The organism is Limnohabitans sp. Rim8 (genome assembly GCF_943326455.1).
Classification (GTDB): Bacteria; Pseudomonadota; Gammaproteobacteria; order Burkholderiales; family Burkholderiaceae_C; genus Limnohabitans_A.
In genome coordinates this window covers 111,995-167,875 of record NZ_CALPTI020000004.1, presented here as the reverse complement: position 1 = coordinate 167,875, position 55,881 = coordinate 111,995, and the positions used below count along the sequence as shown (strand labels likewise).

At 57.1% G+C, this 55,881-nt stretch carries 55 protein-coding genes and 1 other RNA gene (2 of these 56 only partly in view); 27 read left to right on the top strand and 29 right to left on the bottom strand.

Features of this window, described 5'->3' with window-relative positions:
• On the bottom strand, window positions 1-553 hold the 5' portion of the coding sequence (locus Q1M54_RS04560) for an FMN-binding negative transcriptional regulator (protein WP_300554451.1). The gene continues 71 nt to the left of window position 1, outside the view; only the first 553 of its 624 coding nucleotides appear in the window; its start codon is at window positions 551-553; the stop codon falls past the left edge of the window.
• 52 nt (window positions 554-605) lie between these two features.
• Window positions 606-1,607, bottom strand: coding sequence for a tRNA dihydrouridine(20/20a) synthase DusA (gene dusA, locus Q1M54_RS04555; protein ID WP_300554450.1), 1,002 nt, complete (start codon window positions 1,605-1,607; stop codon window positions 606-608).
• A 125-nt stretch (window positions 1,608-1,732) separates the two neighbouring features.
• Between dusA and Q1M54_RS04550 the strand changes: the two genes are divergently transcribed.
• Together Q1M54_RS04550 and Q1M54_RS04545 are read left to right on the top strand one after the other, a co-directional pair.
• Window positions 1,733-2,152: an NfeD family protein gene (locus Q1M54_RS04550; RefSeq protein ID WP_300554449.1), complete on the top strand. Its 420-nt coding sequence runs from the start codon at window positions 1,733-1,735 to the stop codon at window positions 2,150-2,152.
• A 36-nt stretch (window positions 2,153-2,188) separates the two neighbouring features.
• Entirely contained in the window at window positions 2,189-3,106 is a 918-nt protein-coding gene (locus tag Q1M54_RS04545; protein WP_300554448.1) for a stomatin-like protein, read from the top strand.
• Window positions 3,107-3,169: 63 nt separating this feature from the next.
• On the opposite strand, the gene phbB is transcribed toward Q1M54_RS04545, so the two are convergent.
• Genes phbB through phaC form a run of 3 tightly spaced genes read right to left on the bottom strand, consistent with a single transcriptional unit; the run spans window position 3,170 to window position 6,874 of the window.
• Window positions 3,170-3,907, bottom strand: a complete 738-nt coding sequence (gene phbB, locus Q1M54_RS04540) for an acetoacetyl-CoA reductase (RefSeq protein ID WP_300554446.1) — start codon at window positions 3,905-3,907, stop codon at window positions 3,170-3,172.
• Between the two features lie 47 nt (window positions 3,908-3,954).
• Window positions 3,955-5,136 carry an acetyl-CoA C-acetyltransferase gene (locus Q1M54_RS04535; RefSeq protein WP_300554444.1) on the bottom strand — a complete coding sequence of 394 codons (1,182 nt, stop codon included), beginning with the start codon at window positions 5,134-5,136 and terminating at the stop codon, window positions 3,955-3,957.
• Window positions 5,137-5,158: 22 nt separating this feature from the next.
• Window positions 5,159-6,874, bottom strand: coding sequence for a class I poly(R)-hydroxyalkanoic acid synthase (phaC, locus tag Q1M54_RS04530; RefSeq protein ID WP_300554439.1), 1,716 nt, complete (start codon window positions 6,872-6,874; stop codon window positions 5,159-5,161).
• Between the two features lie 89 nt (window positions 6,875-6,963).
• On the opposite strand from phaC, the gene Q1M54_RS04525 reads away from it, so the two are divergent.
• Window positions 6,964-7,287, top strand: a complete 324-nt coding sequence (locus Q1M54_RS04525) for a hypothetical protein (protein ID WP_300554437.1) — start codon at window positions 6,964-6,966, stop codon at window positions 7,285-7,287.
• Here the strand turns inward: Q1M54_RS04525 and pgeF are convergent.
• On the bottom strand, window positions 7,195-7,983 hold the full coding sequence (pgeF, locus tag Q1M54_RS04520) for a peptidoglycan editing factor PgeF (protein WP_300554435.1): 789 nt from the start codon (window positions 7,981-7,983) through the stop codon (window positions 7,195-7,197). The two genes, Q1M54_RS04525 and pgeF, sit on opposite strands and share 93 nt — an antisense overlap.
• Window positions 7,984-8,041: 58 nt before the next feature.
• Between pgeF and aat the strand changes: the two genes are divergently transcribed.
• The 3 genes from aat (at window position 8,042) to Q1M54_RS04505 (ending at window position 10,406) form a co-directional block, all read left to right on the top strand.
• Complete coding sequence (aat, locus tag Q1M54_RS04515; protein WP_300554434.1) at window positions 8,042-8,815, top strand: leucyl/phenylalanyl-tRNA--protein transferase; 774 nt, start codon at window positions 8,042-8,044, stop codon at window positions 8,813-8,815.
• Window positions 8,812-9,549 carry an arginyltransferase gene (locus Q1M54_RS04510; RefSeq protein WP_300554432.1) on the top strand — a complete coding sequence of 246 codons (738 nt, stop codon included), beginning with the start codon at window positions 8,812-8,814 and terminating at the stop codon, window positions 9,547-9,549. Before aat ends, Q1M54_RS04510 begins: the two co-directional genes overlap by 4 nt.
• 77 nt (window positions 9,550-9,626) lie before the next feature.
• Window positions 9,627-10,406, top strand: a complete 780-nt coding sequence (locus tag Q1M54_RS04505; RefSeq protein WP_300554429.1) for an IclR family transcriptional regulator — start codon at window positions 9,627-9,629, stop codon at window positions 10,404-10,406.
• A gap of 49 nt (window positions 10,407-10,455) precedes the next feature.
• On the opposite strand, the gene Q1M54_RS04500 is transcribed toward Q1M54_RS04505, so the two are convergent.
• From Q1M54_RS04500 to Q1M54_RS04475, 6 genes are all read right to left on the bottom strand, one after another.
• Window positions 10,456-11,622: a serine hydrolase gene (locus Q1M54_RS04500; protein ID WP_300554574.1), complete on the bottom strand. Its 1,167-nt coding sequence runs from the start codon at window positions 11,620-11,622 to the stop codon at window positions 10,456-10,458.
• Between the two features lie 183 nt (window positions 11,623-11,805).
• Entirely contained in the window at window positions 11,806-13,344 is a 1,539-nt protein-coding gene (locus tag Q1M54_RS04495) for a 2-isopropylmalate synthase (RefSeq protein ID WP_300554426.1), read from the bottom strand.
• Between the two features lie 197 nt (window positions 13,345-13,541).
• Entirely contained in the window at window positions 13,542-14,282 is a 741-nt protein-coding gene (pssA, locus tag Q1M54_RS04490; protein WP_300554571.1) for a CDP-diacylglycerol--serine O-phosphatidyltransferase, read from the bottom strand.
• A 200-nt stretch (window positions 14,283-14,482) separates the two neighbouring features.
• The gene (gene ilvC / locus Q1M54_RS04485) at window positions 14,483-15,499 is read right to left on the bottom strand and encodes a ketol-acid reductoisomerase (RefSeq protein ID WP_019425312.1); all 1,017 of its coding nucleotides are present in this window, start codon (window positions 15,497-15,499) and stop codon (window positions 14,483-14,485) included.
• Between the two features lie 39 nt (window positions 15,500-15,538).
• Window positions 15,539-16,030, bottom strand: a complete 492-nt coding sequence (gene ilvN, locus Q1M54_RS04480) for an acetolactate synthase small subunit (RefSeq protein ID WP_019429372.1) — start codon at window positions 16,028-16,030, stop codon at window positions 15,539-15,541.
• An 83-nt stretch (window positions 16,031-16,113) separates the two neighbouring features.
• Window positions 16,114-17,886 carry an acetolactate synthase 3 catalytic subunit gene (locus tag Q1M54_RS04475; RefSeq protein WP_300554422.1) on the bottom strand — a complete coding sequence of 591 codons (1,773 nt, stop codon included), beginning with the start codon at window positions 17,884-17,886 and terminating at the stop codon, window positions 16,114-16,116.
• A gap of 296 nt (window positions 17,887-18,182) precedes the next feature.
• On the opposite strand from Q1M54_RS04475, the gene Q1M54_RS04470 reads away from it, so the two are divergent.
• The 5 genes from Q1M54_RS04470 to Q1M54_RS04450 are packed head-to-tail and all read left to right on the top strand — an operon-like array spanning window position 18,183 to window position 21,119.
• Window positions 18,183-18,749, top strand: a complete 567-nt coding sequence (locus Q1M54_RS04470) for an RNA polymerase sigma factor (protein WP_300554568.1) — start codon at window positions 18,183-18,185, stop codon at window positions 18,747-18,749.
• A complete protein-coding gene (locus Q1M54_RS04465) occupies window positions 18,746-19,186 on the top strand; it encodes a DUF3619 family protein (RefSeq protein WP_300554419.1) in 441 nt (146 codons plus the stop codon). The genes Q1M54_RS04470 and Q1M54_RS04465 overlap by 4 nt, the downstream gene beginning before the upstream one ends.
• Window positions 19,179-19,964 (top strand): DUF3106 domain-containing protein, encoded by a 786-nt coding sequence (locus Q1M54_RS04460; RefSeq protein ID WP_300554417.1) that lies wholly within the window; start codon window positions 19,179-19,181, stop codon window positions 19,962-19,964. Before Q1M54_RS04465 ends, Q1M54_RS04460 begins: the two co-directional genes overlap by 8 nt.
• Window positions 19,961-20,500, top strand: a complete 540-nt coding sequence (locus Q1M54_RS04455; protein WP_300554415.1) for an RDD family protein — start codon at window positions 19,961-19,963, stop codon at window positions 20,498-20,500. Before Q1M54_RS04460 ends, Q1M54_RS04455 begins: the two co-directional genes overlap by 4 nt.
• A gap of 31 nt (window positions 20,501-20,531) precedes the next feature.
• Complete coding sequence (locus Q1M54_RS04450; protein ID WP_300554565.1) at window positions 20,532-21,119, top strand: TIGR00730 family Rossman fold protein; 588 nt, start codon at window positions 20,532-20,534, stop codon at window positions 21,117-21,119.
• An 85-nt stretch (window positions 21,120-21,204) separates the two neighbouring features.
• Here the strand turns inward: Q1M54_RS04450 and Q1M54_RS04445 are convergent, their stop codons facing one another.
• The gene (locus Q1M54_RS04445) at window positions 21,205-21,543 is read right to left on the bottom strand and encodes a P-II family nitrogen regulator (protein ID WP_019425321.1); all 339 of its coding nucleotides are present in this window, start codon (window positions 21,541-21,543) and stop codon (window positions 21,205-21,207) included.
• Between the two features lie 34 nt (window positions 21,544-21,577).
• On the bottom strand, window positions 21,578-23,251 hold the full coding sequence (locus Q1M54_RS04440) for an NAD+ synthase (RefSeq protein WP_300554411.1): 1,674 nt from the start codon (window positions 23,249-23,251) through the stop codon (window positions 21,578-21,580).
• A 4-nt stretch (window positions 23,252-23,255) separates the two neighbouring features.
• Here Q1M54_RS04440 and Q1M54_RS04435 point away from each other — a divergent pair, with 4 nt between their 5' ends.
• On the top strand, window positions 23,256-24,443 hold the full coding sequence (locus Q1M54_RS04435) for a GNAT family N-acetyltransferase (RefSeq protein WP_300554409.1): 1,188 nt from the start codon (window positions 23,256-23,258) through the stop codon (window positions 24,441-24,443).
• A gap of 78 nt (window positions 24,444-24,521) precedes the next feature.
• Here Q1M54_RS04435 and ppa read toward each other — a convergent pair whose 3' ends face one another.
• Entirely contained in the window at window positions 24,522-25,052 is a 531-nt protein-coding gene (gene ppa / locus Q1M54_RS04430) for an inorganic diphosphatase (RefSeq protein WP_300554407.1), read from the bottom strand.
• A 211-nt stretch (window positions 25,053-25,263) separates the two neighbouring features.
• On the opposite strand from ppa, the gene Q1M54_RS04425 reads away from it, so the two are divergent.
• From Q1M54_RS04425 to glp, 4 genes are all read left to right on the top strand, one after another.
• Window positions 25,264-26,697, top strand: a complete 1,434-nt coding sequence (locus tag Q1M54_RS04425) for an aldehyde dehydrogenase family protein (RefSeq protein ID WP_300554561.1) — start codon at window positions 25,264-25,266, stop codon at window positions 26,695-26,697.
• A gap of 75 nt (window positions 26,698-26,772) precedes the next feature.
• Complete coding sequence (gene moaA / locus Q1M54_RS04420) at window positions 26,773-27,915, top strand: GTP 3',8-cyclase MoaA (protein ID WP_300554404.1); 1,143 nt, start codon at window positions 26,773-26,775, stop codon at window positions 27,913-27,915.
• A 5-nt stretch (window positions 27,916-27,920) separates the two neighbouring features.
• A complete protein-coding gene (gene mobA / locus Q1M54_RS04415) occupies window positions 27,921-28,553 on the top strand; it encodes a molybdenum cofactor guanylyltransferase MobA (protein WP_300554402.1) in 633 nt (210 codons plus the stop codon).
• A gap of 46 nt (window positions 28,554-28,599) precedes the next feature.
• Complete coding sequence (gene glp / locus Q1M54_RS04410) at window positions 28,600-29,889, top strand: gephyrin-like molybdotransferase Glp (protein ID WP_300554399.1); 1,290 nt, start codon at window positions 28,600-28,602, stop codon at window positions 29,887-29,889.
• Window positions 29,890-29,976: 87 nt separating this feature from the next.
• On the opposite strand, the gene Q1M54_RS04405 is transcribed toward glp, so the two are convergent.
• The 4 genes from Q1M54_RS04405 to Q1M54_RS04390 all read right to left on the bottom strand — a co-directional run bounded on the left by Q1M54_RS04405 (window position 29,977) and on the right by Q1M54_RS04390 (window position 35,802).
• Window positions 29,977-33,060: an efflux RND transporter permease subunit gene (locus Q1M54_RS04405; RefSeq protein WP_300554397.1), complete on the bottom strand. Its 3,084-nt coding sequence runs from the start codon at window positions 33,058-33,060 to the stop codon at window positions 29,977-29,979.
• Window positions 33,047-34,411, bottom strand: a complete 1,365-nt coding sequence (locus tag Q1M54_RS04400; RefSeq protein WP_300554395.1) for an efflux RND transporter periplasmic adaptor subunit — start codon at window positions 34,409-34,411, stop codon at window positions 33,047-33,049. The genes Q1M54_RS04405 and Q1M54_RS04400 overlap by 14 nt, the downstream gene beginning before the upstream one ends.
• Before the next feature lie 127 nt (window positions 34,412-34,538).
• Window positions 34,539-34,997 (bottom strand): ribonuclease HI, encoded by a 459-nt coding sequence (gene rnhA / locus Q1M54_RS04395; RefSeq protein WP_300554392.1) that lies wholly within the window; start codon window positions 34,995-34,997, stop codon window positions 34,539-34,541.
• Window positions 34,984-35,802, bottom strand: a complete 819-nt coding sequence (locus tag Q1M54_RS04390) for a methyltransferase domain-containing protein (RefSeq protein ID WP_300554390.1) — start codon at window positions 35,800-35,802, stop codon at window positions 34,984-34,986. Before Q1M54_RS04390 ends, rnhA begins: the two co-directional genes overlap by 14 nt.
• On the opposite strand from Q1M54_RS04390, the gene gloB reads away from it, so the two are divergent.
• Entirely contained in the window at window positions 35,801-36,574 is a 774-nt protein-coding gene (gloB, locus tag Q1M54_RS04385) for a hydroxyacylglutathione hydrolase (protein WP_300554388.1), read from the top strand. The genes Q1M54_RS04390 and gloB overlap by 2 nt on opposite strands.
• Window positions 36,571-38,172 (top strand): transglycosylase SLT domain-containing protein, encoded by a 1,602-nt coding sequence (locus Q1M54_RS04380; RefSeq protein WP_300554385.1) that lies wholly within the window; start codon window positions 36,571-36,573, stop codon window positions 38,170-38,172. The genes gloB and Q1M54_RS04380 overlap by 4 nt, the downstream gene beginning before the upstream one ends.
• 24 nt (window positions 38,173-38,196) lie before the next feature.
• Here Q1M54_RS04380 and Q1M54_RS04375 read toward each other — a convergent pair whose 3' ends face one another.
• The 4 genes from Q1M54_RS04375 to dnaX form a co-directional block, all read right to left on the bottom strand.
• Window positions 38,197-39,264: an ABC transporter substrate-binding protein gene (locus tag Q1M54_RS04375; RefSeq protein ID WP_300554383.1), complete on the bottom strand. Its 1,068-nt coding sequence runs from the start codon at window positions 39,262-39,264 to the stop codon at window positions 38,197-38,199.
• Window positions 39,265-39,428: 164 nt separating this feature from the next.
• Window positions 39,429-40,019: a recombination mediator RecR gene (gene recR, locus Q1M54_RS04370; RefSeq protein ID WP_300554381.1), complete on the bottom strand. Its 591-nt coding sequence runs from the start codon at window positions 40,017-40,019 to the stop codon at window positions 39,429-39,431.
• Window positions 40,020-40,029: 10 nt separating this feature from the next.
• Entirely contained in the window at window positions 40,030-40,353 is a 324-nt protein-coding gene (locus tag Q1M54_RS04365; RefSeq protein WP_100117600.1) for a YbaB/EbfC family nucleoid-associated protein, read from the bottom strand.
• 40 nt (window positions 40,354-40,393) lie between these two features.
• Window positions 40,394-42,295, bottom strand: a complete 1,902-nt coding sequence (gene dnaX, locus Q1M54_RS04360; protein WP_300554378.1) for a DNA polymerase III subunit gamma/tau — start codon at window positions 42,293-42,295, stop codon at window positions 40,394-40,396.
• A 165-nt stretch (window positions 42,296-42,460) separates the two neighbouring features.
• On the opposite strand from dnaX, the gene ffs reads away from it, so the two are divergent.
• Window positions 42,461-42,557, top strand: an RNA gene (gene ffs / locus Q1M54_RS04355) — signal recognition particle sRNA small type.
• 94 nt (window positions 42,558-42,651) lie between these two features.
• Here ffs and Q1M54_RS04350 read toward each other — a convergent pair.
• Window positions 42,652-42,948 (bottom strand): hypothetical protein, encoded by a 297-nt coding sequence (locus Q1M54_RS04350; protein WP_192877846.1) that lies wholly within the window; start codon window positions 42,946-42,948, stop codon window positions 42,652-42,654.
• Window positions 42,949-43,033: 85 nt separating this feature from the next.
• Entirely contained in the window at window positions 43,034-44,344 is a 1,311-nt protein-coding gene (locus Q1M54_RS04345; protein ID WP_300554372.1) for a TIGR03862 family flavoprotein, read from the bottom strand.
• 103 nt (window positions 44,345-44,447) lie between these two features.
• Here Q1M54_RS04345 and trxA point away from each other — a divergent pair, with 103 nt between their 5' ends.
• From trxA to ppk2, 6 genes are all read left to right on the top strand, one after another.
• Entirely contained in the window at window positions 44,448-44,780 is a 333-nt protein-coding gene (gene trxA, locus Q1M54_RS04340; RefSeq protein WP_300554369.1) for a thioredoxin TrxA, read from the top strand.
• 246 nt (window positions 44,781-45,026) lie between these two features.
• On the top strand, window positions 45,027-46,289 hold the full coding sequence (gene rho / locus Q1M54_RS04335) for a transcription termination factor Rho (RefSeq protein WP_019425344.1): 1,263 nt from the start codon (window positions 45,027-45,029) through the stop codon (window positions 46,287-46,289).
• 84 nt (window positions 46,290-46,373) lie between these two features.
• A complete protein-coding gene (locus Q1M54_RS04330) occupies window positions 46,374-46,637 on the top strand; it encodes a type B 50S ribosomal protein L31 (RefSeq protein WP_019425345.1) in 264 nt (87 codons plus the stop codon).
• 153 nt (window positions 46,638-46,790) lie between these two features.
• Window positions 46,791-48,536 (top strand): hypothetical protein, encoded by a 1,746-nt coding sequence (locus Q1M54_RS04325; protein WP_300554364.1) that lies wholly within the window; start codon window positions 46,791-46,793, stop codon window positions 48,534-48,536.
• Between the two features lie 3 nt (window positions 48,537-48,539).
• Window positions 48,540-49,901: an MATE family efflux transporter gene (locus Q1M54_RS04320; protein WP_019425347.1), complete on the top strand. Its 1,362-nt coding sequence runs from the start codon at window positions 48,540-48,542 to the stop codon at window positions 49,899-49,901.
• A gap of 93 nt (window positions 49,902-49,994) precedes the next feature.
• Window positions 49,995-50,903, top strand: coding sequence for a polyphosphate kinase 2 (gene ppk2 / locus Q1M54_RS04315; RefSeq protein ID WP_019425348.1), 909 nt, complete (start codon window positions 49,995-49,997; stop codon window positions 50,901-50,903).
• A 109-nt stretch (window positions 50,904-51,012) separates the two neighbouring features.
• On the opposite strand, the gene Q1M54_RS04310 is transcribed toward ppk2, so the two are convergent.
• From Q1M54_RS04310 to Q1M54_RS04300, 3 genes are all read right to left on the bottom strand, one after another.
• Window positions 51,013-51,591, bottom strand: a complete 579-nt coding sequence (locus Q1M54_RS04310) for a hypothetical protein (RefSeq protein WP_300554359.1) — start codon at window positions 51,589-51,591, stop codon at window positions 51,013-51,015.
• A gap of 466 nt (window positions 51,592-52,057) precedes the next feature.
• A complete protein-coding gene (locus Q1M54_RS04305) occupies window positions 52,058-52,690 on the bottom strand; it encodes a ParA family protein (protein WP_116798568.1) in 633 nt (210 codons plus the stop codon).
• A gap of 36 nt (window positions 52,691-52,726) precedes the next feature.
• Window positions 52,727-52,984, bottom strand: a complete 258-nt coding sequence (locus tag Q1M54_RS04300) for a hypothetical protein (protein ID WP_019425351.1) — start codon at window positions 52,982-52,984, stop codon at window positions 52,727-52,729.
• Window positions 52,985-53,175: 191 nt separating this feature from the next.
• Here Q1M54_RS04300 and Q1M54_RS04295 point away from each other — a divergent pair, with 191 nt between their 5' ends.
• Both Q1M54_RS04295 and Q1M54_RS04290 read left to right on the top strand, forming a co-directional pair.
• Window positions 53,176-54,333: a glycosyltransferase gene (locus Q1M54_RS04295; protein WP_019425352.1), complete on the top strand. Its 1,158-nt coding sequence runs from the start codon at window positions 53,176-53,178 to the stop codon at window positions 54,331-54,333.
• A gap of 98 nt (window positions 54,334-54,431) precedes the next feature.
• Window positions 54,432-55,190 (top strand): hypothetical protein, encoded by a 759-nt coding sequence (locus tag Q1M54_RS04290; RefSeq protein WP_026039201.1) that lies wholly within the window; start codon window positions 54,432-54,434, stop codon window positions 55,188-55,190.
• A 405-nt stretch (window positions 55,191-55,595) separates the two neighbouring features.
• Here Q1M54_RS04290 and phnN read toward each other — a convergent pair whose 3' ends face one another.
• Window positions 55,596-55,881 carry the 3' portion of a phosphonate metabolism protein/1,5-bisphosphokinase (PRPP-forming) PhnN gene (phnN, locus tag Q1M54_RS04285; RefSeq protein ID WP_040505708.1) on the bottom strand. The gene runs 263 nt beyond the window's last position, so 286 of the gene's 549 nt are visible here — the last part of the coding sequence; the start codon falls outside the window, past its right edge; the stop codon is at window positions 55,596-55,598.

The following is a 55,881-nucleotide window of genomic DNA, read 5'->3' as shown; positions in this document are numbered from 1 at the left end:
GGCGATCCCGCGTCTCACGGTTTTGACTGAGCTTGGCCTTGCCCTCGATGCGTTGGATTTCCACCTGAATGCCGACCACAGCCTTGAGCATGTGGGCAATGTAATCGGGCGGCGAATCGCCCATCTTCCAGGGTCGAGGCTCGGAAGCCTCATGTTCACGGGTCAGCCGTGCCACGACACGACGGACAAACTTTTCCTCGTCCATCACCGTCAGTCGGCCATGAACATGCACAACTTCGTAATTCCAGGTGGGCACCTGCCGGTGGGTTTCATGCTTGCTGGGGTACCAGTTGGGCGAGATGTAGCTCTCGTTGCCGCGAAAGATGACCAGCACATCCGCACCGTCCTGGCATTCCTGCCAGACAGGGTTAGCCCGGGCAACATGCGCAGTCAGCATCCCATGCGCACCCTGGCTGGGGTCGAATTCAAATGGGATGTGGTTCGCATCCAAGCCTTTTGGCCCCACCGTGACCAAGGCGCCCAGGGGATGTTCCTGGATGATCGTGTGGAGATCTTGCGGATTTTGGATGAGGAAATGGGCGGGAATGTACATCGTGTCGGCTCACATGGTGAATAAGCAGAGGGCACTATCTTGCCATCGAATGTCAGTCATTTACCACCGCACCCCGCGCCAGGGCAGCGCGGGCCAGTTGCCAAACTTCTCGCGGCGGTAAAGGCTTGAGCTTGTGGTCGCTCCAAACTTGGCGCCACAAACGCCCCCCACGCTGGCCGTGGTACAGGCCCAGCATGTGGCGGGCAATGGCGTACCAAGGGCAGCCGTCTTCGGCAAAGGCCCGCTCCATGTAGGCCACCATGGCCTCTTCCACCACTTCGCGGCTGGGCACCTCGTGGGCGTCACCATAAAACGCAGCGTCCCAACTGCCCAAGAGCCAAGGGTTGTAATAAGCCTCGCGCCCAACCATCACCCCATCGGCCTGTTGCAAATGCAGAGCGATCTCTTCGTTGGTTTTGATGCCGCCGTTCACCGCGATCAACAGCGATGGAAAGTCTTTTTTGAGCTGGTAGGCCAGCTCATAACGCAGCGGCGGGATTTCGCGATTTTCCTTTGGGGAAAGGCCATCGAGCCAGGCATTGCGGGCATGCACAATGAACACCTTACAACCGGCATCGCTCACCGTACCCACAAAGTCGCGCACAAAGTCGTAGCTCTCGATGCGGTCAATGCCAATGCGGTGCTTCACCGTCACCGGCACATCCACCACATCGAGCATGGCTTTCACCCCGTCGGCCACGGTGCTGGGTTCGTTCATCAGGCAAGCGCCAAAAGCGCCGCGCTGCACACGGTCTGAGGGACAGCCGCAGTTCAGGTTGATTTCGTCGTAGCCCCACTCTTGACCCAGTTTGGCGGCATGGGCCAAATCGGCGGCGTCACTGCCGCCCAGTTGCAGGGCCACGGGGTGCTCTTCGGCGTTGAAGCGCAGGTGCCGCTGCACACTGCCGTGGCGCAAGGCACCGGTGGTCACCATCTCGGTGTAGAGCAAAGTGTGGCGCGTCAGCAGGCGGTGGAAAAATCGGCAATGCCGGTCGGTCCAGTCCATCATGGGGGCGACAGACAAGCGCCAGCGTTGGGGTTCGGGGAAATGCATGGGGGCTGATTATCCTTGCCTTGCGGCGGCCTTGAAAACAAACATTTACGCCTCATTTCAGCAAGACGTTTAATGAAGGCAGTGCTTGAGCCTGACAATGACAACTTAAGCAAGGAGAGACCGAGATGGGTGATGCAACGATGTGGTGGGTGTTGGCCGGTGTCTTGGTGGCACTGGAGTTGTTGACCGGCACTTTTTATCTGTTGATGCTGGGCCTGGGGGCAGTGGCTGCAGCCTTGGTGGCCATGACAGGCCTTGACCTGAATACCCAATTGTTCACAGCAGCCATCGTTGGGGGCTTAGGGGCTGTGCTGCTGGGCCAATGGCGCAAGCGACAAACCACCACGCCACAAGAAGCCCAACACCAGCATCTGGACCTGGGCGCTACTTTGCAGGTGGATGCTTGGGATGCGCAGGGCACCGCGCAAGTGAAACACCGGGGCGCCGCTTGGACCGCTGTGTTGGCTCCAGGTCAGACCGCCGCGCCGGGCATTTACCGCATTCAGGCCATGGCAGGCAACCGCTTGATCCTCGTGAAAATCTGAGCACAAATTTCGAAACAGAGAAAAGGGAGAAACAACATGGAAATAGCAGCCGTCCTCGTGATCATCGCGGTCTTGTTCATCGTCAAGACCGTCAAAGTGGTGCCGCAGCAAGAGGCTTGGGTGGTTGAGCGGCTGGGTAAATTCCATGCGAGTCTGGCCCCCGGCCTGAACTTTGTAGTGCCCTTTGTCGACAACGTCATCCAAAAGCACAGCCTCAAAGAAATCCCGCTCGATGTGCCCAGCCAGATTTGCATCACGCGCGACAACACGCAGCTGCAGGTGGATGGCATCCTGTACTTTCAAGTCACCGACCCCAAGTTGGCCAGTTACGGCTCGTCCAACTACATCGTGGCCGTGACCCAGCTGGCCCAAACCAGCTTGCGCAGCGTGATCGGCAAGCTGGAACTCGACAAGACTTTTGAAGAGCGCGACATCATCAACGCACAAGTCGTGGCCGCCATCGACGAAGCGGCGCTCAACTGGGGCGTCAAGGTGCTGCGCTATGAGATCAAGGACCTGACGCCGCCCAAAGAAATCTTGCTGGCCATGCAGTCGCAAATCACTGCCGAGCGCGAAAAGCGTGCTTTGATTGCCGCCTCGGAAGGCCGCCGCCAAGAGCAAATCAACATCGCCACGGGCGAACGCGAGGCCTTCATTGCACGTTCAGAGGGTGAAAAACAAGCCGCTATCAACAAAGCCCAAGGCGACGCCGCTGCCATCACCGAAATGGCCAATGCCACCGCCCAAGCCATTGAGCGAATAGCCCTCGCCATCCGCCAGCCCGGCGGCGAACAAGCTGTCCAACTGAAAGTGGCCGAGCAAGCGGTACAGGCTTACGCCAAGGTGGCGCAAGACGCTAAGACCACGCTGATCGTGCCCGGCAATATGACGGAAGTCTCGGGCCTGATCGCATCGGCCATGCAGATGGTGAGCACCGGCAAACAAGCCGGTTGAAGCAGTCCTGCAGACGCAAAAAAACCCGCCGAGGCGGGTTTTTTGATCGGTACTGCTCACGCATCAACCCATGTGCAAACCGCCGTTGACGGCAAAGTCAGCGCCGGTGGTGTAGCTTCCATCTTCGCTGGCCATCCAGGCGATGATGGAAGCGATTTCGCTGGGCTTGCCCAAGCGCTTGACGGGCACCGTAGCGACGATTTTTTCGAGCACATCGGGACGGATGGCATTGACCATGTCGGTGCCGATGTAGCCGGGCGACACGGTATTGACCGTGACGCCTTTGGTGGCCAACTCTTGGGCCAAGGCCATCGAGAAACCGTGCATCCCCGCTTTGGCAGCCGAGTAGTTGGTCTGACCGGCCTGGCCTTTTTCGCCGTTGACCGAGCTGATGTTGATGATGCGGCCCCAGCCTTTTTCAACCATGTCAGCGACCACTTGCTTGGTCACGTTGAACATGGAGTCCAAGTTGGTGTTCATCACGGCCTGCCAGTCTTCCCGGGTCATCTTGAGGAACATGCGGTCCTTGGTGATGCCTGCGTTGTTGACCAAGACGTCGATGGGGCCATGTTCGGCTTTGGCCTTGGAAAAGGCTTCCACGGTGGAATCCCAATCGCCCACGTTGCCGACCGAGGCGTAAAACGTGAAACCCAGCGCTTTTTGCTCGTCCAGCCATTTGGTGAAGTCACGGGTTGGACCGCAACCGGCGATGACCTTGAAGCCCTCTTGGTGAAGGCGCTGGCAGATCGCGGTACCGATGCCGCCCATGCCGCCTGTGACGTACGCTACTTTTTGACTCATGTTTGTCTCCATGTTTATGAGTGGTTGAAATGAACAGGAACTTGAAATCAGACGCGCTCGATGGCCAGCGACACACCCATGCCACCGCCAATGCACAGCGCGGCCAAGCCCTTGTTGGCTTGGGTGCGCTGCATTTCATGCAACAAGGTCACCAAGATGCGGCAACCGGACGCGCCGATGGGGTGACCGATGGCAATGGCACCGCCATTGACGTTGACCTTGGCCGGATCGATGTCCAGAGCTTGGTTCACAGCACAGGCTTGCGCAGCAAAGGCTTCGTTGAGTTCGAACAAGTCCACGTCCTGGGCTTTCCAGCCCGCACGGGCCAGCGCCTTTTGAGACGCCGGCACAGGTCCCATGCCCATGGTGGCCGGGTCCAGACCGCTGGTGCCAAAAGCAGCAATGCGGGCCAGGGGCTTGAGGCCCAAGGCGGCGGCCTTCTTGGCTGACATGACCATCACGGCGGCTGCGCCGTCGTTGATGCCTGAGGCGTTGCCCGCCGTCACGCTGCCGGCTTTGTCGAAAGCGGGACGCAGTCCTGCCAAGACTTCCACCGTGGTTTTCTTGTTGATGAATTCGTCGGTATTGAACACCAAGGCATCGCCCTTGCGCTGTGGGATCAGCACGTCAACGATTTCGTCCTTGAACTTGCCCGCGTCTTGCGCGGCAGCGGCTTTGCGCTGACTGCCTGCGGCCAGTGCGTCTTGCATGTCACGGGTGATACCGTGTGCCTTGGCCACGTTTTCGGCGGTGATGCCCATGTGGTACTGGTTGTACACGTCCCACAGGCCGTCGACGATCATGGTGTCCGACATCTTCCAGTCGCCCATGCGCTGGCCGTCACGGCTGCCGTTCAAAACGTGCGGGCTGGCGCTCATGTTTTCTTGACCACCAGCGATCACGATTTCGCTGTCGCCCCAAGCCACGGCTTGCGCGGCCAGCATCACGGCCTTGAGGCCCGAACCGCACACGGCGTTGATGGTCAGCGCTGGCGTCTCTTTGGCCACACCCGCTTGCATCATGGCTTGGCGGGCAGGGTTCTGACCCACGCCAGCGGCCAGCACCTGGCCCATGATGACTTCACCGATGGCGTCCACCGGCAAGCCACTGCGCTCGAGCAAACCCTTGATGACGATGCTGCCCAGCTCAGTGGCGGGGGTTTTGGCGAGAGATCCGCCAAACTTGCCCACGGCGGTTCGAGCGGCTGCGACGATGACGATGTCTTCCATTTTTGTCTCCAGTAAAAATCAATCAGGCTTTGGCTTTGACGTAGCGACCCGGGGCCGCCTCGATGGCTTTGTATTGGGTGCCTTTGCCATAAGCTTTGGGTGCGGCAATTGGTTTGCCCGCGTGGCCCTTGAGCCAGACGGACCAATCGGTCCACCAGCTGCCGGGCACCTCTTGGGCGTTGACAATCCAGTCGTTCACATCTGCCGGGAACTTCGTGCCTTCGCTCAGCCAATGGCTGCGCTTTTGGGCCGCTGGTGGGTTGATCACGCCAGCGATGTGGCCCGAGGCCCCCATCACAAAACGCTTCTTGCCAGGCAGCACTTGCGTGCTGGCATAGGCACCGCCAATTGGCACGATGTGGTCTTCGCGTGAGCCGTAGATGTAGACCGGCATGTCGACCTTGCCCAGATCAATGGCCTCGCCGCAGACTTTGACCTTGCGGGGCTGGACCAAGTTGTTTTCGAGGTAAGTGTTGCGCAGGTACCAAGCGTAAAAAGGGCCTGGCAAGTTGGTCGAGTCGCTGTTCCAGTAAAGCAAGTCAAATGGCGGTGGGGTCTCGCCCTTGAGGTAATTGCCCACTACATAGTTCCAGACCAGGTCGTTGGGGCGCAAAAAGCTGAAGGTGGAGGCCAGGTCTTGGCCCTTGAGCAAGCCACCCTGGCCCATTTGCTGCTCGCGGAATTTGACGAAATTTTCGTCAATGAACACATCCAGTATGCCGGTGTCGGTGAAGTTGATCAGGGTAGTGAGGAAGGTGGCACTGGCCACGGGTTTTTCTCCGCGCGCTGCCAGCACCGCCAAGGCGGTCGACAAAATGGTGCCGCCTACGCAAAAACCCAAAGCGTTGATCTTGGGTGCCCCGGTGATGGCCTGAACCGTGTGGATGGCCTCGATGGCGGCGTGTTCGATGTAGTCGTCCCAGGTCTTTTGCCCCATGGACTCGTCGGGGTTGCGCCAGCTCACCACAAAAGTGCGGTGCCCTTGGCTGACCGCATACCGAATGAGCGAATTGCTGGGTTGCAGGTCAAGGATATAAAACTTGTTGATGCAGGGCGGCACCAACAAAAATGGCTTTTCATAGACCTTGGCGGTGAGCGGCTTGTATTCGATGAGTTGGAAAAATTCGTTTTCGAAAACCACCGCACCTTCGGTGGTGGCCACGTTCTTGCCCACTTCAAACAGACTCTCGTCGGTCATCGAGACATGGCCCTGCTGCATGTCGTGCATCAAATTCTTGACGCCCTTAGCGATGCTCTCGCCTTGGGTTTCGATGGCTTTCTTTTGAGCCTCGGCATTGAAGGCTAAAAAATTGCTGGGTGCAGCAGCAGCCACCCATTGCTCAATGCCAAAGCGGATGCGGGTGCGTGTTTTTTCATCGGCATCGACCGCATCGGCCAAGCCCATCAGCGTTCGGGCGTTGAGCAAATAAGTGGCCGCGTTAAAAGCCGCCATCGGATTGGAGGCCCAGGCCTCACCCGAAAAACGCCGGTCCTTGACCTGCAAGCTGTTTTGCAGGCCTTGATTCCACAAATCAGAAGCGTCTTTGAAGTACTGAGCTTGAAGGTCTTGCAGCTTTTGAGGTGAGAACTTGACCATGGGCGCAGCCTCATGACCTGATTTCAAGCCCCCTAAGTCGATGGTCTGAAAATGCCGCATGGCTTCGCCCCAACTTTTAGTGAGATTGTTTTGAAAACCCTCACCCATTTGGGACCAAAATTCCGGGGTAGCAGCGCTCATGTCGGGTCTCCTGAATCCACATATTTATGAAATCTATGGAACAGAGTATCTTTCAATTTGATGTCACCTAAATTACAACTGGAAAAAAGATGTACTTGATCGTCATTGGTTGGCTTTATGTCACGTTGCTGATGGCCTTGGCCGAAGCTTTCAGTTCACAGGGCAGCGTTCTGGGCGCCATCATCACTTTTGTGTTGTATGGGCTTTTGCCGATGGGCTTGGTGGTTTACATCATGGGAACCCCATTGCGTCGAAAGGCCATCCGAAAATCTGAGCAATTGGCCCGGGATGATTACGAGGCCACTAGGACACCAACCGACTCAAGCATCCAACCAGATGCAGGCGGCCATGCGGCCACTTTGCCCGAGAACACGGCTGTCCCTGCGGTGCGAAAAGAAGATCTGAGGCTGTGAAACAGTGCACCAAACAGGTGCGCCATCATTGCCATAAATTTGATTGACACCCAACGCCCCCAAACGCAGGCGGGCCAAACCGGCCAAATCGGCTTTGAATTTACCGTGGGGTTGCAATTGAAACAGCGATCGCGTGGCAGCTTTTCCATCATCAAAAGCACTCAGGACATCTGCCCCGACCTCAAAAGCATCAGGTCCGATGCATGGCCCCAACCAAGCCATCACATCAGAGACATCGCAGCCGGCCTGGGACAAATCCGAGAGGAGGGTCTCAAGAACACCTTGGCCTTGGGTACCTGCCAAACCCCGCCAGCCCGCATGCGCAGCAGCTACCCACTGGCCTTTGGCATCGCACAACAGCACTGGCAAACAATCGGCCACCATCATGGCGCAAGCCACCTGTGTCCCTTGGGTCCAGCAGGCATCGGCCACCGAACCATCCGGGCTAGCATCGGACAGATGGACTGCATGGACGCCATGCACTTGTTTCAAAAAGACGGGTCGTGTGCCCAACAAGTACGTCAAATGATCACGGTTGGCTTGAACATGCGTGGGCACGTCACCGACGTGGTCGCCCAAATTCATGCTGTTCCACGGGGCTGCAGATACCCCTGCCTCGCGGTTGGTCATGACCGATTTGACTCGATCGGGCGCAGGCCAATTCGGCCGTATCCAACTGGCAGGAAAATGGTTCATCTGGAAAATCATAAGGCCAGCGCCGCCGAAAAATCAGGTTTTATTGTGTAATTGCCCTATGAGTCAAACTGCACAAGCTGATGCGCCTGAGCTGCCTTGGATCGACGAGGGGGAGGCTCTGCCTTGCCCAGACAGCGCTTGGGGTGCCAACGCACCAGCGCCAGGCTTGCTGGCTGCGGGCGTTGATTTGTCTGCGGCCCGACTGCTTGAGGCTTACAGCCAAGGTATTTTCCCGTGGTTCAGTGAAGGGCAACCCGTGCTTTGGTGGAGTCCGGATCCGCGCATGGTGTTGATGACCCATCAATTTCGTCTGCACCGGTCCTTGCGCAAATCTTTGCAGCGCTGGACTTTGACCCCTGGATTCGAACTCTGCTTTGACCGTGATTTTCCGCAAGTGATTCGACAGTGCGCTGCCTCTGCCCGCAAGGGTCAAAATGGCACGTGGATCGTGCCTCAGATGGTCGAAGCTTACGAAGCGCTTCATCTAAAAGGCTTGGCCCACAGCAGTGAAGTCTGGCATCAAGGCCATCTGGTGGCAGGTCTATACTTTGTCAATTTGGGACAAGCGGTCTTTGGCGAGTCCATGTTCACCACCATCTCGGACGGTTCCAAAATGGCCTTGGCCAATTTGGTGAGCGTCTGTCTGCAATACGGTGTCCATGCCATCGACTGCCAACAAAACACCGGGCACTTGGCGTCACTTGGCGCTCAAGAAATACCGCGTAGCCTCTTTTTAGCTGGAGTTCAAAAAGCGCTTAACGGGCCTGCCATCGATTGGCAGTCTCAGACTTTGAATTGGCAAGCCCTCGAGTCTTTGAAAGGTTTTCAGTGACCCATCTCAAAGATTTACCGCTTCAAGCCCTTCAGTTTTATGCCACGGCACCCTATGCCTGCAGTTACCTTCCAGAACGCTCGGCGCGCTCCCAAGTGGCCACACCCAGCCACCTGATTCACAACGAGGTCTATTCAGATTTGGTCTCCCAAGGTTTTCGTCGCAGCGGACTGTTCACATACAGGCCCTATTGCGATGGATGCCAAGCTTGCCAACCCCTGCGCGTCCTGGTGACTGACTTCAAGCCGGACCGCAGTCAACGCCGTGCAGCGCTGGCCCACCAAGATTTACGTGTTCGGGTTTTGGACTTGCATTTCAATGAAGAGCATTACGCTTTGTATTTGAACTATCAAAACTCACGCCACCCGGGCGGCGGCATGGACCATGACAGCATTGACCAATACAGCCAGTTTTTGCTGCAAAGCCGCGTCAACTCACGCATCGTTGAATTCAGAGAGCCCGCCGAAGGTGAGCAATTGGGTGCGCTCAAGATGGTCAGCATCGTAGACGTCCTCAACAATGGCTTGTCTGCGGTGTACACCTTTTACGAACCTGATGAAAAGGCCAGCTATGGCACTTTTGGGGTTCTCTGGCAGATTCAACAAGCCGTCCAACTGGGCTTGGATTATGTCTACCTGGGTTACTGGATTGAGGACAGTCCCAAAATGAATTACAAGTCTCGGTTCAAGCCCAGCGAGCTGCTGATCAAGGGGGAATGGAAACCCATGGCTTGAAGTCACGCACACTCTGCCCAGCTTGTAAAACTCGCGTAATTTCACAGTGTAAAATAATTGAGCATCTGAAGTACACGATGAAAAAAGACCCAGCGCTCACGTCCACGCCCACCATTCAGGTCATTGAACGCATGTTCACCCTGATTGACGTTTTGGCGTCCCGAGAAGAGGCGATCTCACTCAAAGAGATCAGCCAAAAAACGGGTCTGCACCCTTCTACCGCCCACCGCATTTTGAACGACTTGGCCTCTGGCCGATTTGTTGACCGTCCCGAAGCGGGCAGCTACCGCTTGGGTATCCGGTTGCTCGAGTTGGGCAATTTGGTGAAAGGCCGATTGAACGTCCGAGACGCAGCATTGACCCCCATGCGCGAGTTGCACAAGTTGATCCAACAACCCGTCAATTTGAGCATGCGCCAAGGCGATGAAATCGTGTACATTGAACGCGCTTACAGCGAACGCTCTGGCATGCAGGTTGTGCGCGCCATTGGTGGACGAGCACCCTTGCATCTGACCTCGGTAGGCAAGCTTTTTTTGGCGGCCGATGACCCCTTGCGCGTCCGATCGTATGCAGCTCGCACGGGCTTGTCTGGCCAAACGCGCAACAGCATCACCCAGTTGCAAGTCCTGGAAAGAGAGCTGACACGCGTGAAACAATCGGGTTTTGCGCGCGACAACGAAGAACTGGAGTTGGGCGTGCGCTGCATTGCAGCCGGGATTTACGACGACCAGGGCAAGCTTTTGGCGGGCTTATCCATATCGGCCCCGGCCGACCGGCTTGACGAAAGCTGGTTGCCCAAATTGCAGGAAACAGCCAAGGCCATTTCCAGTACCTTGGGCTATCCCTCCGCCCCCTGAAAACAGCCCAACCATGCATGATGGAGCTCCGAGACAATCCTGACCGTCTTCAGCCCGGCAGATATTGACGAGGGAGCGACTGCCCTGAATGCAGGGGCGGCTTGCTTTCCAGCCAGTTGCGAACCCGTTCAGCGTCACCCAGGCGGCTGAGCTTGCCGGCCGAGTCCAGAAACACCATGATCAGTTTCCGACCCGATACTTGGGTTTGCATCACCAAACAGCGCCCTGCTTCTGAGATATAGCCGGTTTTTTGTAGGCCAATATCCCATGCCGGGTTCTTGACCAAACGGTTGGTGTTGTTGTAATGCAGAGTGCGACGCCCCACTTCGACTTCACGACCATGAGAAGTTGACAACTCACGCAGCATGGTCTCCTTGTAAGCCACTGATACCAACACCGCTAAATCACTGGCACTGGATTGGTTGCGACTCGACAAGCCTGTGGGTTCTACATAACGCGTGTCTTTCATGCCCAATTGCTTGGCGCGCATGTTCATCCGGTCGACAAAGTGATCCATGCCGCCTGGAAAAGTGCGTCCCAAGGCATTGGCCGCACGGTTTTCACTGGACATGAGTGACAGGTGCATCAAATCGCCCCGGGTCAGCACGGTGCCTACCGCCAAACGTGAAGAACTGCCTTTTTCGGTGTCCACATCGTCTTGTGTGATTCTGATCGGCTCGTCCATGGAAAGCTTGGACTCGGCAATGACCAAACCTGTCATCAGTTTGGTCAAAGAGGCGATGGGCAAGACCGCATGGTCATTTTTTCGATACAACACCTCTTGGGTGTCCTGGTCGACCACCAGCGCCACGCTGGAGTGCAGATCCAGCGCGTCCGATGTGGCGTGTAGGCCCGCCATTTGCCCAAAAGACGCACGGACGGGACGGGCTTGCTGGGCGCTGTTGAGCTTGCTGCGCTCAAGGCGCGCTTGTTTGACAGCAGCCGGTGTATTTTTGGCCGACTTGCTGTTCGCGTTGTTGGCAGATTTAGGGGCCACTGGCGCCTTGGCTCTTTGCAACGAGCTGTTTTGAGATCCTGAGCTCTTGGCTTTTTGCTTGTCTTGAGCCTTGGATTTTGCGGTTTGACCTTTGTTCACCGCGGTAGGTTTGTCTTTTTTCTTTGAAGCTGGATCAGCAGATTTTTGCGCGGATTGGCCAGATTGGGCGTGCACTTGGGTGGCAGACAAACCAAGCGCCAACGACACCATCAACAGCATTGCACCAAAAAACGACTTAGAGCGCATTTCGGCAAAGATTGAAAGGAGAGCGGTGTTCAATGGCGCATCCTGTGATTTCGTTGAGCAATTCAAAGGCCGTAGTGTATACAAATAAAAAAGTCACGCAAGAACAATAACTTGCGTGACTTTATTGAAGCCAAATGATACTTATAAAGAACTCAATTAGCCTTGCGCCGCCACCCGATCGGCCTTGCTTTGCAGTTTATTGAGCGCGCTCAAATAGGCTTTGGCAGAGGCCACCACGATGTCCGGGTCAGACCCCACGCCATTGACCACCCGGCCACTGTTTTGCAAGCGAACGGTCACTTCACCTTGACTTTCTGTGGAGCCGCTGATGGCATTGACCGAATAAAGCACCATTTCAGCGCCACTCTTGACTTGCGACTCGATCGCTTTGAGTGAGGCGTCCACGGGTCCGTTGCCATCAGATTGACTGCGTACCTCTTTGCCTGCAATGGTGAAAACCACCGAAGCATGTGGCCGTTCGCCCGTTTCGCTGCGCTGCGACATGGACACAAAGCCATACTGCTCTTTTTCTGTGGTCACACTTTCATCGCTGACCAAGGCCAAGATATCTTCGTCAAAAATCTCACTCTTGCGGTCGGCCAATTCCTTGAATTTGGCAAAGGCGTTGTTGATTTCGGTCTCACTGTCCAGCGTGACGCCCAAATCTTGCAAGCGCTGCTTGAAGGCGTTGCGCCCGCTGAGCTTGCCCAACACAATTTTGTTGGTGGTCCAGCCCACGTCCTCTGCACGCATGATTTCGTAGGTGTCGCGGGCCTTGAGTACACCATCTTGGTGAATGCCCGAGGCATGGGCAAAAGCGTTGGCCCCGACCACCGCCTTATTGGGCTGAACCACAAAACCAGTGGTTTGGCTGACCATGCGGCTGGCAGCCACGATATGGCTGGTGTCAATGCCGATGTCGAGGCCAAAGTAATCGCGGCGGGTTTTGACCGCCATGACCACTTCTTCGAGGGAACAATTGCCCGCACGCTCGCCCAAGCCATTGATGGTGCACTCGACCTGGCGTGCGCCACCGATCTTGACACCCGCCAACGAGTTGGCCACCGCCATGCCCAAATCGTTGTGACAATGGACAGACCAAATCGCTTTGTCTGAGTTGGGGATGCGCTCGCGCAAAGTGCGAATGAACTCGCCATACAACTCAGGCACGGCATAACCCACGGTGTCGGGCACGTTGATGGTGGTCGCGCCCTCGGCGATCACAGCTTCGAGCACACGGCACAAAAAGTCCATTTCGCTGCGGTAACCGTCTTCAGGACTGAACTCCACATCACCCACCAAATTGCGGGCAAAACGCACTGACTGCTTGGCCTGCTCAAACACCTGGTCAGGCGTCATGCGCAGTTTCTTTTCCATGTGAAGTGGGGAAGTGGCAATGAAGGTGTGAATACGGCCGCTGTTGGCGCCCTTCAAGGCTTCTGCAGCTCGCGCAATGTCCCGGTCATTGGCGCGGGACAAAGAACAGATCGTGGAATCTTTGATGGCATCGGCAATGCTTTTAACCGCCTCGAAATCACCGTTGGAGCTGGCGGCAAATCCGGCTTCGATCACATCCACGCGCAGACGCTCCAGTTGGCGGGCAATGCGCAGCTTTTCGTCACGGGTCATGGAGGCACCCGGCGATTGCTCGCCATCGCGCAAAGTGGTGTCGAAAATAATCAGTTTGTCAGTCATGTTCACTCCTGGTCAAAAACCCGCAAGTCCAAGCAAAAATGCAAAAGGCCCGATGCGGATGGCATTCGGGCCTTTTGGGAAAATGTTTGCGTGCGCTACACATCCCGCCCGAGGGGCGCTAGCAGTAGTGCAAACAAAGAAAATTTCATACAAATACTTTAGCACAGTTCAAAACCCCAACTGTCCTGAAGCGGACATCACTGGTGCAAGCCACGCTCATCTGGCTCATCGGTAGAGGTACTGATCATGCTGGTTGGCTGGCCTTTGGCCTTTCGCCAGATATAAAGAACATAGCCACTCAAACCATAGGCCACAAACAAACCAAACAAGACGGTAGGAGGATCGATGTTCACGGCCGCAATGCCCAAGGCCACCAAAACCAAAGTCGCAAATGGCACGCTCTTTTTCATGTGCATGTCCTTGAAACTGTAGAAAGGCACGTTCGTCACCATGGACAAACCGGCAAACAGACAGACAGAAAACATGCCCCATGACACGGCCTTGGGTGACACGGCATTTTCAAACATGATCCAGACAAAGCCCATCACCAATGCCGCCGCTGCAGGCGACGGTAAGCCCTGAAAGTAGCGCTTATCGACCACACCGGTGTTCACATTGAAACGAGCCAAACGCAGTGCAGCACAGGCGCAATAAACAAAGGCCGCAATCCAGCCCCAGCGGCCCAACTCTTTGAGCGTCCACACATAGGCAATCAACGCTGGCGCAGCCCCAAACGAGACCATGTCGGACAGGGAGTCCATTTGCTCGCCAAACGCACTTTGCGTATTGGTCATGCGGGCGACACGACCATCGAGGCTGTCGAGCACCATCGCACTGAAGATGCCCACTGTCGCCAATTCAAAACGCCCATTGATGGCCATGACGATGGCATAAAAACCCGCAAAAAGTGCAGCCAGCGTGACCATATTGGGCAACATGTAGATGCCCTTGGAAGGTTTGCGCACGGGCACCAAAACCTCAGTCTCTTCTACGACTTCATTCGCGTTGGTTTTACTCATCGTCCATTCCTGTTGTGGTTTTTAGGAGCCATCCCTAGTTTGTGAAGTTTAAGGCAGACCCAGTGCCCAATAAAAAAGGCCACCGCAGTGGCCTTTTTCAATCTTGCCCAAGAGACAGATCAGTTGCGGGTCTTGTCGACCAGCTTGTTCTTGGCAATCCAGGGCATCATGGCGCGCAATTGTGCGCCCACAACTTCGATGGAGTGCTCGGAAGTCAAGCGACGGCGGGCCGTCATGCTTGGGTAGTTGGTCTTGCCTTCCAAAATGAACATCTTGGCGTATTCACCCGTCTGGATGCGCTTCAAGGCATTGCGCATGGCAACGCGTGACTCTTCATTGATGACTTCAGGACCGGTCACGTACTCGCCGTATTCGGCGTTGTTCGAGATCGAGTAATTCATGTTGCCAATGCCACCTTCGTAGATCAAGTCCACGATCAGCTTGAGTTCGTGCAAGCACTCAAAGTAGGCCATCTCTGGGGCGTAACCGGCTTCCACCAAAGTCTCGTAGCCCATTTTGATCAGCTCAACCGCGCCACCGCACAAAACAGCTTGCTCGCCGAACAAATCGGTTTCAGTCTCTTCTTTGAAGTTGGTCTCGATGATGCCGGCCTTGCCGCCACCGTTGGCCATCGCGTAGCTCAGGGCCAAAGCGCGTGCTTTGCCGCTCTTGTCCTGGTGAATCGCCACCAAGTGGGGTACGCCGCCGCCTTGGGTGTAGGTGTTGCGCACGGTGTGGCCTGGGGCCTTGGGAGCGACCATCCACACGTCAAGGTCTTCGCGAGGAACCACTTGGTTGTAGTGCACGTTGAAACCGTGGGCAAACGCCAAAGAAGCGCCTTGCTTGATGTGGGGGGCCACATTGTTGTTGTAGACCTCGGCGATCATTTCGTCGGGCAACAAGATCATGACCACGTCAGCGGCTTTGACGGCGTCATTGACTTCCATCACGGTGAGACCGGCTTTGCCGACTTTGTCCCACGATGCGCCACCTTTGCGCAGACCGACAACCACTTTCACGCCACTGTCGTTCAGGTTCTGAGCGTGGGCGTGACCTTGCGAGCCATAACCAAGAATGGCAACAGTCTTGCCCTTGATGACGCTCAAATCACAATCTTTGTCGTAAAAAACTTTCACAGGGTTCTCCTTAGGAATAAACAGTTTCAAGAGTTGAGTTTAGACGCGCAGGATGCGCTCGCCGCGCCCGATACCGCATGCACCTGTGCGCACGGTCTCCAAAATGGCACTGCGGTCGATCGCCTCCAAAAAGGCGTCGTTCTTGGACTGATCACCGGTGAGCTCAATGGTGTAACTCTTGTCGGTGACGTCGATCACGCGGCCGCGAAAGATATCGGCCATGCGTTTCATTTCTTCGCGTTCCTTGCCCACGGCACGCACCTTCACGAGCATCAGCTCGCGCTCGGTGTAAGCGCCTTCGGTCAAGTCCACCACCTTGACCACTTCAATCAAGCGGTTCAGGTGCTTGGTGATTTGCTCAATGACATCGTCAGAGCCAGCGGTCTGGATGGTCATGCGCGACAGGCTGGGATCTTCGGTCGGGGCCACTGTGAGCGACTCGATGTTGTAGCCGCGGGCCGAGAAAAGCCCCACCACACGGGACAAGGCGCCCGCTTCGTTTTCGATCAATACAGCAATGATGTGTTTCATGTGTGATTCCTCTTTTCGCCGCCCTCCCCTGCGCACGGTAATGCGCAGGCTTGGCGGACAATAGATTCGTCCGGTGTGATTAATTAAAGATCTTCAGAACCCATCAGCATCTCGGTGATGCCTTTGCCAGCCTGAACCATGGGGAACACGTTTTCAGTGGGGTCTGTGCGGATATCCAGGAAAACCGTGCGGTCCTTGAGCCTGCGTGCTTCGCGCAATGCAGGCTCCACATCCTCAGGCTTTTCCACCAAGATGCCGACGTGGCCATAGGCCTCGGCTAACTTCACAAAATCGGGCAGTGCGTCCATGTAGCTGTGGCTGTAACGACCGGAGTAATCAATCTCCTGCCACTGTCGCACCATGCCCAAGTAACCGTTGTTCAGGGCGACTACTTTGATGGGCGTGTTGTATTGCAGGCAGGTCGAGAGCTCCTGAATGCACATTTGCACCGAGCCTTCACCCGTCACGCAATACACCTCGCTCTCGGGCTTGGCCAGCTTGATGCCCATGGCATAAGGAATGCCAACGCCCATGGTGCCCAAACCACCAGAGTTGATCCAGCGGCGTGGCTCATTGAACTTGTAGTACTGGGCCGCCCACATTTGGTGTTGGCCCACATCGGAGGTGATGTACGCGTCGGCGTCCTTGGTCATGTCCCACAGGGTCTCGATGACTTTTTGCGGCTTAATGACCAAGCTGTTTTGGCTGTCGTACTTCATGCAATCGCGGCTGCGCCAGCCTTCGACGGTTTGCCACCACTGCGCCAGCGCCTGGCTGTCGGGCTTGAGGCCGGACTCGCGGATCATGCCCATCAACTCGATCAACACGTCCTTCACGTCACCCACGATCGGCACATCCACCTTGACGCGCTTCGAAATGCTGGAGGGGTCAATGTCGATGTGGATGATCTTGCGTTCGTTTTGCGCAAAATGCTTGGGGTTTCCAATCACTCGGTCGTCAAAGCGAGCCCCGACCGCCAACAAAACGTCGCAGTTTTGCATGGCGTTGTTGGCCTCCAGGGTGCCGTGCATGCCCAGCATGCCCAGGAAACGCCGGTCATTGGCCGGAAACGCGCCCAAACCCATCAAGGTGTTGGTGACCGGAAAGTTCAGCATGTCCACCAGCGCGCGCAACTCGGGGCTGGCATTGCTCAGCAACACACCACCGCCGGTGTAGATGTAGGGGCGCTTGGCCGACATCAGCAGTTGCATGGCCTTGCGGATCTGGCCGCCATGGCCCTTGCGCACAGGGTTGTACGAGCGCATCTCGACCTTGTCGGGATAGCCGGTGTACAGGGTTTTGTTGAAAGACACATCCTTGGGCACGTCGACCACCACAGGGCCTGGACGGCCAGTCCGGGCAATGTGGAAAGCCTTTTTCATGACCTCGGCCATGTCCTTGGCATCTTTGACCAAGAAGTTGTGTTTCACGATGGGGCGGGTGATGCCCACAGTGTCGCATTCCTGGAAGGCATCGAGGCCAATCGCCGCAGTGGGCACCTGCCCGCTGATGATGACCATGGGGATGCTGTCCATGTAAGCAGTGGCAATACCGGTCACAGCGTTGGTCAAGCCGGGGCCTGAGGTGACCAAAGCCACACCGACCTCGCCTGTGGCGCGGGCATAGCCATCGGCGGCGTGCACAGCGGCTTGTTCGTGGCGCACCAGAACGTGTTGGATGGTTTCTTGTTTATAAAAAGCGTCGTAGATGTGAAGCACAGCCCCACCGGGGTAGCCCCAGACAAACTCGACGTTTTCGGCCTGCAGCGCTTTGACCAAAATCTCGGCCCCACGCAATTCTTGACCAGTAGAAGCGACGGAAGCAGCGGATGCCATTTCGGCTTTATTGATTTCCATATATTCAACCTTTGTGAATTTCTCTAACGAAAAACCTTGGGTGCCCCTGGGCACGACTCTTGTGAAGTGGCTTTGGGACTTGAGACCACAGACATGGGCACCAAACTGTAAAAGTGCCGGACGGTGATCCGTTTGCTTTTTTTCAATTGCAACCCAAGATTATGGCACTGTTACAGAACAGACGAAGCTTGCCGTTTCACGGCCAACTTCTCGGTGCCATAATCTGATGCGCCTTCGGGGTGCTCCAACACCCCAAAGCCCCATCACCACAGGACACAGCATCGCTGTTCAACAAGTTGGCCTCGGATCTAGAACTGTCTGACTTTCTGAAAAGCGCGGAGAAAAAGGCTTTCAAAAGAGCCTACTACCACGTCCGGGATGAAGAAGCTGCCTTGGACATTGTCCAAGACAGCATGATCAAGTTGTGCACCAACTATGCGGACAAGCCTTTGTCCGAGATCCCCCTGTTGTTTCAGAGGATTTTGTCCAACACCGTTCTGGATTGGTTCCGACGTCGAAAGACGCGCAACGCCCTGTTTTCAAACCGGGATGATTTTGAAAACGACGAAAGTCCCGGACACTTTGAGTCTATTGAGGTCCTGCCAGGGGACACCGACTTACCATCCCAGCAAAGCGCTGAAACCTTGGTATCACGCATTCAAACCGTTGCGCAAATAGAAAAGGCCGTCATGAATTTGCCTGCTCGTCAACGAGAAGCCTTCCTGCTGCGTTATTGGGAGGAACTGGACGTGTCTGAAACCGCTGCAGTGATGGGGTGCTCTGAGGGCAGCGTCAAAACCCATTGCTCCCGCGCCATTTTGGCACTGAATAAAACCTTGTCAGACCAAGGCATGAAGCCATGAAAAACCCCATCACCCACACTGCAGACACGGACCTTTGGGGCCACAATTTCTCCAAGCAACTCGACTTGGCCACACAAAATATGGGTCATGACATCAGCGAGCGCCTGCGAATTGCGCGTGTCCGGGCCCTGGAATCTCGCCCCGCCCCCATCCGCTTGATGCGTTATCGCACCGCACTTCAAGCCAATGCTTCGCTGGCGGGTCCCGGCGATGAAGGTTTGAACCTGTGGCGCATCCTCGCCTCTGCCTTGCCTTTGGTGGCATTGGTCATGGGCCTCTTTTTGGTGCAAGCCATCCAGCAAGAACTCACGGAATCTGACATCGCCTCAATTGACTCTGCACTTTTGCTGGACGACTTGCCCCCCGACGCCTACACCGACCCGGGCTTTCTGCAATTCCTGAAAGTCCAACTGGTCCAGCCCAGCAGACATGATTGAGCTGGGCTTGCATCGGCTGGGTTCTGCCACAAAGCCGCCCTCATCTACGCCCCAGCGGCCCCAGTTGATGCTGTGTGGCTGGGTGACTTGGGGCCTGGTTCTGGCTGGCTTGCCTGCGCTGGCACAAAGCCCTTCTTCCAACCCCTCCGCATCGGCCTCTTCCCCTGTGGCAGAAACGGCCACAGCGGATACGCCACCCCCTGCGCAGACAGCACCGCGCACAGAAGGCTCACTGGCGACTGAACAGCGTGCAGCGCCAGCACCAGAAAAGACTGCGTTAGAGTCACGCGCATGGGCTGCATTGAGCAAGAGACAAAAACAAGCCTTGTTGCCCCTCAGCGACAAATGGGATGAGCTGACCCCCCAGCAAAAACAAAAATGGTTGATCTTGGCCCGTGGTTTTTACCAGCTGAGCGACCCGGAACAGATAGTTTTGCACGGCCGCATGCGGGAATGGGCTGCTCTCAGCCCACGCCAACGCAGCTTGGCACGCTTCAACTTCAACACCACCCAGTCCTTGTCCATTGAAGACAAACGCGCGCAATGGGAGGCCTATCAGCAATTGTCAGAGGCTGAAAAAGACAAACTCAACACCGGTATCAAGCCCCTTTTGAAAAGCGGGGCACGCAGCACAGCCCCACCCAACAAGCGTCTGGTGAAACCACCGCCCATGCCAGCCGAGGGCAACCGTATTTTCCAAACCATAGCGCCCAGCCAGCCGGTCCACCCCAAAACCCTGCTGCCGCAAGCCGCTGATTCCAATTCCAAACCTTCATGACCCCGCGCAAGCCTGCTAGCCCCACACCCGACGCCACGGCGCCCACACCGCCACTTAGCAACCCCCTTCAGGCCCCCTCTATCAAACGGCGCATGGCCTGCTGGTTGTACGAAGGCATGCTGCTTTTCGGCGTCGTCTTCATCGCGGGTTATCTCTTCAGCAGCCTGAGTCAGACCCGCCACGCCCTGGACAACCGTCCAGGCCTGCAGGCCTTCCTGTTTTTGGTGCTGGGCATTTACTTCACTTGGTTTTGGCACCGGGGTCAAACCCTGGCCATGAAAACCTGGCACGTCAAAGTCGTCAGCGCGCAAGGCCTGCCCCTGACCCAAAGCCGCGCCCTGCTGCGCTATGTGTTGAGCTGGATGTGGTTTTTGCCACCTTTGCTGCTGACCATCCCCTTGGGCTTGCCACCTGGCTCGATCGGTTTGCTGATCTTTGTTTGGGTATTTGTATGGGCCTCGCTCAGCCGCCTTCATCCCCAGCGCCAGTTCTGGCACGACGCTTGGGCAGGAACCCGGTTGGTTTCAGCACTCTGAAGAGCCCATGAAAAACCCTACTTCACCCCCCATGACCGAGCCCGCCTTTTCGGTCTGCGTCTACTGCGGCTCCAAACTCGGCAACCCAACTGAGTTCGCGCAAATCGCGGTGCAAGTAGGGACCTGGATTGGCGCACATGGCGGGCAACTGGTCTACGGCGGTGGACGCAACGGCCTCATGGGCCTGGTGGCCGAAGCCACCATGGCGGCTGGCGGCACCGTGGTCGGCATCATCCCCACCGCCTTGGTCGAAAAAGAATGGGCGCACCACGGTTGCACTGAGTTGCATGTGGTGGACACCATGCACGAGCGCAAACGCCTCATGGCCGAGAAGGCCGACGCCTTTTTGGCCCTGCCCGGCGGCATCGGCACGTTTGAGGAGCTTTTTGAGGTGTGGACCTGGCGTCAACTGGGCTACCACGAGAAACCCGTGGGCATACTCAACAGTTTGGGTTATTACGACGGCCTGATGGCCTTCATCGGCCAAGTGGTCGATCATGGCTTCATGGCCGACTGGCAAACCGAACTGGTGACACTGGGCACCGAGCCCGAAGCGCTGCTGCAAAGTTTGGTGCAAAAAGCGGGCTTGTCACCCCGCGCCAAAATCGAATGGATCTGATCGACTGATAAAGCTAGGTGGCTGCAGTACCACCCGCCTCAGAGGCCCATGCAGGCCCTTGTCATAAAGGCCCTGCATCACCCCATCAAATCGCGGTTTCGTCCTGCTCGCCAGTGCGGATGCGCACCACGCGCTCGACCGAAGTCACAAAAATCTTGCCGTCACCGATCTTACCGGTGCGTGCAGCCTTGATGATGGCGTCCACGCAGCTGTCCACATCGTCGTTCTTAACCACCACTTCCACCTTGACTTTGGGCAAAAAGTCAACCACGTACTCGGCACCACGGTACAACTCGGTGTGGCCTTTTTGGCGGCCAAAGCCCTTGACTTCGGTCACCGTCAAGCCGGTCACGCCGCATTCGGCCAAAGCTTCGCGGACTTCTTCCAATTTAAAAGGTTTGATGACGGCGGTGATCTGCTTCATGTGAAAAGTCCTCAAAAATGGTGGTTGCCCGAATTCAGGCGCGGAATTTGTTGGTCATAGGATAACGCCAATCCTTGCCGAAACTGCGGTGGGTCACACGAATGCCCACCGGCGATTGGCGGCGTTTGTACTCGTTGAGCTTGATCAGGCGGGTCACTTTCTCCACATCGGCGCGCTCAAAGCCATCGGCAATGAGCGCTTCTACGCCTTCGTCGTTTTCCATGTACCGCTGAATGATCGCGTCCAACACCTCATAAGCGGGCAGGCTGTCCTGGTCTTTCTGGTCGGGGCGCAGCTCGGCGCTGGGTGGCCGGGTGATGATGCGCTCAGGGATAGGCTGGCTGCCGGTGCCATAGGGGTCGTTCAGGTTACGCCAGCGCGCCAGGTCAAACACACGGGTCTTGACCACGTCCTTGATGACCGCAAAACCGCCCGCCATGTCGCCATACAAGGTGCAGTAGCCCGTGGCCATCTCGCTCTTGTTACCGGTGGTTAGCACAATCGCCCCGGTCTTATTGGACAGCGCCATGAGCAGCGTGCCACGAATGCGGGCCTGGATGTTTTCTTCGGTCGTGTCTTCTTTGAGGCCCTCAAATTGAGCCGACATCGCCTGTTTGAAGCCATCAAACAGCGGTGCAATCGATATTTCGTCGTAGCGCACATTCAAGCGCTTGACCATGTCGCGAGAATCGATCCAGCTGATGTCCGCTGTGTAGGGTGAAGGCATCATCACCGCGTGGATTTTGTCGGCCCCGATCGCGTCCACCGCAATGGCCAACACCAGCGCCGAATCGATACCGCCCGACAGGCCCAAAATCGCACCCTTGAAACCGTTCTTGCCCAGGTAGTCGCGCACGCCAAGCACCAGCGCATCCCACAGCTCGGCATCGGCGCTGGCAAAAGGCACCAAGGCATTGGCCGCAGCGCTCAAGTCCACACCCGTGGCCGCAGCTTGTACCTGCACGGTCATGGCCGCTTCACGAAAGCCCTCAGACCGAGCTACCGCTAGGCCCTGAGCGTTCAAGGCAAAAGATCGGCCCTCAAAAATCACCTCATCTTGTCCACCGACCAGGTGCGCGTAAATCAGGGGCAAGCCGCAATCGGCCACGCGCTCGCGCATGCGCTGCTCACGCTCCGGGCCTTTGCCTGCATGGAAAGGTGAGGCGTTCAGCACCGCCAGCACCTGTGCGCCCGCGTCTCGCGCTAGGCGGGCCGGCTCGTCAAACCAGGCGTCTTCACAAATGAGCAAACCCACCCGCACGCCCTCGACCTCGAACACACCTACGCCATTGCCTGGCGTGAAGTAGCGCCGCTCGTCAAACACCTGGTAGTTGGGCAGCTCGCGCTTGTCGTAAGCGCAGACCACCTGCCCCTCGCAGAGCACGCTCGCGCGGTTGTGGCGGCGCGTGACGGCCACGCTGCGGGTGCGCAGGCCGCCGCCTTCGGGGTGGCCCACCACCACATTCAGACCTTTTAACCCAGCCAGTTCGCGGGCCACTGTTTTCAGGGCATCATCACAGGCGTCAATGAAGGCGGGGCGCAGCAACAAGTCTTCTGCCGCATAACCGCAAATTGACAGCTCGGGCGTCAGCACCAGGCGCGCTCCCTCGGCATGCGCAAGGGTGGCGAAGTCGATGATCTTACGGGCGTTGCCCGGCATGTCACCGACGACAAAGTTGAGCTGGGCCACACGAATTTGGAGAGTCATACAGGTGCTGGAAAATGTGAGCTTGAATTATGTCACCCGGGTGCAAGACGACCTGGGTGCCATCTCGCCTGAAGCCTGGGACAGCTTGCTCGCCCGGCAAGATGCGCCTTCACCCTTCATGCAGCATGCCTATTTGTCGGCCATGCAGACCAGCCAATCGGCCGCGCCCGAGACCGGCTGGACGCTGCAAGTCATCAGCCTGTGGCGCAGCACCGCACAAGGCGATGTGTTGGCCGCCGCCTGCCCGCTGTACATCAAGACCCATTCACGCGGCGAATACGTGTTTGACCACGCCTGGGCCGACGCCTTCCAGCGCCACGGCCTGGCTTATTACCCCAAAGCCCTTGTCGCGCCACCTTTTACGCCCGTGCCGGGCAGCCGCTTGCTGGCCGAATCTGACGCCGCTCGCCAAGCCTTGCTGGCCGCCTTGCTGGACATTTGCCAAACCAACAACATCCCCTCGCTGCACATTTTGTTTGCCAGCCCGCACGACCTGCAGGCCTGCGAACAAGTCGGGCTGCTGCAGCGCGACCAGGTGCAGTTCCACTGGCAAAACCAAGGCTGGCGAGACTTCGATGACTTTTTGGCCAGCCTGACGCAAGAAAAGCGCAAAAAAATCAGGCAAGAACGCCGTAAAGTGGCCGATGCGGGCGTGCACTTTCGCGCCGTGCGCGGCCCGGACATGACGGGTGAAGACTGGGCACTGCTGCTGCGCTGCTACCAGCAAACCTATTGGGAACATGGCAACCCGCCCTATCTGACCCCGGCGTTTTTTGAATCCATGCGGACCGATATGGCCGCCAACTGGCTGCTGTTTGTGGCTGAACACGAGTCACAGCCGATTGGCATCAGCCTGATCGGTCTCCACCTGAACCCACAAGGCCAGCCCGAAGTGGCCTACGGCCGCTATTGGGGGGCGCTCGCGCGGGTGGACTGCCTGCACTTTGAGGCTTGCTATTACCAGCCCATCGAATGGTGCATCGCCAACGGCGTCAAGCGCTTTGAGGGGGGCGCTCAAGGCGAACACAAAATGGCCCGTGCCCTGCTGCCCACGCCCACACACAGCGCCCACTGGCTGGCGCACCCAGAGTTTTCAGAAGCCGTGGCGCGGTTTCTGGAGCGGGAAAAAGCAGGGGTGGAGAATTATTTGGAAGCGCTACACCAGCACTCACCCTTGAAAAAAGCTCCATAAAAAAAGCCTGCCTGGCGCACACCGGGCAGGCGTTTTGGGGATTTCAAAAACCTCCATCGGAAGCCATTGAGTAGGCGTTCAGGCCTTCTTGTAGTTGGCGATGCCGTCCATCAGTTCTTTGGCGGCAGATTCGACGCCTTCCCAGCCCTTGACTTTGACCCACTTGCCTTTTTCGAGGTCTTTGTAGTGCTCAAAAAAGTGGGCGATTTGCTTGAGTTGCAACTCGTGCACATCGGACAGGGCCTTGATGTTGGCGTAAATGGGGAGAATTTTTTCGGTGGGTACGGCCAAAATCTTGCCGTCCATACCGCCTTCGTCTTCCATTAGCAAAATGCCAATGGCGCGGCAAGACACCACAACGCCTGGGGGCAACGGGAAGGGCGTCATGACCAACACGTCGACCGGGTCACCGTCACCGGCGATGGTCTGAGGCACATAGCCGTAGTTGGTGGGGTAGTGCATGGCAGTGCCCATGAAACGGTCCACGAACAAAGCGCCAGACTCTTTGTCCACTTCGTACTTCACTGGGTCCGAGTTCATCGGGATTTCGATGATGACGTTGAATGCATCGGGCACTTTGCTGCCGGGGGTGACTTTGTTCAGGGACATGGTGTCTGCTTTTGAAAGTTAAGAAGAAACGAAAAATCCTAGGGATTAACCCCGATTTTACTTTCACCGGGCTTTCGAAATCCAAGGTGATTTGGCTAAGCCCACAGCGCGGCCCCCCAACGGCGTTCGCACAGGGTACGCCTAGCGGGGCCAGCCCACACCCTGTCTCATGCGTGATTTCCAAGGCAGCGCCACGGCCGACAATCGCAGCATGCAACACAACTTCATTGCCAACCAATCCGTTCCAGCCTTGGCAGGGCAAACCATCGACGTACTGGACCCGTCTGACGGGCAGGTTTTCGATCAGATCCCGCGCAGCCAGGCGGCCGACATCGATGCCGCTGTTGTGGCAGCGCGAAGCGCCTTCAACGGCCCCTGGGGCAAGTTGAGCGCCATGGAGCGTGGTCGCTTGCTCATGAAGCTGTCGCAAAAGGTGAGCGAGCACGCTGCCGAACTGGCCGCGCTGGAGCAGCGCGATTGCGGCAAACCCACCAAACAAGCCACCGCCGACTCGGTGGCCTTGGCGCGTTACTTTGAGTTTTATGCGGGCTCTTGCGACAAGCTTCACGGCGAGACCCTGCCTTATCAAAACGGCTACAGCGTGCTGACCTGGCGCGAGCCGCATGGCGTGACGGGCCATGTGATTCCCTGGAACTACCCGATGCAGATTTTTGGCCGCAGTGTGGGCGGCGCTTTGGCCGCAGGCAATGCGTGCGTGGTCAAACCGGCCGAAGACGCCTGCCTGAGCCTGATCAGGGTGGCGCAGCTGGCTGCCGAGGTGGGCTTTCCGCCGGGGGCCATCAACATTGTCACCGGCTATGGCCACGAAGTGGGCGACGCGCTGGCGCGGCACCCGGGCATTGACCACATCAGTTTCACCGGCAGCCCCCGCGTGGGCACGCTGATCCAGCAGGTGGCGGCCGAGCGGCACTGCCCAGTGACGCTGGAGTTGGGCGGCAAGAGCCCTCAAATCATTTTTGACGACGCCGACCTGGACGCGGCCATTCCCGTCGTGGTCAACGCGATCGTGCAGAACTCGGGCCAGACCTGCAGCGCGGGCTCTCGCGTGCTGATCCAGCAAGGCCTATACGAACCCTTGCTCAAGCGCCTGGGCGAAGCCTTTGGCCGCTTGCAAGTGGGCTCGGCGGCCATGAACCTGGACTTGGGGCCTCTGATCCGCGCCAGCCAATTGGAGCGCGTCACCGGGTTTTTGGACCAAGCCCGCGCCGATGGCATTGCGGTGGTGGCCCAAGGGCAAATTGCGGCGGGCGTGCCTGCGGGCGGCTTTTACCAGGCCCCCACCTTGCTGCGCGATGTGCCGGTGATGCACCGCCTGGCGCAAGAGGAAGTGTTTGGCCCGGTGCTGTCGGCCATGTCTTTCAAAGGCGAAGACCAAGCGGTGGAATTGGCCAACGCCACCGAGTTTGGCCTGGTCGCAGGCATCTGGACGCGTGACGGTGGGCGGCAGTTCCGCATGGCCAAACGTGTTCGCAGCGGACAGGTGTTCATCAACAACTACGGCGCGGGCGGCGGTGTGGAACTGCCCTTTGGCGGCGTCAAATCGTCGGGCTACGGCCGCGAAAAAGGATTTGAAGCCCTGCTGGGTTTCACCACCCTCAAAACCGTGGCCATCCAACACGGCTGAAGTGCCCGCATTCGGGCTTGTGTTTCTTGACCATGCTGCCTGCTCGGCGTGACGGCTCGGGCACAATCAACCCCCATGTCTGAACGTGTCATTCCGCTGGTTGACCAGCGCCATCCCAGCTTGCCCTTGCCCCCGCTGCCTGCGGGGCATGACCTGAGCGCATTGCCGCTGGACGGACTGCGCCGCCCGCTGACCGATTTGCGCATCAGCGTGACCGACCGCTGCAACTTCAGGTGCAGTTACTGCATGCCCAAAGAAGTCTTTGACAAAGACTACGCCTACCTGCCTCAAAGCCATTTACTGAGCTTTGAGGAGATCACCCGCATCGCCAACGTGTTTGTGGGCCGGGGCGTGCGCAAAATTCGCTTAACGGGCGGTGAGCCCCTGCTGCGCAAGAACATCGAAATCCTGATCGAGCAATTGGCCGCGCTGCGCACGCCCGACGGCCAGCCGCTGGATTTGACACTGACCACCAACGGTTCGCTGCTGGCGCGCAAAGCACAAAGCCTCAAAGATGCCGGGCTGCAACGCGTGACGGTGAGTCTGGACGGGCTGGATGACGCTGTCTTTCGCCAAATGAACGATGTGGACTTTCCGGTGGCCGATGTGCTGGCCGGAATCGAAGCCGCGCAGGCTGCGGGCCTGGGGCCGATCAAGGTCAACATGGTGGTCAAGCGCGGCACCAACGAACACGAAATCTTGCCCATGGCGCGGCACTTCCAGGGCACGGGCATTGTGCTGCGCTTCATCGAATACATGGACGTAGGCGCGACGAACGGCTGGTGCATGGACGAGGTGCTGCCCAGTGCCGAGGTGGTGCGTCGCCTGCATGCCGAGCTACCGCTGGTGCAACTCGAGCCTGCCGCCCCAGGCGAGACCGCCGAGCGCTGGGGTTATGCCAACGCCCAAGGCGAACACGACCCGTCGCTGGGCGAAATCGGTGTGATCAGCAGCGTGACGCAGGCGTTTTGTGGCGACTGCAACCGCGCCCGTTTGTCCACCGAAGGGCGCTTGTATTTGTGCCTGTTTGCCAGCCAGGGCTACGACCTGCGTCAGCTGTTGCGTGACCCGCTGCAATCCGATCACGCACTGGCCCAAACGGTGGACGCCATCTGGCGCGGGCGGACTGACCAATATTCGGTGCTGCGCAGCCTGCGCGACCCCGACACCGCCAGCGGCCCCGGCCGCCGGGTGGAAATGAGCTACATCGGAGGCTGAACGCCATGAACCCCCATACCCAAAACGCACCGGGCATCACTGGCCTCATCCTCGCAGGTGGGCGCGGCTCGCGCATGGGCGGCACCGACAAAGGTTTGCAAAACTTCCACGGCTTGCCTTTGGCCTTGCAAACCTTGATGCGCTTGCAGATACAAAGCCTGCCGCTGCAAGAAGTGATGATCAATGCCAATCGCAACTTGGCCGCCTATGAATCACTGGGAGTGGCCGTTTGGCCTGACAGCATCGATGGTTTTGCAGGTCCTTTGGCGGGTTTTTTGACGGGCCTTGAACGCTGCGAAACCCCTCTGTTGCTCACCGTGCCTTGCGACTCGCCATTGTTTCCGCTCGATTTGGTGGAGCGCCTGGAGCAAGCGCTGCACGACCAAGACGCCGACATGGCCATGGCCGCAGCCCCCGAAGCCGATGGCACAGTGCGCCCCCAACCGGTGTTTTGCTTGCTCAAGCTGGATTTGCTTGAAAGTCTGGTCAAGTTCACCCAAAGCGGCGGCCGCAAAATTGATGCTTGGACCGCTCAACACCGCTGCGCGATCGTGCCCTTTGACTTGCCTGGCGACAGCCCGCATGCTTTTTCCAACGCCAACACCTTGGCTGAATTGCAGCAACTCGAATCCCTTTGAACCAAGCCGCACGGCAGCACCGTCCCCCATTGCCCATGCCATTGCCATGACCACCCCAGCCCCGTCCATTGATCAAATCGCCGAACGACTGCAAGGCTACGACCCACAAGCCTTGTCAGCCAGCCAGGTCAACGCTTTTTTGGCCCAGCTGGTTCAGCCCGTGCGCGGACAAGAAAGCGTGCCGCTGATGCAGGCGCACGGCCGGATCCTGGCCCAAAACGTGGTCTCGCCGATCAGCGTGCCGCCGCACGACAACTCGGCCATGGACGGCTTCGCCCTGCGAGGCGCTGAACTTCTGAGCGACCGCCCCACCCCACTCAAAGTGGTAGGAACAGCATTTGCAGGCGCCGCTTGGCAAGGCACGGTGCAAGCGGGTGAGTGCGTGCGCATCATGACCGGGGCCATCATGCCCACAGGCCTCAACACCGTGGCACCGCAAGAACTGGTGAAGCTTGACGGTGACACCGTGCACATCCCACCCGGACTGCTGCAAGCGGGCGACAACCGCCGCCTGCTGGGCGAAGACCTGCTGGCCGGTCAACCCGCGTTGCACGCCGGGATGCGACTGACCCCTGCTGCCTGCGGCCTGTTGGCCAGCTTGGGACTGCCCAGCGTCACCGTTTGGCGCAGGCCCAAGGTGGCTTACTTCTCAACCGGCGACGAAATCCTGAGCCTGGGTCAAGCGCCGCGAGAAGGCGCGGTGTACGACAGCAACCGCTACACCGTGGCGGGCTTGGTGCAGGCGCTGGGCTGCGAGTTGATTGACATGGGCGTTGTGCGCGACGATCCGGCTGCGCTGGAGCAAGCCTTTGTGGACGCGGCTGCGCAGGCCGACGCCATCATCACCAGCGGCGGTGTGAGCGTGGGAGAAGCCGACCACACCAAGGCCATGATGAAAAAACTCGGCGATGTGGCGTTTTGGCGCATCGCCATGCGTCCTGGCCGCCCCATGGCGGTGGGCCGCATCACCCAAGGTGAGCGCTCGGCCGTGCTGTTTGGCCTGCCGGGCAACCCGGTGGCGGTGATGGTGACTTTTGCCGCCTTTGTGCGCCCTGCCCTGCAGCAGCTCATGGGCTGGCAAGCGCCTGCCTTGCCCCTGCTCAAAGCCAAAAGCCTTGAGGCGCTGCGCAAAAAACCCGGCCGCACCGAATACCAGCGCGGCATCGTCAACACCAACGCAGTGGGCGAGTTGCAAGTCAGCATCACCGGCAACCAGGGCTCTGGCGTTCTCAGTTCCATGGTGCAAGCCAACGGCCTCATCGTGCTGGGCCACGCCCAAGGCAACGTGGCCGTGGGTGACGAGGTGGAGGTGATGATGTTTGATGGGCACCTGTGAACTTGTGGGCCTCAAGGACATTAAAAAAAGCGGCCTAGGCCGCTTTTTTTGATTCCGCAAGGATGTGCCGATGACAGACCAGAAAATTCAGTGCGCTGCCGATTCTTGGGGAGAATCGTGCGCGACCGATTTGTTGGGGCCTGGCACCGACTTGCGCGCCAACAACGAGTACATGGTGGGCACCACAAAAATGGCCAAAACCGTTCCCAAGCTCATACCGCCCACAATCACCCAACCGATTTGAGTGCGGCTCTCGGCACCCGCACCGGTGGCCAGCGCCAGCGGCACGGCACCCAGCACCATGGCGCCAGTGGTCATCAAGATGGGCCGCAGCCGCTGGGCAGATGCCTTGATCAAAGCCGCTTGCATGGCCATGCCCTGCTCGCGCAACTGGTTGGTGAACTCCACAATCAAAATGCCGTGCTTGGTGATCAAACCCACCAGGGTGATCAGGCCGATTTGGGAATACACATTGAGCGAGCCGCCCGTGTACTTGAGCGCCAGCAGGGCACCGATCATGGACAAGGGCACCGACAGCATGATCACAAAAGGATCAATGAAGCTCTCAAACTGCGCAGCCAACACCAAAAAGATGAACAGCAGCGCCAAGATAAACACAATCACCAAGGCACCTTGCGAGTTCTTGAACTCGCGAGAGGTGCCGTTCAACTCGGTGGTATAGCCCGGTTTGAGGACCTTGGCCGCGGCGGCATCCATGAAGGTCAGCGCCTCGCCCAGGGAATAATCCGGCGAGAGGTTGGCCGTGATGGTCACCGAGCGCCGCTGACCAAAATGGTTCAACTCACGCGGGGCCACACTTTCGCGCACTTTGACCAAGCTGGACAAGGGCACCATGGTGTCGTTGCGGCCCCGCACCTGAATCACATCGATGTCATCGGGCGTGTTGCGGGCCGAAGGCAGGGTTTGCACAATCACGTCGTACTGTTCGGCATCGCGCTTGTAACGCGTGACGACACGGCCTCCAAGCATGGTTTCAATGGTTCGAGCCACCACATCCACACTCACGCCCAACTCGGCGGCCTTGGTGCGGTCCACCTCGACACGCAGCTCCGGCTTGTTCAGGCGCAAGTCCACATCGGGCGACAAGATACCAGGGTTTTTGGCAACTTCATCCATCAACTGACGAGCGATCGCATTCAAATTCTGGTAACTGTCCGAGGTCTGAATCACAAAGTTGAGGGGTCGTTCGCGAAAGCCCTGACCCAAAGAAGGCGGTGTGATGGGGAACGCATTGATCCCCGGCAGGCCGTTGAACTTGGCACCCAACTCGCGTGCGATTTCGAGCGTGGTGCGTTGGCGTTCGTCCCAGTCCACAGCGCGGTACACCACGGTGCCTTGGCCCACGGTGGGATTGCCCAAGTTGGCAAAAATCCGGTCAAACTCTGGATACGCTTGGCCCATCTTTTCGAGCGATTTGGCGTAACGATCGGTGTACTCCAAGGTCGAGCCATCTGGGGCGTTGATGGTGGCCAAAATCGTCCCTCGGTCCTCCAAGGGGGACAGCTCTTGCTTCATCGTCGGGTAAATCAAGCCAATGCCAACACCCGAGGCCAACATGACCAACACCACCACCCAACGTGCACGGCTCAAAATCAGGGTCAGCAGACGCTCATAACCGAAGGACAGGCCGGTGAGCCACTTTTCCATCGAACGGTCGAACCAGCCAGGGTTGGGGTTGTGCCTGAGAAATTTGGAACTGAGCATGGGCGCCAAGGTCAACGCCACAAAACCCGAAACCAACACAGCACCCGCCAAAGCCAGCGCAAACTCGCCAAACAACTTGCCAGTGCGTCCCGGCGTGAAAGCCAGAGGGGCGAACACAGCCGCCAAGGTCAGGGTCATGGCAATGACGGCAAAGCTGATTTCACGCACACCTTTTATGGCAGCAGAAAACGGGTCCAAGCCTTCTTCAATGTGCCGGTAAATGTTTTCCAGCACCACAATCGCGTCGTCCACCACCAAACCAATGGCCAAAACCAGCGCCAGCAAGGTCAAAGTGTTGATGGTGAAACCTGCCAAAGCCATCATGGCAAAAGCGCCAATCAAACTGACGGGGATGGTGATGATCGGAATGATCGAGGCACGGAAGGTGCGCAAAAAAACAAAAATCACCAGAGCCACCAAGACCACGGCTTCCACAATGGTGTTGAAAACGCTTTTGATCGACCGGTCAATGAACACCGAGTTGTCGTTGGCGATGTTGATGACCATGTCGCCCGGCAAGTCCGCCTTGAGCTTGGGAATCATCTCGCGCACGCCTGCCGACAACTCCAGGGGGTTGGCAGTGGCTTGCCGGATGACACCCGCAGAGATGGCCGATTGACCATTCAAACGAACGGTACTGCGGTCGCTGGCCGCGCCTTCGCGAACTTGGGCCACATCCCGCAGCTTGACCGAAAATCCGTTGACGTTTCGGATCACGATGTCACCAAATTGCCCTGCCCGGTTCAAATCGGTTTGCGCAGAAACGCTGAATTCACGGGTTGAGGATTCGATGCGTCCAGCTGGCAGCTCCAGGTTGTTTCGTCTTATGGCGTCTTCCACATCCTGTGGCGTCAATTTATAGGACGACAGGCGCGCATGGTCCAAAGACACCAGCATGGCGTATTTGCGCTCACCAAAAATGCGCACATCGGCCACGCCGGTCACGGTTTGCAAGCGCGGCTTGACCACCCGGTTGACCAAATCGTTGATCTGCAAAGCGTCCAGCGTGTCGCTGGAAAATGCCAACCAGATGACGGGGAACGCGTCTGCCTCGACTTTGGCGATGACGGGCTCTTCCACTGTTTGAGGCAAACGGTTGCGTACACGTGCCGTGCGGTCACGCACTTCAGCAGCGGCCGTGTCGGCGTCTTTTTCGAGGCGAAAACGCACGGTGATTTGCGACTGTTCGGCTCGGCTGATGGAGGTGATGACGTCCACCGCGTCGATGCCAGCAATCGAATCTTCAAGGGGCTTGGTGACCTGGGATTCGACCACCTCCGCAGAAGCGCCGACATACCGGGTCGTGACCGTGACGGTGGGCTCGTCGATCTTGGGGTATTCGCGCAGCGACAGGCTTTTGAAGCTGACCGCGCCAATCAACACAATCAACATCGACATGACCACGGCCAAGACTGGCCGCCGGATGGAAACTTCAGCGAGTTGCATCTGCGCCCCTCAGGCAAGGGTTCGGACCCGCCATGTCGGCGTTCTTGCCAGGACCTTGACCAGGCTTGCCAGCACCCCCTGGGCGTTGCCCCATTGGGCCTGCACCAGGGCCTGCACCAGGGCCTGTGCCTGGACGTGGGCCTTGAGCACCCGCGGCTGCTGGGGCAGCACCCGGACCACCTGCACCGGGCGGACCACCTGCGGGTCTGCCCCCACCGGGCTGAGACAAGTCAACCACCCGAACCACCGTGCCATCTTTTTGCAAACGCTGGTGACCGGCAGTCACCACGGTGTCTCCGGCCGACAAACCTTCGAGGATTTCAACCTTGCCGGGCAAACGCAAACCCACTTTGACCGCGATCCGCTCCGACACTTTGACATCGGGCTTGTCGCCAGGAACGATCTTGACCACAAAGGTGCGACCACCCTGCGGAATGATGGCTTCTTCCGGAATGACCAGGGCATTTTCCCGAGAACCGAACACCGCATTGACGCGAGCAAACATGCCCGGGCGCAACTGCTGCTGGCGGTTGTCAATACAACCGCGCACACCCACCGAGCGTCCATTGGCGTCGATCAAAGGGTCCACCGCCTGAATGATGGCGCTGAAAGGCCTGCCTGGCAGGGCATCAACGGAGAGCTGGGCCTTTTGACCGGCACGGATTTTGGCCTGAAAACGCTCGGGGAGTCTGAAATCGAGCAACACGGCATCGATGTCCTCGACGTTGACCATGTCCGCGCCGTCTTTCAGGTAATCGCCCACGTTGATTTGTTTGAGGCCGGTGATGCCATCAAAAGGTGCGAGCACCTGCAAGCGCTGCAAAGTGGCTTGCGCCAAAGAGAGCTTGGCGCGCGAGACCTCTAGCCCTGCGCTGCTCTCGTCCAAAGACCGTTGGCTGATGAAATTTTGCGCCACCAACTCCTGGTTGCGTTTGTGGTTGGCCTCGGCGATCGACAGCTCTGCGCGAGCCTGGGCCAGTTGGGCCTGCGGCAGCTGGTCGTCAAACTGCACCATCAACTGGCCTTTGCGAACCCGTTGACCATCGTTGAAGAAAATTTGTTTGACGCGTCCGCCGACCTCTGGGCGCAGCATCACCCCTTGCCTTGAACGCAAACTGCCCACGGCTTGGGTCTCGTCCACCAAGGTCATGCTCTCGACCTTGGCCACCTCCACCGAAGTGGGGCGTGCGGGTCCCCCACCTGCCGCAGGCCCTGCACCCGGAGGAGCGGACGCAGACGCTTTCTTTCCAGCTTCAGCATCAGGGGCCTTGTTTTGCCACCACCAAGCTGCACCAGACGCCATGGCAATGCCCAAAATTGCCAAAACTGTGTATTTCTTTTTGTAAGCCATTCGAATCTCTCTCAAATTGCGTGCTGCAAGACCGTGCCAATGTAACAGTGCAAAGGCAATTTCCCTACTGGCAGTGGGGGATGTTGGACTCAATAGAGGGGCCGGGCGGCGCCAACCGGCCTGCGGCTTAGACCGTGCTAAAGCGCCCCAAAGCCTTGTCTACCCCTTGATTGGCCAAGGCGTCGGCCCGCTCATTGCCAGGATCACCGTTGTGGCCTTTGACCCAGCGCCAATCGATGCGGTGTCCCGAAGACGACACCACAGCGTCGAGTTTTTGCCACAGATCGGCATTTTTGACCGGTTGCTTGGCTGCGGTGCGCCAGCCCCGCGCTTTCCAACCGTGTATCCACTCGGTAATGCCTTTGCGCACGTATTCGCTGTCCAAGTAGAGCGTGACTTGACAAGGCCGCTTGAGAGCGGACAGGCCTTCAATGACCGCCATCATTTCCATCCGGTTGTTGGTGGTGTTCAGCTCACCGCCAAATAACTCTTGAACATGCTGGCCCGATTGAAGCCGAACCCCCCATCCCCCAGGGCCGGGATTGCCTTTGCAAGCGCCATCGGTGTGAATCTCAACGGAGGTCAATGCGGTCTTTCTCGGTCAAAGGTCGGCTGACCAGGGTGTCGGAACGCGCAACAGGCGCGGTCGCAACAGCGGGCGATCGTACCGTGCGCCAAGCCTTTGCAGGCAAAAGTCGTCCTGCAGGCACGCGCTTGGTGGCCAATAAAAGGTAGACCCCACCAAAAATGGGCCACCAGCGCTCGCCTACCGTTTCCATCCAACGCCATCGATGCATCCAAGCCTCGGTGGCCAATGCCGGTGTCCACCCCCCAAAACGGCTGACTTGCACTTCAAACCCCAACAAACGCAGCCAGTCGCGCATGCGCCGGTATCCGATGAGGGGCTGCGCCGTGTTGGACAAGATGCGGCGTTGGCCACCCCGCGTTTGACGCCACCCCCAAGCACTCATGGGGTTCAAGCCCGTGATCAACAGTTGCCCCTCGGGAATCAACACCCGCTCGACTTCACGCAAACAGGCATGCGGGTCGGCCGAGCGCTCCAGCGTGTGGGGCAAAACCACCAGATCCAGACTATCGGCCTGCCAAGGCCAGGAGCGGCTGTCCAACCAAACATCGGGGTTGAACCCTGCTGGGGCTGCGCCCGGCCATTCGAACTCCGCGCACGCTTGCCAGCGGTGGGGCATGCGATTTTGGCGCAAGGCTTGCAGCTCGGGCCAGCCCAACTGCACCGCGTGGTAGCCAAAAACGTCGGCCAACAACTGGTCGGCTTGGGTTTGCTCCCAGGCCAACAAGCGCGAAGCCACCGGCTGACCCAAAGAGGCCAACCAAGCGGTCGTGGGGTCTTGGCTTTCTATAATGAAAGGCTCCATGAAACTCATAGCTCTGCCCGCTTTCGCAGACAACTACATTTGGTTGTTGCACAAAGACCGACATGCCTTGGTTGTCGATCCCGGCGACAGCGCGCCTGTTCTGGCCTGGATGCAAGAACATCCGGGAGTGGAATTGGACACGATTCTAGTCACGCACCACCATGCCGACCACACAGGCGGCTTGGAAGCACTGGTGGCACAAACGAGAGCACGCGTGCTCGGCCCGGCTATGGAAAAAATGCCGGTGGCCTCGCAAGGCCTTCAGCAAGGGGACCGCTTCGATTGGCATGGCTTGGATTTTGACACGCTGGAGGTGCCTGGACACACCTTGGGACACCTTGCTTTTTGGGCCCAGCCTCAAACCCAAGACCCGGTCCTTTTTTGTGGTGACACCTTGTTTTCGGGGGGATGCGGTCGCTTGTTTGAAGGCACGCCCGCCCAAATGTTGGACTCACTTGACCGTTTGGCGGCGTTGCCGGGCGACACCCGGGTGTGCTGCGCCCACGAATACACCTTGTCCAATCTGCGTTTTGCGCTTGCGGTCGAACCCGAAAACGCCGCATTGCAATCTCATTTTTCGTGGTGCACAAGGCAACGCGAACAAGGCTTGCCCACACTGCCGGTGGCTCTGCAAACCGAACGTGCCATCAACCCTTTCTTGCGCAGCCGTGTGCCTGCGGTAGCCGCTGCCGTGCACCAACAAGACCCTCTGGCTGTGGACGATGTGACCACCTTTGCGGCCCTGCGCCAATGGAAAAATATTTTTCGATGAACTTGTTTTCTTTCTCTCTGGCCAACATTCCCCGATTCCACGGGAGCTTGCTGTTGGCTTTGATCCTCAGCGGTTGTGCAAGCACCACGCCGGCACCGACAGTTGACCGTGCGCCAATTCAGCCCGCACCCGTAGCCGCAACGGTTGAGCAAGTCCCTTCTGCCCCCACTCCGCCTGTTTTGGCACCATCGTCAGCTGCCGCTGTTGCGACACCATCAGACCGAGAGGTCGATCTGAAAGTCAATGCCCTGATGGGCCTACAGGCGCAAACCGACATTTGGGAGCGGATCCGCATGGGTTTTGCCATGCCCGATTTGGACAACGATCTGGTGCGCAACCGCGAAGTTTGGTACGCCAGTCGGCCAGATTATTTTTTGCGCATGACCGAGCGCTCTAGACCCTATATTTTTCACATCGTTGAAGAGCTAGAACGCCGCAAAATGCCCACGGAGCTGGCACTCCTCCCCTTCATCGAGTCGGCCTTCAATCCCCAGGCCGTCTCCAGTGCCAAAGCCGCAGGCATGTGGCAGTTCATGCCGGCTACAGGCAAATACTTCGACCTCAAACAAAATCTGTTCCGAGACGAGCGCCGTGATGTGCTGGAGTCCACCCGCGCTGCGCTGGATTATTTGCAGAAGCTCTACAACATGTTCGGCGACTGGCACTTGGCACTGGCGGCTTACAACTGGGGCGAAGGCAGTGTGGGCCGCGCACTGGCCCGCAACCGGGCCCAAGGCAAACCCTTGACCTACAGCGACTTGCGCATGCCCGACGAAACGCGGTTTTATGTGCCCAAGCTGCAAGCGGTGAAAAACATCATTGCCCAACCTGAGGCGTTTAAAACCGTCTTGCCTCTGATTCAAAACCACCCTTTTTTCAAGAGTGTCCCGATCGACAAAGACATTGATGTGGAGATGGCCGCCAAACTGGCCAACGTCAGCTTGAAAGACTTCAAGGCACTCAACCCGGCCATGAACCGCCCCGTGATTTTGGCGGCAGGCACCCCCCAAATCTTGCTGCCTTGGGACAACGCCACCGTGTTTGAGAACAACCTGCAATCGCGTGCGAACACCCGCTTATCGTCTTGGACAGCTTGGTTGGCGCCTCGCACCATGAAGGCCGAAGATGTCGCCAAAGAGGTGGGCATGTCTGCCGAACAGCTGCGTGCAGTCAATGGTATTCCGCCCCGCATGCTGGTCAAGGCGGGCTCCACCTTGCTGGTGCATCGTCCCCACCAAAAGGAAAACAATGTCGCCGAACATCTGGCCGACAACGGGCACTTGCTGCTGGCACCTGAGGTAGTACTTCGCAAAGTGTTCATCTCTGCGCGTCAAGGCGACACTTTGGCCTTGTTGGCGGCACGCCATGGTGTGACCGCCGCCAACTTGGCCACTTGGAACGACCTGAAACCCAACGTCAAGTTGACTGCGGGCAAGAAACTGGCCGTGCTGGTGCCTTCTAAAGAAACCAAGCGTTTGAGCAAAACAGTCCCGGCTTCGGGCAAAGGGAAAAAACCGAGTTCCACCCAAGCCAAAAGCGTTGCGAAACCCGCCGCCAAACCTGCTCCAAAATCAACTCAACGCACGGCCCAGCGCTGAGCCGACCGGTAAAGCTGGATCGACTTAGCCCCCCATGCGCACCCTGAGCCGCTGGGAATTTTGAGCGCTGCTCGCGAAAATATTGGTAAAAGTACGATCGGGCCAAATCCGTGTTTGAGCATTGACGCCCTTTAAACCCGCGTGCACTTGCCAAGCGCGCTGAACCTCCGGGCCTCGAATCAGGCCATCCACCGCGTAAGACTCACGCAATTTTTCAAAGGCGCCCAAATAAGCGGCGCGGTCCCATGACCAATGACTGGGTGGCACGGTCTTTAAAATGTCCGTGAGTCCGGCAGAGGGTAGCCACTTCAGGGCCAAAACCACCGCATCTGTCAAAGCTTGCACACGCTCGGGTTGGCGCTGCAAAAAGTCCGCGTGTGAAAAAAGACTGGCTCCCGGCACAGCACCACCCATGACTTGCCGTGTGCCTGCAAGGGTTCGCGTTTCAGCCAACAAACGGATGTCATTTTTTTGCTCCAACCAGTGCATGATGGGATCGGGATTGCACAAAGCGTCGATACTCCCGGCACGCAAGGCATCCAACACCCCCGTCGATGAACCGACCTCTACAAACACGACCTCATCGACTGACAGCCCGTGACGTCTGAGCCACTGGCAAGCCATCCAGTGGGTGGTGGAGTCGAGCGCCGATATGCCCAAACGCGCACCACGCATATCGGCAAAGGATTGCCAAGATCTGCCGCCTCGGGTGCTTCCGCCCAAACTGACTTGTGGGGTTCGGCACATTTGAACAAAACTCATGAACGGCTGGCCTTTTTGATGCAAGCCAAACAAATGTTCATACGCACCCGCCATCACATCGGCTTGGCCAGCCAACACAGTTTGCAAAGCTTGGGCCCCAGATTCATGCGGTAGCCATTCGACCTGAATGCCCATCAAGCGAAAGAACCCCATGTGTTCAGCCACCGTCAATGGCAAGTGATACAGGCTTTGGTTCGCAGCCAACGCCAGCTTGATGCGGGTCAAGGGTCGAGAAGACTCAGATGGCATCGCCGACAGGCACGGCACCGCTGTCAGCGAGCCCATGGCCGCCAACAACAGTGAACGACGCGTGCGATGCTCTGGCGACACCTGTGATGCTCCTGAAGTAAGTCCATTGAGCATAGGCAAACGCGATTAATTTGCCATCGGGAATGTTCCCAAGCGGGTTTTTACGGAGCCCCGGAAATGACGTGTCCAGTCTTGCCGCCAGACGGCCCATGCGCACTGAGCTGGCTTACAGCCCTGGTGTTGGTTCAGCGCCGGTCGACCAACGCGTGGGCGATGGTACCCAAGTCCACGTATTCCAGTTCGCTGCCTGCAGGCACACCCCGGGCCAGGCGCGTCACGCGCAAGCCTTGCTGACGGATCATTTCAGAGATCACATGGGCAGTGGCCTCACCTTCTGCGGTGAAGTTGGTGGCCAAGATCACCTCGGTCAGCACGCCATCGCCTACACGTTGCTTGAGCTTGGCCAAGCCAATGTCATGTGGGCCGATGCCGTCGAGCGGGCTGAGCTTACCCATCAGAACAAAGTAAAGGCCGCGATAAGTGCCTGTGCGCTCAATGGCAGATTGATCAGCGGGCGTTTCGATCACACACAGCTGGGTGCGGTCACGGGTGTCGTCCAAGCAGGTGTCGCACAGCTCAGCCTCGGTGAAGGTGTGGCAACACGCACAGTGGCGAATTTTTTGCACCGCATTGTCCAGTGCCGCAGCCAATTGCCGCGCCGTGGCCCGGTCTTTTTGCAGCAGCTGAAAAGCCATGCGTTGGGCCGACTTGATGCCTACCCCCGGCAAGCCCTTGAGGGCCTGCACCAGTGTGGCAAGGGCGTGGGTGTCGGCCATGTTCAGGCGATCAGAAAGGCAGCTTCATGCCAGGTGGCAAACCGGCGGTGAGCTTGCCCATTTTTTGCTGCGAGACCTCTTCGGCCATGCGCACTGCGTCGTTGAAAGCCGCAGCCACCAAGTCTTCCAGCATGTCCTTGTCATCGGCCAGCAAGCTGGGGTCGATCGTCACGCGGCGCACGCTGTGCTTGCAGGTCATGAGCACCTTGACCATGCCGGAGCCGGCTTGGCCTTCGACCTCAACAAAAGCCAGCTCATCTTGGGCTTTTTTCAAGTTGTCTTGCATGGCTTGGGCTTGTTTCATCAAGCCTGCGAGTTGTCCTTTGTTGAACATGGGGTTTCCTTTGATTTGGATTGGGAAAAAAGGTTAAAAATCAGATCAATTGGATGCTGCCAGGCACAATTTTGGCCCCGAAATCACGCACCATGGCTTGCACCATTGGGTCGCTTTCAATCAGCGCCTTGGCGGCCAGCATTTGCTCCGCGGCTTTGTCAGCCAAGCGCCGGGCGGGGCTGTCGGTCACGGGACCTATTTCGATGCCGAGCTGAACATGTCCATGGCCTGCGGCCTGCAAAGCAATTTGCAAACGCTCACGACTGGCGGCATGGTTCAGGGTCTCGCGTTCCACACGCAGCTGCCAATGACCCGCGTCCCGGCCCAACAGTTGGGACTGCAAGGCCAGTTCGCGCACCAAGGCGGTGATGGCTTCTTGGCCCATCAGGCCTTGCACCACTTCGAACCATACATCGCCTTCGGGGGTGGCCTGCACAGCCGAGGGTACAGACAGCGTAGGCACATCGGCGCGCATCGAGGGCATGACTTCACGCACGGGCAAAGACCGTAAACCGAGCGCTGCATGGGGCACCTGTGGCACAGGTGCATTTTGGAGAGGCGCGGCCACTTGGAGGGTCTGGGCATCGGCATAGTCGGTGGTGTCGGGCCAGTCCTCCCAAGGGGGCGACTCGGCCTTGGCCTGCTCTGGCTCAGGCGGCACGGGTTGAAGCCGACTGATGACAGGTACGGTATTTGGCGCTGACACCAGCGGCGTAGCCACCGGCACAACCTTGGGTGGCTTCACCTCAATGGTTGGGGGTGCTACTGGCGCCGCGGGTCGGGTAGGCTCAGGGGTGACCCGGGGGCTGGTCAGCGGGCTTTTTTTTTCCGCCAATCCCGCTTGGGGCTTGAAAGCCAACAAACGCAACAGCACCATGGTCAGGGCAGCGTATTCATCCGGGGCCAAGCCCAGCTCGGTGCGTCCGTGCAGGCAAAGGCTGTAAAGCAATTGGGTTTCTTCGGCAGGCATGGCTTGTGCCAAATCGGCCAAGCCCTGGGTGTCGGGGTCATCACCGTCTTGCGCCATGCTGGGCACCATCTGCATCACGGCCATGCGCTGCAGCAGCGTGGCCATGTCTTCGAGCGTGGCCGCGGCCGACACCCCTTGCAGACGCAGGGCATTGACCTGGTTCACCACCGCTGCGCCGTCAGCCTCTGTCAGGGCATGGATCATGTGCAACACATGACTGCGGTCCACACTGCCCAGCATCTGGCGAACACCCGCTTCCAGCACCAAACCATTACCAAAAGCAATGGCCTGGTCGGTCAGGCTCAGGGCGTCGCGCATGGAGCCGCGTGCGGCGCGGGCGAGGAGGCGTAAAGCCAAGGGTTCCGCCGTTAATTGCTCAGCGGCCAAAACTTGTGTCAGGTGCTCAAACACCGTCTCCGGTGCCATGGGCCGAAGGTTGAACTGCAAGCAACGCGAGAGCACCGTCACAGGTACTTTTTGCGGATCGGTCGTGGCCAGCACGAACTTCAAATACTCGGGGGGTTCTTCGAGGGTCTTCAACATCGCATTGAAAGCGGTGTTGGTCAGCATGTGCACCTCGTCGATCATGAAGACCTTGAAGCGCCCTTGCACAGGCTTGTAAACCGCCTGCTCCAGCAGGCTTTGCACCTCGTCCACGCCCCGGTTAGAGGCCGCATCGAGTTCGGTGTAGTCCACAAAGCGCCCTGCATCGATGTCGCGGCAAGCTTGGCAAACACCGCAGGGCTCGGCAGTGATGCCACCCTGCCCGTCCACGCCCTGGCAGTTGAGCGACTTGGCCAAAATACGCGATACGGTCGTTTTGCCAACACCACGGGTGCCGGTGAACAAATAGGCATGGTGCAAACGTTGCTGGACCAAAGCGTTGGTCAAGGCCTGAACCACATGCTCCTGCCCCACCATTTCGGTGAAATTGCGAGGGCGGTATTTGCGCGCAAGAACGAGGTAAGACATGGGGCTTGATTCTATCGGGCTCCGCAAGCCGGCCCGGCTGAATGGGTCTGGATCTCTTTGCGCCCCATGGCGAGCCATGACGCGGCTCAAAGAAAGAGAGAACAGCCAGAGAGAAATACAGACTTTGGCGTTGGTGCAAGCCCAAGCTCGCCTACAATTGAACCCGACGGGCCTTCCCGCATGGTGAAGCGGCCAACCGGGTCAGGTGGGGAACCAAGCAGCCCTAACTGTGAATCCAGTGCCGGGGTCAAGGCTCGTCACCTTTTTTGTCGTTCAAGACCTGCGCCCAGGCCTTCCTTCTGTAACGACCCAACCCTCCGCACGCTCTGGCCGTGCAAGGGTTTTCCACCATCCCCTCAAGCCAAACGACGCCCCAAAGTGGCGAAAGAGCGCTTTTTGTCGTTGTTGACGCCGATGCGGGGAGCGGCTGTGCGAACAGCGCTGGTCAACATGTCTGCCACCAACACATCTGCACGGGCGTGAGGGCCGTGCCGGTCGGTTTCGAAAGCCAAACGGGTGGTATTGGCCATTTGGGCCACGAAATTTTGCGGGTAATCCCTGACGGAAAATCCACGCAGCGTCATGACTTTCATGAATGCGTTGGCGGCCTCTTCGATGGCACGCTGGTATTCTTGGCTGGCTTCTGGCGTCATGTCGACCTCTTGGGTTGGATTGAATGTTTGACCCATCCTCAACGCAGCAGTTCAGGCGTTCGATGACACGACATGTGTGAAATTGTTACAAATTTGTCAAAATACTTTGACCCGCCCGCCATCCGCTGGCCAAACTGGCCGTCAACAAGTAGCCCCCCGTCGGAGCTTCCCAATCCAACATTTCCCCTGCGCAGTAAACGCCCGGGCGGCTTAAGACCATCAATTCAGGGGTTAAAGCTTCCAAAGCGACACCTCCCGCCGTGCTGATCGCCTCCGCTATGGGACGCGCTTGTTTCAAAGGCAGCTTTAAACTTTTCAGCAACAAGGCCAACGCGTGTGGATCGGCCAACTGTTCTGCAGAACACAGCTCATGCACCAAACCCATCTTGACGCCGTCGATCCCCAGGCGACTCTTCAAATGGCTGGACAGGCTCCTGCTGCCTCGCGGCCAGCAAACCCCGGACAAGACTTGCTCGGGGGTTTTGTGGGGGAGTAAATCCAGCACCAGATGGGCTGCGCCTCGGTTCAAGTCTTCGCGCAAATGTGCGCCCGCAGCGTAAATCAGGCTGCCCTCCACACCCGTGTCGGTGACGACAAACTCACCTTGCCTGGAAAACCTGGGCGGTACATCCATGGCTTGATCGGGGCCCGCATCCACCCGCAAAACCACAGATTTCACAGGGTGGCCCGAAAACTTGGTTCTGAAAAAATCAGTCCAACCCATGCCCTCACGGCCCAGCACATCGAAACCACAATTGGCCGCTTGCAAGGGCACCACGGCCACCCCTTGTTCAGCCAAAACCGGGACCCAAGCACCATCGGAGCCCAAATGCGGCCAACTGGCGCCCCCCAAAGCCAACAAAGTGGCTTGGGCTTGAACGCGTTGAAAGCCTGTTGGGCCAGTGGGTTCAAACACCAATTGTTGACCTGCCCAACCTCGCCAGCGATGCCGCATGTGAAATTGCACGGGCACCCCTGCTGCCGGGTGCCGCAGGCGGTGCAGCCAAGCCCTGAGCAGGGGCGCCGCTTTCATCTCTTGAGGAAATACACGGCCAGAGGTGCCCACAAAAGTCTGGACACCCAAAGATTCAGACCAATCCCGAATTGCCTGCGCATCCATGTCGTCTAACCAGGTACCCACTTGCGATTGGCGTTGACCAAAACGCGTCCGAAACAGATCGCCGGGCTCTGAATGCGTCAGGTTCAATCCGCCCTTACCGGCCAACAAAAATTTGCGCCCCACCGAAGGCATGGCATCAAACAGATGCACCGAAACCCCTGCCTGAGACAAGACCTCGGCGGCCATCAGTCCTGCGGGTCCACCCCCCACAATGGCCACATCCACCTGCAGCAAGGGGGCCCCCACATCATCGGGGGTCAAACTTAAAAGGGTCATGGGTCTGCAACTTGTCCACCACATTCAAAGGAACGAACGCAGCAGCTTTCTGTCAAAATAGGTCAACTTTAGCCGCAACTACATTGTTCATAAGGAAAAGGCCATGGCCAGCGATCTGATCAAACACATTACCGACGCCACTTTCGAAGCCGACGTGCTCCAGTCCGGCCAACCCGTGGTCGTTGATTTCTGGGCCGAATGGTGCGGGCCTTGCAAAATGATCGCCCCCATCCTGGACGAAGTGGCCACGGCCTACGAAGGCAAACTGCAAATCACCAAAATGAATGTGGACGACAACCGCGACATCCCCGCCCAATTCGGCATTCGTGGCATTCCTACACTCATGATCTTCAAGGGTGGTCAACTCGCAGCCACCAAAGTGGGTGCCATGAGCAAGTCCCAATTGACCGCCTTCATCGACCAACAACTGGCCTGATGCGTTCAAATCGTCCGGCTTGACCTGACGAACCCCGCGCAACCGGGCCTTGATGGCCCGGTTTTTTCTTTTCAGGGCCGCACGAAAACCTGTCATAATTTCCAGCAGGCATCCCGAACACGGGACAGCGCCAAGACTGCCGGAAGCACAAGCCCCCAACCCCGGGCGGCATCCGGTTCAGACTATTCCACCCGGTTATCTTCTAAAACGGTTCACAACGAACCGATTCGCCACAGGCCCATTCCCATGCATTTGAACGAACTCAAGGCACTCCATGTGTCCGAACTCCTGAAGCAAGCTGACACGCTCGAAATTGAGAACACAGGTCGGATGCGCAAACAGGAGCTGATGTTTGCCATTATCAAAAAACGCGCCAAAGCGGGCGAGCAGGTCTTTGCCGACGGCGTGCTGGAAATCTTGCCGGATGGTTTTGGCTTTTTGCGCAGCCCCGATTCCAGCTACACCGCTTCTACGGACGATATCTACATCAGCCCCAGCCAGGTTCGACGCTTCAATCTGCACACCGGCGACATGATTGAAGGCGAAGTGCGCATCCCCAAAGATGGCGAGCGTTACTTTGCCCTGACCAAGCTCGACCAAGTCAATGGCGACTTGCCAGAGAACAACAAACACAAGGTCATGTTCGAGAACTTGACGCCTTTGTTCCCCAAAGAGCAGATGCGTCTGGAGCGTGACATCAAGGGTGAAGAAAACATCACCGCCCGCGTGATCGACATCATTGCACCCCTCGGCCGTGGCCAACGTGCCCTGATCGTCGCGCAGCCCAAGTCGGGCAAAACGGTGATGATGCAGCAGATCGCGCACGCCATCACCGCCAACTACCCCGATGTGCACCTGATGGTGCTGTTGGTGGACGAGCGCCCTGAAGAAGTGACCGAGATGCAACGCAGCGTGCGCGGCGAAGTCATCTCCTCCACCTTTGACGAACCCGCTTCGCGCCACGTCCACGTGGCTGAGATGGTGATCGAACGCGCCAAACGCTTGGTCGAGTTGAAAAAAGACGTGGTCATCCTGCTGGACTCGATCACCCGCTTGGCCCGCGCCTACAACAACGTGGTGCCTTCATCGGGCAAAGTGCTCTCGGGCGGTGTGGATGCCAACGCGCTGCAGCGCCCCAAGCGCTTCTTTGGCGCAGCTCGCAATGTGGAGGAAGGCGGCAGCCTGACCATCATCGCCACGGCTTTGGTGGACACCGGCAGCCGCATGGACGAGGTGATCTTTGAAGAATTCAAGGGCACGGGCAACTGCGAAATCCACCTCGAGCGCCGTCTGTACGAAAAACGCGTGTTCCCAGCCATCAACCTCAACCGCAGTGGCACCCGTCGCGAAGAGTTGCTGTTGCAGCCTGAAGTGCTGCAAAAGACCCGCATCTTGCGTCAATTCATGTACAACATGGACGAAATCGAAGCGATGGAAATGGTCTTGAAGAGCATGAAGGCCACCAAGAACAACTCCGAGTTCTTCGACATGATGCGACGCGGCGGCTGATACCCTATAATCTACGGTTTTGCGGAAAGTGCTCTCAGATAGGCTGAAGAGTGGCTACCGTAGCGCAAATAAAAGGATTTCCCCATGAAAGACGGCATTCACCCCAATTACCGTGAAGTTTGCTTCCAAGACATGTCCAATGGCTTCAAGTTCGTGACACGTTCATGCGCCAACACCAAAGAGATGATCAAAATGGAAGATGGCCGCGAGCTGCCTTGGTACAAGTTGGACACGACCAGTGAGTCGCACCCCTTCTACACCGGCACGCAAAAGTCGGTCGACAACATGGGCGGCCGCGTGGAGAAATTCCGCAACCGTTTCGGCAAGACCACCACCATCGCCAAGTAATTCGCGCATTGGTGTTCCCCAAAAGGGCAGCCCGGGCAACCGGCCTGCCCTTTTTGCATGGCGGCTTGCCGCATGCTGTCCAAAACAGGACGCATGGTTTTTAAAATATGCTCCACTGATCCAGCCATCACCCACCCGACTTCAGCCTTGTCCGTGAACCAAACCACCCCTGCCATCGTTGCCCAAAGTGCTGTACGGCGACTGCCACGTCTGGCTTTGTTGCTGCTGTGTGCGGCTTACGTGCTGTCTGGCTTTTGGGGACGCGAGCCTTGGAAATCACAAGACTTAGAGGCGCTGGGCTACATGCTCCAACTGGCGCAACCAGCGGCTGGCGAAATCGCCAATTGGTTCCGCCCCAGCTTGATGGGCCAGCACGACCCTCAATTGGCCCTTTTGCCTTATTGGCTGGGTGCTGTCTTCATGTTTGGCGCCCCCACCGGTTGGGAAGACGCCTTTGCGCGCATGCCTTTCATCGCCATGTTGGCGCTGACCTTGGCTGCCACATGGTATGCCGTGTACGCCTTAGCACGACACCCTGCAGCCCAACCTGTGGCCTTTGCGTTTGGCGGTGAGGCAAAACCAGCGGATTACGCCCGCGCCTTGGCCGATGGCGGTTTGCTGGCCTTGTTGGCCTGCCTCGGCTTGGCCAGATTGGCCCATGAAGCCACCCCTGCACTGAGTCAGCTGTGCTTTGCCTCCCTCATATTTGTGGGCTTGTCGACCCTGCCCCGTTGGCGTTTACACAGTGGCATTGCCATGGGTATCGGCATGCTTGGCCTCACGCTTTCTGGCGCGCCCAGCGTTGCCCTGTGGCTGGGCATTGGCGGCTCCGTATTGAAAGCCCTCGGACAAAGCGACCCCACGCAGGCGCGGCTTCGCATGCTCGATCTGGGCTTGTTGGCTTTGCTGTGTCTGCTGTGCATCACCACCGCGGGCTACCTCGATCTTTGGCGGTGGCGTGTTGTGCCACACACCTTGTTGGACCTGGATGTGCTGGCCAAACTGTTGGTGTGGTTCACATGGCCCGCTTGGCCCTTGGCCGCGTGGTCTTTGTGGCGGTGGCGACTCCAGCTGTCGCGTGGCTGGCGCTTCCCGCATTTGGCTTTGCCCTTGTGGTTCATCGTGGTCACAGTCGCTGCCACTTGGTTGACCGGCATGTCCGACAGGGCCCTTTTACTGGCGCTGCCAGGAATTGCCGCTTTGGCTGCTTTCGCTTTGCCCACGTTGAGGCGCAGCTTGGGTGCGCTGATTGACTGGTTCACACTCTTGTTTTTCAGTTTTTGCGCATTGACCATTTGGGTGGTTTGGATCGCCATGCAAACTGGATTTCCAGCCAAACCCGCTGCCAACGTTGTCAAACTGGCGCCTGGTTTTTTACCGGAGTTTTCCGTCCTCACGTTTGGTTTGGCTTTGCTGGCCACGCTGGCCTGGGCTTGGCTGGTGAAGTGGCGCATCGGCCACCACCGAGCAGCCATCTGGAAAAGCATGGTTCTGCCTGCAGCAGGCGCCGTGCTGTGCTGGCTTCTGCTCATGAGCCTGTGGCTGCCCCTGCTTAACTTTGCGCGCAGTTACGTCACCATGGTCCAAAAAGTACAAATGGTCACGGGAACTTCCCCTTGCTTGCAATATGCAGGCATCACGCAAGCACAAGGCGCTGCACTTTTATTTCACGCACAAGTCCGCCTCCAAGCGGCCCAAGCAGCCGGCAGTGACTGCCCATGGCTGGTGATCGACGAACGCAACTTGCCCCTGCTGGAGGACAAACTCAAAGCATGGGGGTGGGTCCAAGCCGCCAAAGCAAAAAGGCTCGGCGACCGCAGTGAAAGCTTGTTGATTTTTCGACCACACCCCGACAAGTTGAGTCAGGTTCCCAGCGCAACGGCATCGGTTAACCAATAAGCCATGTCTGAACTGCGAACCATCAGCCGTCACGCAGGCACCGTGCTGGTGGGCCAACTGGCCGTCATGTCCTTTGGCGTCGCGGACACCATCATCGCGGGCCGCTACAGCCCCCATGCACTGGCGGTGCTGTCCCTGGCATCGTCCATTTACATCAGCATTTATGTCGCGCTCAACGGCATGTTGCAAGCCTTGCTGCCGGTCTGGGCCGAATTGCACGGCGCCAACCGACCCCTCGACATTGGCCGCTCCGTGCGTCAAGCCCTGTACATCGCCTCGGGTGCTGCCGCTTTAGGCATGGCCGGCTTGTTGTTTCCAGATCCATGGCTGTCGTGGACCCAAGTGCCCCCTGAACTGTGGCCCGATGTCCGCTCGTATTTGCGCGTCTTGGCGGTCGCCTTGGTGCCGTCTTTGCTGTTTCGCATGTACAGCACCCTGAACCAAAGTTTGGGCTATCCCCGTTTGGTGACCTGGTTACAAGCCGGTGCATTGCTGGTCAAGATCCCGCTGTCCGTGGTCTTGACATTTGGCATGGGCGATCAGGCAGGCATGGGTGTGGTGGGTTGCGCCTGGGCCACCTTGGCGGTCAACACCCTGATGATGTTGACCGGCCTTTGGCTGCTGAAAACCCAAGACATTTACCGCCCCTATCAGCTGTGGCGATGGCCAGAAAAAGTGCAATGGCCTGTCATTCGACATTTTTTGCGCATGGGCATCCCGGCGGGCCTTTGCATCATGGTGGAAGTCACATCGTTTACTTTGATGGCCTTGTTCATCGCCCGTTTGGGCTCGGTCGCCTCGGCCAGCCACCAAATTGCAGCCAGTTTGGCGGCCGTGCTCTACATGGTGCCCCTGGCTTTGGGCATCGCCAGCAGTGCGAGAACGGGGTATTGGTTGGGCGCGGGCGATGCACGCCGTGCACGCCAAGCGGCCGGTATGGGCATTGGCCTGGCCATTGGCGCGGCGGTCTGCTGCGCATCTCTTTTGCTGCTGTTCCGCGACAGCATTGCCCAAGCCTTTACCAACGACCCCTTGGTGGCAAAAGCCGCCGTGGTTTGGCTGGGCTGGGTGGCCCTGTACCACCTGGCCGATGCGTTGCAAGCGGTGTGCGCCTACTTGTTGCGCTGCTACCGCATCACCATTGCGCCCTTGCTGATCTACGCCGCATTCTTATGGGGTTTCGGTCTTTATGGCGGGTACCTTTGGGCCTACGACAGCAGCGCCCTGGATGGTTGGTTCAGTTGGACGGCCCGTCCAGCGGTTGATGCCTTCTGGATCAGCAGCAGCTTGGCGCTGGCCACTGTATCTCTGATGTTTACCGCCCTGTTATGGCGCGCGACCAAAAACCCAGAAAGCCACATCTGACAGGCAAGCCCTTACTTGCAGCCAAACGTCTAAAAGTCATCAAAGGGTCACAATCAGAAAGGACATTAGTGATCAAGAACATAAGGGATCGCCATGTCTACATCCGATGCCATCAATGAAGTCCAAATGCGTCAACTGCGAGAGGATTTGCTCGACAGCATGGACGAGGAATTAGAACTCGAACTGGACGACAGATGGGGGGCTGACCAAGCCGCCAACGACGCCCAGGTGGGCGATCGGATTCGCTACTTCCGAGAGTTACTGCGCCTGCAATCCGAATTGGTCATTCTGCAAGACTGGGTGGTCAAAACCGGCCACCGGATGGTCGTCTTGTTTGAAGGCCGCGACGCGGCAGGTAAAGGCGGCGTCATCAAACGCATCACGCAACGACTGAACCCACGGGTTTGCCGAGTAGCCGCGCTGCCTGCGCCCAACGACCGTGAAAAAACACAATGGTACTTTCAGCGTTACATCTCACACCTGCCCGCAGCCGGTGAGATCGTTTTGTTTGACCGAAGCTGGTACAACCGCGCAGGTGTTGAAAAGGTCATGGGCTTTTGCAATGACGAAGAATACGAAGAATTTTTTCGATCAGTACCCGAATTCGAAAAAATGTTGGTGCGAAGCGGCATCCAATTGGTCAAGTACTGGTTTTCAATCACCGACGATGAGCAACATGCCCGCTTTCTTGGGCGAATCCACGATCCACTGAAACAATGGAAACTCAGCCCCATGGATTTAGAAAGCCGCCGCCGCTGGGAAGACTACACACGCGCCAAAGAAACGATGATTGAAAGGACCCACATTCCCGAGGCACCTTGGTGGGTTGTTCAAGCCGTTGACAAGAAAAAAGCACGCCTCAACTGCATTGACCACTTTTTAAACCAAGTGCCTTACCACGAAGTTGAACACGCTGAAGTCAAATTGCCGGGCCGCGTCCGTAACCCAGATTACATCCGCCACCCGGTGCCCAAGGACATGATCGTGCCAGAAAAATACTGAAACATTCATGGATTCAAAAGATCGACCTGAAGGGTATCACCGAACAAAGAAATCATAGGCCCAGCCCGGTCAGTGGGTACGTGCTGAAGCCGCTGATCGGCGTCTTCAATTACCGGGAGGGCTCAATCAACTCAAAAGAGAAAGAACCTCTCTTGACGTTGACCATCACAGCTCGAACATCGGACGCACCCGGCACGATCAAGCGAGTGACATTGCGCAAAGGTTTTTTCTCCAGTGTGAACGGTTGATCGATCTTGAATTGGTGACTGTCTCCGTGCACGACCAACACTGGCTTTCCCCAACGCTGAGCTAGAGGCAACAAGGTGCCACCGATGCTTTGACGAAAACCCGACCAGCCCGGGAAATCCTCCCAAGCTGTTTTTCCCTCCAAAACATCCGCCTGAAATGAAACAACCATCGCATCGGCCTGCATCTGAATCGCTTGCTCAAAGCTGGCCCGAATCCAAGCCACATTGGCGCTATCGCGTTCAAAAAATTCATGAACCGCTGCCTTATCGCGGCTCTCCAAATTGTTGTTGCTACCCACCACGTGCAGCGTTACGAACAACACCTTGTCGTGAATCCATCGCATGTTCTCAATGAACTTGCCATGCTGAGGATGCACACTGGACTGGTTGAGGACGGTGATGGGCTTGGAGCCTAAGGACAAGCCAGACGTGAAAAACATCTGCCGAATCGTGTCCAAGCGCTCCAATGGGTCAAAACTTCCATTGTTGACACGATGGCAGTCTGTCCATTCGTTGTCACCAGGTGTGTAAACCACAGCGCCTTTGAATTGCTGGAAGTGTTTTTTTTGTTGCGCAAACTCTTCATCACTGCAAAGTGATGAACCCGACTTGATGTCTCCCACATGAACAGAAAAAGCAGGCCCTATCTGGTTAATTCGGTCAATCAAGGCTCTGTAAGAAGGACCCGATTTTTCTGGTGCTCCATAAGGCAAATCTCCCAATGCCACAAAGGAGAAAGCAGATTGCCCAAAGCTTGCGGTTGAAGTCAACACCCAGACCAAAGACCCACAAATAAATCTCAAGATTTTCAACATGGCTGGATCAAATAAATAACTAAAACACAAAAATAGAAGTCATCGCATCGACAAGACAACCCAATTCAAATCGAAAAAAATTGACCCAAGGCTACGTCCCCATGGCCAGCTTAAGAAATGCTTGCTCAATGTCAAGTGCCGTCAGTCGCAGGTGCGGGTTACTCGATTCGCTGCCAGCGCGTCCCGCATCCAAATCCAGCTGAAACCCGTCACGCTCAGGCCAAACGGCATTGAGCATGTCGAATCCCGCATCAAAAATCATTGACTCTGCCTGCTCAATCAAGCGCTGAGAGCGCCCTGTTTTTGACAATACCAGCACAATCTTATTGCTGACTGAGCGTGTCTTGGCCAGCCGCCGGGCCAAGGCCAAAGTCGGGCGCAAGTCATCCAGGGAAGTACCCGTTGGCAAAAAGACCACATCGCTTTCTTGACTGACATCCTCAGTCAGCTCATCTGCCAAACCACGTGTGTCGACCACCACCAAGTCATAACCTGAAACTGTCTTGCGTAACTTCTTTAAACTTTTAAAAGCCCGGGCCTCAATTTCAGGTTCGATGCCATGACGCATCCGCAAAGCACTCCATTCAACGCAAGTCAATTGCTCCAAATCAAAATCACCGATCAACACTTTGTGCTTTTGACGGGCAGCAGCCACTGCCAAAACTCGCGCCAATGTGCTCTTACCCACGCCGCCCTTTTGTCCGATGAATGAAACGATTCTCATGGTGAATTCAGCTTTAAAAAAGGCAACCAACGGCCATTACACAGTCTTAACCAAGGACAAGGCTTGCAAGGCCACATCAAATGTTTTGGCTTTTCCCATGTAGTAGCGGTCTAAGCGCCACTCCTGCAAGATATCCATGGCCAATTGAAAATCCGCACTGTTCAGCAAGTAAAGATCTTTGACCGAAAAATCAACCTCTTCAACCAAAGACAAGATCAGGTGAGAAAAAATCTGCGCTGTTTGATCTTGTGGTTCTTGCTCAATCAGCAAACGAACTTTTTTGATGGCACGCATTTCAGGCTCTCTTAAAAAAATCCCTATTGTGAATGTCGTGAGTTCATTATTTATGAAACTATTGCGACCAAGGCGTGACAAAAGATGGGGAGATTTTCAATTTCCAAGCGCCTTCCTTGAATCTTAGTATTGGTTGCAGCTGGACACCTGCGTCATGCGGTTGACACGCTCAGTGCCCATGATCCCAAGAAATGAAAAGAGACCTGCAACTCATTTATTTCAACGCTGGAGGTGGCCACCGTTCTGCAGCGATCGCACTCCAAGAGGTGATGGCTCGTTCGCATCCCGAGTGGACGGTCCACTTGATCAACCTTTTCGATGTGATTGACCCCGAACACTACTATCAAAAATTGACGGGCTTTGCACCTGAGGATCTGTACAACCTCCGGCTGAAAAGAGGCTGGACAAGAGGACTGGCAACAGAACTCAAAATTTTCCAAGCCATGATTCGGCTTAGCCTGCCAAAGCTCAAAAATAAACTACAACTTTTTTGGCAAGCGACCCGACCCGACATGGTGGTCTCACTCGTTCCCAATTTCAACAAAGTCATGTACCAAGCATTGACAGAGGCGTTACCCAAAGTGCCCTATGTCACCGTCATCACAGACTTGGCAGACTACCCGCCCAACTTTTGGATAGAACCTGGCCAGGGCCAGCACATCATTTGCGGGACAGAATTTGCTGCGTCACAAGCTTTGGCTTCAGGCTACGAACAAAAATGGATCACCAAAACATCAGGCATGATTTTGCGGCCTAGCTTTTATCGAAAACAGGAAGTCAATCGACTGTTGCACTACAAAGAATTGGGGCTTGACACAGATCGCCCAACGGGTCTTGTCATGTTTGGTGGTAATGGGTCCAATGAAATGCTCAAAATCTCCAAAGAACTATCTGCCCATCAGTTGATATTCATTTCGGGACACAACACCGATTTGACCAAAAGAATTGAGTCACAAACCACACTGGCGAGACACGTTGCCATGGGGTATGTCAAATATATGGATCACGTCATGCAGTTGAGTGATTACTTTGTGGGCAAACCAGGACCTGGTAGCTTGAGTGAAGCCGTGCACATGGGCTTGCCGGTCATCACATTTCGCAGCGCTGCCACCATGCCTCAGGAACGCTACAACACAGTTTGGGTGCAAGAAAACAAGCTCGGCAAAGTCATACCCTCGATTCGAGAGTTGCGCTGTGCAGTTGAAGATCTTCTCAATGATCTACCGTTATTTCAACTCCATGTGCAAAAAATCAACAACACCGCTGTTTACGAGGTCGTTGAAGCCTTGAGTCGCATCATGCACAACAGCAGTGGGCAAGTTTTGAACAGCGATGCACCACAAAACTGATGTACTCAAACTGAACCACATAGATCACGAAAATTTCTTTCATCACGCTGTCACAGCCATCCGTGATATTGGGTTGATCACTTCAGTTGAAAGAAAGCATGACTGCTCCACTCAAGAAAGTACTGATCGTAGGAAGCGCCCCAGACGCAGTCAGAGCTTCTGAATGGGATACGTCCTTATTTACAAACACCCTTGTCATCAACAATGCTTGGAAAGCTTTTGCGTCATGGGATACGCTCATCTTTCCCGAAGATTTCCCCCAAGATAACCGTCCTGCATCGACTCAAATAGGTGGTAGGAGAATAGTGACCGCCAAAGAATTTGTACCTGCACAAAACGACTTTGGTGGCTTTGTTTATGCCGGCGGAACCATGTGCTTCACAGCAGGCTATTGGGCACTTGGTGCACTTCAACCCGATGTCATTGCCTACCTGGGGTGTGACATGGTTTACGAAGCACAAGCGGGCAGCCAGACTCATTTTTATGGGCAAGGCAATGCAGACCCCTTAAGACCCGATGTCACGCTGCAAAGTCTGGAAGCCAAGTCGCTGCGATTGCTTGCATTGGCTCAAGACCAGGGCTGTAGCGTTGTGAACTTATCTCAGCGTCCAAAGTCTCGATTGATGGTCCCCAGGGTCACGCTGCAAGCGCTTCAAGACCGTGACTACAAACCCAAAAAATTACCCATCAGCACACAGGCCGTCAAAGCTGCGCTGTTGGCTGAATCGCAACTGGGTTACTGGGTGCCTTCTGGAAAATACTGGGAGGAGATTGAAAGATTCGACAAACTCAAACTCAGTCACATCGACTCGCTTTGGCTGGCTACTGCTACACACACAGAATGCCAAGCCGCATAAACGCATGCACAGCACATCAACAGGAATCATGCAATGAGCACTTCAAGATCGATCGTTTCACAACTCAAGCTGGAACCTGAATCCATATTGGCAGATAACGGCCTGAGATACAAATTCAAAGGTGGTGGATCACCGTTCCAAGATTCCGCCAACATGTCCACCATGAGTTGCTACCGCTGTGGACTTCACAAATCTCGGGCACTGGGCGTCTTTGTACGCTTATTGAACCAACGCTCGTTTGTGTGTCAAGACTGCTGCAACAAGCCCCGTTCATCACCGGCTCAGTCTGGCATGCGCAGCAAAGACTGCCCCATTTGAATACGAGCGCCTAACGTAACCCCATCCGCTCACTTCAACCCGGCTGAAGCCATTGTTAAAGGATGTATGTTGCATTTTTTGAAAGAATCAAGATTTCATTTTTTGAAGGGCCAGTAACAAAGCTTGTCCCGCTTGATCTAGAGTTCCGTTGTTAGAAATCTCAATCACCCCCTGGGGCACCAAAAAGGCGCTTGCACGGACGATCCGTTGTTGGATTTGTTCGGGCGTTTCGCGCTGGCGCTGGATCAGGCGTTGCAATAGCGTCGCCGGGTCGGCGGTGATGTGCACCACTTGCAGGCCGGGGTGACTTTGCAAGGCTTGGGCCAAATGGCCGCGTGAGCCGTTGACCAACACCCAGAGTCCTTGTTGTAGG

What these genes read in the sequence shown, in the direction of transcription:
- gloB (WP_300554388.1), top strand. Translation starts at nt 35,801, where the DNA reads ATGAAACTCATAGCTCTGCCCGCTTTCGCAGACAACTACATTTGGTTG.
- Q1M54_RS04405 (WP_300554397.1), bottom strand. Translation starts at nt 33,060, where the DNA reads ATGCAACTCGCTGAAGTTTCCATCCGGCGGCCAGTCTTGGCCGTGGTC.
- dusA (WP_300554450.1), bottom strand. Translation starts at nt 1,607, where the DNA reads ATGCATTTCCCCGAACCCCAACGCTGGCGCTTGTCTGTCGCCCCCATG.
- ppk2 (WP_019425348.1), top strand. Translation starts at nt 49,995, where the DNA reads ATGTCTACATCCGATGCCATCAATGAAGTCCAAATGCGTCAACTGCGA.
- Q1M54_RS04345 (WP_300554372.1), bottom strand. Translation starts at nt 44,344, where the DNA reads ATGACCCTTTTAAGTTTGACCCCCGATGATGTGGGGGCCCCCTTGCTG.
- dnaX (WP_300554378.1), bottom strand. Translation starts at nt 42,295, where the DNA reads ATGTCTTACCTCGTTCTTGCGCGCAAATACCGCCCTCGCAATTTCACC.
- Q1M54_RS04535 (WP_300554444.1), bottom strand. Translation starts at nt 5,136, where the DNA reads ATGGAAGACATCGTCATCGTCGCAGCCGCTCGAACCGCCGTGGGCAAG.
- Q1M54_RS04450 (WP_300554565.1), top strand. Translation starts at nt 20,532, where the DNA reads ATGACCGAGCCCGCCTTTTCGGTCTGCGTCTACTGCGGCTCCAAACTC.
- Q1M54_RS04305 (WP_116798568.1), bottom strand. Translation starts at nt 52,690, where the DNA reads ATGAGAATCGTTTCATTCATCGGACAAAAGGGCGGCGTGGGTAAGAGC.
- trxA (WP_300554369.1), top strand. Translation starts at nt 44,448, where the DNA reads ATGGCCAGCGATCTGATCAAACACATTACCGACGCCACTTTCGAAGCC.
- Q1M54_RS04500 (WP_300554574.1), bottom strand. Translation starts at nt 11,622, where the DNA reads ATGCTGTTGATGGTGTCGTTGGCGCTTGGTTTGTCTGCCACCCAAGTG.
- Q1M54_RS04310 (WP_300554359.1), bottom strand. Translation starts at nt 51,591, where the DNA reads ATGTTTTTCACGTCTGGCTTGTCCTTAGGCTCCAAGCCCATCACCGTC.
- pssA (WP_300554571.1), bottom strand. Translation starts at nt 14,282, where the DNA reads ATGTTGCCCAATATGGTCACGCTGGCTGCACTTTTTGCGGGTTTTTAT.
- rho (WP_019425344.1), top strand. Translation starts at nt 45,027, where the DNA reads ATGCATTTGAACGAACTCAAGGCACTCCATGTGTCCGAACTCCTGAAG.
- Q1M54_RS04380 (WP_300554385.1), top strand. Translation starts at nt 36,571, where the DNA reads ATGAACTTGTTTTCTTTCTCTCTGGCCAACATTCCCCGATTCCACGGG.
- Q1M54_RS04525 (WP_300554437.1), top strand. Translation starts at nt 6,964, where the DNA reads ATGTACTTGATCGTCATTGGTTGGCTTTATGTCACGTTGCTGATGGCC.
- ppa (WP_300554407.1), bottom strand. Translation starts at nt 25,052, where the DNA reads ATGTCCCTGAACAAAGTCACCCCCGGCAGCAAAGTGCCCGATGCATTC.
- aat (WP_300554434.1), top strand. Translation starts at nt 8,042, where the DNA reads ATGAGTCAAACTGCACAAGCTGATGCGCCTGAGCTGCCTTGGATCGAC.
- Q1M54_RS04295 (WP_019425352.1), top strand. Translation starts at nt 53,176, where the DNA reads ATGAAAAGAGACCTGCAACTCATTTATTTCAACGCTGGAGGTGGCCAC.
- Q1M54_RS04290 (WP_026039201.1), top strand. Translation starts at nt 54,432, where the DNA reads ATGACTGCTCCACTCAAGAAAGTACTGATCGTAGGAAGCGCCCCAGAC.
- recR (WP_300554381.1), bottom strand. Translation starts at nt 40,019, where the DNA reads ATGGCCGACACCCACGCCCTTGCCACACTGGTGCAGGCCCTCAAGGGC.
- pgeF (WP_300554435.1), bottom strand. Translation starts at nt 7,983, where the DNA reads ATGAACCATTTTCCTGCCAGTTGGATACGGCCGAATTGGCCTGCGCCC.
- mobA (WP_300554402.1), top strand. Translation starts at nt 27,921, where the DNA reads ATGAACCCCCATACCCAAAACGCACCGGGCATCACTGGCCTCATCCTC.
- Q1M54_RS04505 (WP_300554429.1), top strand. Translation starts at nt 9,627, where the DNA reads ATGAAAAAAGACCCAGCGCTCACGTCCACGCCCACCATTCAGGTCATT.
- phbB (WP_300554446.1), bottom strand. Translation starts at nt 3,907, where the DNA reads ATGAGTCAAAAAGTAGCGTACGTCACAGGCGGCATGGGCGGCATCGGT.
- Q1M54_RS04320 (WP_019425347.1), top strand. Translation starts at nt 48,540, where the DNA reads ATGTCTGAACTGCGAACCATCAGCCGTCACGCAGGCACCGTGCTGGTG.
- Q1M54_RS04440 (WP_300554411.1), bottom strand. Translation starts at nt 23,251, where the DNA reads ATGACTCTCCAAATTCGTGTGGCCCAGCTCAACTTTGTCGTCGGTGAC.
- Q1M54_RS04365 (WP_100117600.1), bottom strand. Translation starts at nt 40,353, where the DNA reads ATGTTCAACAAAGGACAACTCGCAGGCTTGATGAAACAAGCCCAAGCC.
- Q1M54_RS04550 (WP_300554449.1), top strand. Translation starts at nt 1,733, where the DNA reads ATGGGTGATGCAACGATGTGGTGGGTGTTGGCCGGTGTCTTGGTGGCA.
- Q1M54_RS04545 (WP_300554448.1), top strand. Translation starts at nt 2,189, where the DNA reads ATGGAAATAGCAGCCGTCCTCGTGATCATCGCGGTCTTGTTCATCGTC.
- Q1M54_RS04455 (WP_300554415.1), top strand. Translation starts at nt 19,961, where the DNA reads ATGACCCCGCGCAAGCCTGCTAGCCCCACACCCGACGCCACGGCGCCC.
- Q1M54_RS04350 (WP_192877846.1), bottom strand. Translation starts at nt 42,948, where the DNA reads ATGACGCCAGAAGCCAGCCAAGAATACCAGCGTGCCATCGAAGAGGCC.
- Q1M54_RS04475 (WP_300554422.1), bottom strand. Translation starts at nt 17,886, where the DNA reads ATGGAAATCAATAAAGCCGAAATGGCATCCGCTGCTTCCGTCGCTTCT.
- Q1M54_RS04330 (WP_019425345.1), top strand. Translation starts at nt 46,374, where the DNA reads ATGAAAGACGGCATTCACCCCAATTACCGTGAAGTTTGCTTCCAAGAC.
- Q1M54_RS04445 (WP_019425321.1), bottom strand. Translation starts at nt 21,543, where the DNA reads ATGAAGCAGATCACCGCCGTCATCAAACCTTTTAAATTGGAAGAAGTC.
- moaA (WP_300554404.1), top strand. Translation starts at nt 26,773, where the DNA reads ATGTCTGAACGTGTCATTCCGCTGGTTGACCAGCGCCATCCCAGCTTG.
- Q1M54_RS04400 (WP_300554395.1), bottom strand. Translation starts at nt 34,411, where the DNA reads ATGGCTTACAAAAAGAAATACACAGTTTTGGCAATTTTGGGCATTGCC.
- phaC (WP_300554439.1), bottom strand. Translation starts at nt 6,874, where the DNA reads ATGAGCGCTGCTACCCCGGAATTTTGGTCCCAAATGGGTGAGGGTTTT.
- Q1M54_RS04495 (WP_300554426.1), bottom strand. Translation starts at nt 13,344, where the DNA reads ATGACTGACAAACTGATTATTTTCGACACCACTTTGCGCGATGGCGAG.
- Q1M54_RS04460 (WP_300554417.1), top strand. Translation starts at nt 19,179, where the DNA reads ATGATTGAGCTGGGCTTGCATCGGCTGGGTTCTGCCACAAAGCCGCCC.
- Q1M54_RS04425 (WP_300554561.1), top strand. Translation starts at nt 25,264, where the DNA reads ATGCAACACAACTTCATTGCCAACCAATCCGTTCCAGCCTTGGCAGGG.
- Q1M54_RS04300 (WP_019425351.1), bottom strand. Translation starts at nt 52,984, where the DNA reads ATGCGTGCCATCAAAAAAGTTCGTTTGCTGATTGAGCAAGAACCACAA.
- glp (WP_300554399.1), top strand. Translation starts at nt 28,600, where the DNA reads ATGACCACCCCAGCCCCGTCCATTGATCAAATCGCCGAACGACTGCAA.
- Q1M54_RS04390 (WP_300554390.1), bottom strand. Translation starts at nt 35,802, where the DNA reads ATGGAGCCTTTCATTATAGAAAGCCAAGACCCCACGACCGCTTGGTTG.
- Q1M54_RS04465 (WP_300554419.1), top strand. Translation starts at nt 18,746, where the DNA reads ATGAAAAACCCCATCACCCACACTGCAGACACGGACCTTTGGGGCCAC.
- ilvN (WP_019429372.1), bottom strand. Translation starts at nt 16,030, where the DNA reads ATGAAACACATCATTGCTGTATTGATCGAAAACGAAGCGGGCGCCTTG.